42 protein-coding genes, 7 tRNA genes and 1 pseudogene are annotated in these 45,619 nt (G+C 38.3%); 38 read left to right on the top strand and 12 right to left on the bottom strand.

The features are described 5' to 3' along the window. Positions 1 to 192: 192 nt before the first annotated feature. Positions 193 to 2,814: a hypothetical protein gene (locus tag E7Z78_RS07945; protein ID WP_303724620.1), complete on the bottom strand. Its 2,622-nt coding sequence runs from the start codon at positions 2,812 to 2,814 to the stop codon at positions 193 to 195. Positions 2,815 to 3,232: 418 nt separating this feature from the next. Between E7Z78_RS07945 and E7Z78_RS07940 the strand changes: the two genes are divergently transcribed. From E7Z78_RS07940 to E7Z78_RS07925, 4 genes are all read left to right on the top strand, one after another. Beyond that, entirely contained in the window at positions 3,233 to 3,388 is a 156-nt protein-coding gene (locus E7Z78_RS07940) for a hypothetical protein (protein WP_303724619.1), read from the top strand. Positions 3,389 to 3,741: 353 nt separating this feature from the next. Next, positions 3,742 to 4,803: a phosphatidylglycerophosphatase gene (locus E7Z78_RS07935; protein ID WP_303724618.1), complete on the top strand. Its 1,062-nt coding sequence runs from the start codon at positions 3,742 to 3,744 to the stop codon at positions 4,801 to 4,803. A 38-nt stretch (positions 4,804 to 4,841) separates the two neighbouring features. Further along, a complete protein-coding gene (gene cobS / locus E7Z78_RS07930; RefSeq protein WP_303724617.1) occupies positions 4,842 to 5,624 on the top strand; it encodes an adenosylcobinamide-GDP ribazoletransferase in 783 nt (260 codons plus the stop codon). A gap of 224 nt (positions 5,625 to 5,848) precedes the next feature. Next, on the top strand, positions 5,849 to 6,388 hold the full coding sequence (locus E7Z78_RS07925) for a tRNA (cytidine(56)-2'-O)-methyltransferase (protein WP_303724616.1): 540 nt from the start codon (positions 5,849 to 5,851) through the stop codon (positions 6,386 to 6,388). On the opposite strand, the gene E7Z78_RS07920 is transcribed toward E7Z78_RS07925, so the two are convergent. After that, entirely contained in the window at positions 6,385 to 7,479 is a 1,095-nt protein-coding gene (locus tag E7Z78_RS07920; RefSeq protein ID WP_303724615.1) for a DUF763 domain-containing protein, read from the bottom strand. The genes E7Z78_RS07925 and E7Z78_RS07920 overlap by 4 nt on opposite strands. A 197-nt stretch (positions 7,480 to 7,676) precedes the next feature. Here E7Z78_RS07920 and E7Z78_RS07915 point away from each other — a divergent pair, with 197 nt between their 5' ends. After that, the gene (locus tag E7Z78_RS07915; protein WP_303724614.1) at positions 7,677 to 8,414 is read left to right on the top strand and encodes a peptidylprolyl isomerase; all 738 of its coding nucleotides are present in this window, start codon (positions 7,677 to 7,679) and stop codon (positions 8,412 to 8,414) included. A 79-nt stretch (positions 8,415 to 8,493) separates the two neighbouring features. Next, on the top strand, positions 8,494 to 9,066 hold the full coding sequence (locus E7Z78_RS07910; RefSeq protein WP_303724612.1) for a sugar O-acetyltransferase: 573 nt from the start codon (positions 8,494 to 8,496) through the stop codon (positions 9,064 to 9,066). Here E7Z78_RS07910 and E7Z78_RS07905 read toward each other — a convergent pair. Next, on the bottom strand, positions 9,063 to 9,554 hold the full coding sequence (locus E7Z78_RS07905; protein WP_303724611.1) for a fumarate hydratase C-terminal domain-containing protein: 492 nt from the start codon (positions 9,552 to 9,554) through the stop codon (positions 9,063 to 9,065). The two genes, E7Z78_RS07910 and E7Z78_RS07905, sit on opposite strands and share 4 nt — an antisense overlap. A 135-nt stretch (positions 9,555 to 9,689) precedes the next feature. Here E7Z78_RS07905 and E7Z78_RS07900 point away from each other — a divergent pair. The 5 genes and pseudogenes from E7Z78_RS07900 to sucC all read left to right on the top strand — a co-directional run. Then, positions 9,690 to 9,881, top strand: a pseudogene (locus tag E7Z78_RS07900) (ferredoxin family protein); the annotation flags it as partial. 84 nt (positions 9,882 to 9,965) lie between these two features. Next, positions 9,966 to 11,096, top strand: coding sequence for a 2-oxoacid:acceptor oxidoreductase subunit alpha (locus E7Z78_RS07895; RefSeq protein ID WP_303724609.1), 1,131 nt, complete (start codon positions 9,966 to 9,968; stop codon positions 11,094 to 11,096). A gap of 1 nt (position 11,097) precedes the next feature. Further along, positions 11,098 to 11,961, top strand: a complete 864-nt coding sequence (locus E7Z78_RS07890) for a 2-oxoacid:ferredoxin oxidoreductase subunit beta (protein WP_303724608.1) — start codon at positions 11,098 to 11,100, stop codon at positions 11,959 to 11,961. Between the two features lie 9 nt (positions 11,962 to 11,970). Further along, positions 11,971 to 12,519 (top strand): 2-oxoacid:ferredoxin oxidoreductase subunit gamma, encoded by a 549-nt coding sequence (locus tag E7Z78_RS07885; protein ID WP_303724607.1) that lies wholly within the window; start codon positions 11,971 to 11,973, stop codon positions 12,517 to 12,519. Between the two features lie 10 nt (positions 12,520 to 12,529). Then, positions 12,530 to 13,648, top strand: coding sequence for an ADP-forming succinate--CoA ligase subunit beta (sucC, locus tag E7Z78_RS07880; RefSeq protein WP_303724606.1), 1,119 nt, complete (start codon positions 12,530 to 12,532; stop codon positions 13,646 to 13,648). An 86-nt stretch (positions 13,649 to 13,734) separates the two neighbouring features. Here the strand turns inward: sucC and twy1 are convergent, their stop codons facing one another. Next, positions 13,735 to 14,652: a 4-demethylwyosine synthase TYW1 gene (twy1, locus tag E7Z78_RS07875; RefSeq protein ID WP_303724605.1), complete on the bottom strand. Its 918-nt coding sequence runs from the start codon at positions 14,650 to 14,652 to the stop codon at positions 13,735 to 13,737. 132 nt (positions 14,653 to 14,784) lie between these two features. Here twy1 and E7Z78_RS07870 point away from each other — a divergent pair, with 132 nt between their 5' ends. From E7Z78_RS07870 to E7Z78_RS07855, 4 genes are read left to right on the top strand one after another with little or no spacing between them, the layout of a single operon-like run. Continuing rightward, complete coding sequence (locus E7Z78_RS07870) at positions 14,785 to 15,651, top strand: hypothetical protein (protein ID WP_303724604.1); 867 nt, start codon at positions 14,785 to 14,787, stop codon at positions 15,649 to 15,651. A gap of 4 nt (positions 15,652 to 15,655) precedes the next feature. Further along, the gene (locus E7Z78_RS07865; protein WP_303724603.1) at positions 15,656 to 16,534 is read left to right on the top strand and encodes a site-specific DNA-methyltransferase; all 879 of its coding nucleotides are present in this window, start codon (positions 15,656 to 15,658) and stop codon (positions 16,532 to 16,534) included. Positions 16,535 to 16,581: 47 nt separating this feature from the next. After that, on the top strand, positions 16,582 to 17,250 hold the full coding sequence (gene tpiA, locus E7Z78_RS07860) for a triose-phosphate isomerase (protein ID WP_303724602.1): 669 nt from the start codon (positions 16,582 to 16,584) through the stop codon (positions 17,248 to 17,250). 9 nt (positions 17,251 to 17,259) lie between these two features. Continuing rightward, entirely contained in the window at positions 17,260 to 18,477 is a 1,218-nt protein-coding gene (locus E7Z78_RS07855; protein WP_303724601.1) for a phosphoglycerate kinase, read from the top strand. Here E7Z78_RS07855 and thiE read toward each other — a convergent pair. Then, positions 18,474 to 19,094: a thiamine phosphate synthase gene (gene thiE, locus E7Z78_RS07850; RefSeq protein ID WP_303724600.1), complete on the bottom strand. Its 621-nt coding sequence runs from the start codon at positions 19,092 to 19,094 to the stop codon at positions 18,474 to 18,476. The genes E7Z78_RS07855 and thiE overlap by 4 nt on opposite strands. Continuing rightward, positions 19,091 to 19,957 (bottom strand): hydroxyethylthiazole kinase, encoded by an 867-nt coding sequence (thiM, locus tag E7Z78_RS07845; RefSeq protein ID WP_303724599.1) that lies wholly within the window; start codon positions 19,955 to 19,957, stop codon positions 19,091 to 19,093. Before thiM ends, thiE begins: the two co-directional genes overlap by 4 nt. 117 nt (positions 19,958 to 20,074) lie before the next feature. On the opposite strand from thiM, the gene E7Z78_RS07840 reads away from it, so the two are divergent. The 19 genes from E7Z78_RS07840 to E7Z78_RS07750 all read left to right on the top strand — a co-directional run bounded on the left by E7Z78_RS07840 (position 20,075) and on the right by E7Z78_RS07750 (position 35,539). Next, a tRNA-Thr gene (locus E7Z78_RS07840) sits at positions 20,075 to 20,148 on the top strand. A gap of 114 nt (positions 20,149 to 20,262) precedes the next feature. Then, positions 20,263 to 20,337, top strand: a tRNA-Pro gene (locus E7Z78_RS07835). A gap of 4 nt (positions 20,338 to 20,341) precedes the next feature. After that, positions 20,342 to 20,415, top strand: a tRNA-Tyr gene (locus E7Z78_RS07830). A gap of 122 nt (positions 20,416 to 20,537) precedes the next feature. Continuing rightward, positions 20,538 to 20,609: transfer RNA gene (locus E7Z78_RS07825), tRNA-Asp, on the top strand. Positions 20,610 to 20,639: 30 nt separating this feature from the next. Then, positions 20,640 to 20,713 (top strand) — tRNA-Lys (locus E7Z78_RS07820). A gap of 43 nt (positions 20,714 to 20,756) precedes the next feature. Beyond that, positions 20,757 to 20,990 (top strand): DNA-directed RNA polymerase subunit H, encoded by a 234-nt coding sequence (locus E7Z78_RS07815; RefSeq protein ID WP_303724598.1) that lies wholly within the window; start codon positions 20,757 to 20,759, stop codon positions 20,988 to 20,990. A gap of 242 nt (positions 20,991 to 21,232) precedes the next feature. Then, positions 21,233 to 22,786: a DNA-directed RNA polymerase subunit B'' gene (locus E7Z78_RS07810; protein WP_303724597.1), complete on the top strand. Its 1,554-nt coding sequence runs from the start codon at positions 21,233 to 21,235 to the stop codon at positions 22,784 to 22,786. A 530-nt stretch (positions 22,787 to 23,316) separates the two neighbouring features. Then, the gene (gene rpoB / locus E7Z78_RS07805; RefSeq protein WP_303724621.1) at positions 23,317 to 25,152 is read left to right on the top strand and encodes a DNA-directed RNA polymerase subunit B; all 1,836 of its coding nucleotides are present in this window, start codon (positions 23,317 to 23,319) and stop codon (positions 25,150 to 25,152) included. 24 nt (positions 25,153 to 25,176) lie between these two features. Further along, positions 25,177 to 27,930: a DNA-directed RNA polymerase subunit A' gene (locus E7Z78_RS07800; RefSeq protein WP_303724596.1), complete on the top strand. Its 2,754-nt coding sequence runs from the start codon at positions 25,177 to 25,179 to the stop codon at positions 27,928 to 27,930. An 8-nt stretch (positions 27,931 to 27,938) separates the two neighbouring features. Continuing rightward, entirely contained in the window at positions 27,939 to 29,129 is a 1,191-nt protein-coding gene (gene rpoA2 / locus E7Z78_RS07795; RefSeq protein WP_303724595.1) for a DNA-directed RNA polymerase subunit A'', read from the top strand. An 8-nt stretch (positions 29,130 to 29,137) separates the two neighbouring features. After that, complete coding sequence (locus E7Z78_RS07790) at positions 29,138 to 29,437, top strand: 50S ribosomal protein L30e (protein ID WP_303724594.1); 300 nt, start codon at positions 29,138 to 29,140, stop codon at positions 29,435 to 29,437. A 6-nt stretch (positions 29,438 to 29,443) separates the two neighbouring features. Then, positions 29,444 to 29,875, top strand: a complete 432-nt coding sequence (locus E7Z78_RS07785; RefSeq protein ID WP_303724593.1) for a NusA-like transcription termination signal-binding factor — start codon at positions 29,444 to 29,446, stop codon at positions 29,873 to 29,875. Positions 29,876 to 30,211: 336 nt separating this feature from the next. Further along, positions 30,212 to 30,637, top strand: coding sequence for a 30S ribosomal protein S12 (locus E7Z78_RS07780; RefSeq protein ID WP_067044341.1), 426 nt, complete (start codon positions 30,212 to 30,214; stop codon positions 30,635 to 30,637). A gap of 12 nt (positions 30,638 to 30,649) precedes the next feature. Beyond that, positions 30,650 to 31,210: a 30S ribosomal protein S7 gene (locus E7Z78_RS07775; protein WP_296783186.1), complete on the top strand. Its 561-nt coding sequence runs from the start codon at positions 30,650 to 30,652 to the stop codon at positions 31,208 to 31,210. 28 nt (positions 31,211 to 31,238) lie between these two features. Further along, positions 31,239 to 33,437, top strand: coding sequence for an elongation factor EF-2 (locus E7Z78_RS07770; protein WP_303724592.1), 2,199 nt, complete (start codon positions 31,239 to 31,241; stop codon positions 33,435 to 33,437). 150 nt (positions 33,438 to 33,587) lie between these two features. Beyond that, on the top strand, positions 33,588 to 34,841 hold the full coding sequence (tuf, locus tag E7Z78_RS07765) for a translation elongation factor EF-1 subunit alpha (RefSeq protein ID WP_303724591.1): 1,254 nt from the start codon (positions 33,588 to 33,590) through the stop codon (positions 34,839 to 34,841). Between the two features lie 70 nt (positions 34,842 to 34,911). Then, positions 34,912 to 35,220 (top strand): 30S ribosomal protein S10, encoded by a 309-nt coding sequence (gene rpsJ, locus E7Z78_RS07760; RefSeq protein WP_042691424.1) that lies wholly within the window; start codon positions 34,912 to 34,914, stop codon positions 35,218 to 35,220. Between the two features lie 35 nt (positions 35,221 to 35,255). After that, positions 35,256 to 35,339: transfer RNA gene (locus E7Z78_RS07755), tRNA-Ser, on the top strand. Positions 35,340 to 35,455: 116 nt separating this feature from the next. Further along, positions 35,456 to 35,539: transfer RNA gene (locus tag E7Z78_RS07750), tRNA-Ser, on the top strand. A 17-nt stretch (positions 35,540 to 35,556) separates the two neighbouring features. Here E7Z78_RS07750 and cobK read toward each other — a convergent pair. The 3 genes from cobK to E7Z78_RS07735 are packed head-to-tail and all read right to left on the bottom strand — an operon-like array spanning position 35,557 to position 39,138. Continuing rightward, positions 35,557 to 36,342: a precorrin-6A reductase gene (gene cobK, locus E7Z78_RS07745; RefSeq protein ID WP_303724590.1), complete on the bottom strand. Its 786-nt coding sequence runs from the start codon at positions 36,340 to 36,342 to the stop codon at positions 35,557 to 35,559. Further along, the gene (locus E7Z78_RS07740; RefSeq protein WP_303724589.1) at positions 36,339 to 38,744 is read right to left on the bottom strand and encodes a calcium-translocating P-type ATPase, PMCA-type; all 2,406 of its coding nucleotides are present in this window, start codon (positions 38,742 to 38,744) and stop codon (positions 36,339 to 36,341) included. The genes cobK and E7Z78_RS07740 overlap by 4 nt, the downstream gene beginning before the upstream one ends. A gap of 4 nt (positions 38,745 to 38,748) precedes the next feature. After that, the gene (locus tag E7Z78_RS07735; RefSeq protein ID WP_303724588.1) at positions 38,749 to 39,138 is read right to left on the bottom strand and encodes a UPF0146 family protein; all 390 of its coding nucleotides are present in this window, start codon (positions 39,136 to 39,138) and stop codon (positions 38,749 to 38,751) included. Positions 39,139 to 39,247: 109 nt separating this feature from the next. On the opposite strand from E7Z78_RS07735, the gene rimI reads away from it, so the two are divergent. Beyond that, positions 39,248 to 39,700: a ribosomal protein S18-alanine N-acetyltransferase gene (gene rimI / locus E7Z78_RS07730; RefSeq protein WP_303724587.1), complete on the top strand. Its 453-nt coding sequence runs from the start codon at positions 39,248 to 39,250 to the stop codon at positions 39,698 to 39,700. On the opposite strand, the gene E7Z78_RS07725 is transcribed toward rimI, so the two are convergent. Further along, positions 39,674 to 40,192 (bottom strand): zinc ribbon domain-containing protein, encoded by a 519-nt coding sequence (locus E7Z78_RS07725; RefSeq protein ID WP_303724586.1) that lies wholly within the window; start codon positions 40,190 to 40,192, stop codon positions 39,674 to 39,676. The two genes, rimI and E7Z78_RS07725, sit on opposite strands and share 27 nt — an antisense overlap. 95 nt (positions 40,193 to 40,287) lie before the next feature. Between E7Z78_RS07725 and E7Z78_RS07720 the strand changes: the two genes are divergently transcribed. Next, complete coding sequence (locus tag E7Z78_RS07720; RefSeq protein ID WP_303724585.1) at positions 40,288 to 41,256, top strand: hypothetical protein; 969 nt, start codon at positions 40,288 to 40,290, stop codon at positions 41,254 to 41,256. On the opposite strand, the gene dusB is transcribed toward E7Z78_RS07720, so the two are convergent. Continuing rightward, on the bottom strand, positions 41,245 to 42,222 hold the full coding sequence (gene dusB / locus E7Z78_RS07715; RefSeq protein ID WP_303724584.1) for a tRNA dihydrouridine synthase DusB: 978 nt from the start codon (positions 42,220 to 42,222) through the stop codon (positions 41,245 to 41,247). The two genes, E7Z78_RS07720 and dusB, sit on opposite strands and share 12 nt — an antisense overlap. A 108-nt stretch (positions 42,223 to 42,330) precedes the next feature. Between dusB and prf1 the strand changes: the two genes are divergently transcribed. Next, positions 42,331 to 43,575: a peptide chain release factor aRF-1 gene (gene prf1, locus E7Z78_RS07710; protein ID WP_303724583.1), complete on the top strand. Its 1,245-nt coding sequence runs from the start codon at positions 42,331 to 42,333 to the stop codon at positions 43,573 to 43,575. On the opposite strand, the gene E7Z78_RS07705 is transcribed toward prf1, so the two are convergent. Continuing rightward, the gene (locus E7Z78_RS07705; RefSeq protein ID WP_303724582.1) at positions 43,572 to 43,808 is read right to left on the bottom strand and encodes a hypothetical protein; all 237 of its coding nucleotides are present in this window, start codon (positions 43,806 to 43,808) and stop codon (positions 43,572 to 43,574) included. The genes prf1 and E7Z78_RS07705 overlap by 4 nt on opposite strands. Positions 43,809 to 44,291: 483 nt before the next feature. Here E7Z78_RS07705 and gdhA point away from each other — a divergent pair. Beyond that, the coding region (gene gdhA, locus E7Z78_RS07700) for an NADP-specific glutamate dehydrogenase (RefSeq protein ID WP_303724581.1) at positions 44,292 to 45,619 on the top strand (1,328 nt) is incomplete at its 3' end.

Genomic DNA, 45,619 nt, shown 5'->3' with positions numbered 1-45,619 from the left:
ATGAATAAAAATCTATCAATAAATATATTTATACATAACTATACCAGAGACATGAAGGGCAGATAAACTGATATTTATATACCTATTGACTTTACATTACCCAATGGATAATGAAATCATAATTTATAATTCTATCGATGACTTTAAAAAAAGAAGAAATTGTCAAAAAGGAGTAACTACTCCTATTGACATTTATTTAACTTTAATTTTAAATGTAACGGTTTTAAAGGCAGATGCCTTATAGTTAGCATTACCTTTCGCTTTGATTTTAACTTTCACTTTATAAGTTCCTTTCTTAAGGCCTTTTTTAATAGTGACTTTACCAGTCTTTTTGTTGATGGAGATTTTCTTGTTACCTTTAACTTTCTTGTAGGTTAAGGTTCCCTGACCCTTTTTGGTGAACTTGACTACTTTGGTCACCTTAAGTTTCTGTGCTTTCTTTTTAAGTTTTGAAAACTTGACCTTAGCTGTTTTGGCTTTAACTTTCAAAGGATTGGCGGCCTTGTTGATTTTGAAGGTAACTTTTGCTGTTCCTGTGTATGCACCGATTCCAGTAACTGTAACGGTATATGTTCCTGCATTTTTAGGTGAAGCAGTAGACCATTGAAGAGTATAGTCAACACCCTCTTTTAAAACAGCACCATTTGTTAATGTGACTGTTGGTTTTTGGACTTTGGCATTATATGTGAAAGTGTTTTTGGACAATACCACTTTAACATTAGATATGTTTATTGTTTCACTTGCATATTCTGCAATTACAGTTACATTCACTATCCATTTTGTTCCATAGTCTCCTCCAACTTCAAGATAGGACCATTCACCTATGTCTATCCAAGTGTATATTCTATTATCATACCTACTATTAGCTTTAGCAGATACATTTTGAGTTTTAACTGTGATCTGTTTGTCTCCTGCCTGTGCTTGAGCGAGACTTAAAAGTTGATTCATGATTTCAGTTGCATTTGAACTGTAATTGCCGGGATTTGTCATTGATGATTTGATTAAATCACTTGTAATGTTTCTTTTAAATACCTCTCCGGTAGCAATATCAGTCAATATCAGTTCACCATAAATTCTTGTATCACTTGAATCGACTGAAACATCAATAATTTTACCTGATGATGATTGAGTTACCACAACAAGGAACTCTTTTGCATAGAATAAATCATTATACCCTTCGCCATCATATGATACTGAAATAACATGAGTGCCTTTTGTTAAATCTGAAAATGTATGTTCCACAGTACCGTTAACCAATGAATATACAGCCACATGTTCCATATCAACATAAAAGTCAAACCATCCCTCTTTAGGACCAGTTACTGTAACGGTTACTGGAGTGCCCTCAATAATCTTAGTGGAGGATATGCTTGATGTGAAGTTTTGTGAGTTTTCAATGGCTTCAACTCCAAAGAAACCGGCATCGCTTTTACCGTCAATGGTATAAATGTTATAGTCATAAATGGTATAGTTCATATAGAATAAATGAACCCCTGGTGTTAATGCAGGCAATGGAACCTCACTTGCTGAAGAGCTGATTGCATAAGATGATATTAATGAACCTATCTCGGCCCTATCATCCTCCTCATTGTAAACTGCATTATACAGAATGACATTGCCCGTAAAGTTACCCGGTGCATTAAATACAATGTATGACACTTCACCGGCAGGCACATTATAAGGTATGGTGAAATACGGTTCGAATACAAATGTGACTGTTGATTCCTTAGTGAAGTTATTGTATGTTACCTTGACTGTGTGGTTGCCCAGGAAATCCTTATCGAATACATCCAATCCATCCAAATCATAATGACGAATGAACAGATAATCCCGTGTTCCATCGAATTGTTTTTCATAATATTTTTTGCCGTCGATGGAAACTGTGACGGTACCATTCACTGAATTATCATCACTAATGTAAGCTAAAGGCGCAATCTGTTCCTTTATAATCATTGAATATATGCTTATGTAGGGTTCCTGACTGTTAGAAATATCGTAGTATGCATTAAAGTCTGCAAGAGTGAATTCTTCACCTTCAGTGGTGTTGAATATTACTGCAATATGATAAGGGGAATCTTCACCGTCGATTTCAAGATCTTCGCTTGTTATTCCAATATAATCATCATCAAAATCTGTGACATGAACAGTGAGATTATACACTTTCCTGTTGTCAACGAAAATGATTAAATTTCCATCAGCCGGGGAATCATATAAATCGAAAACGTCATATGACAAATCATCAATTGGGTCGTATGCATCACTTTCCAGGTAATCAAAGTCAAAGTCCTCTGTCATGATTGTCTGGCTTACGTTGATTGTTCCGTTCAACAGATTGATTTCATGGTATATCTCGCCATCGTCAGTATAGCTAAAATAGACATATATTGAATATGTTCCGGTTTTCTCAATCCACAAATCATCTAAAGTAATCGGTGAGTCATCCAGATTAAAGACATAACGTTCATCTGTTTTATTAACTCCAACCAATATCTCCCCATAAGCACCATCAGGTGCATCAAAAGTGATGGCGGCTGCATCCTCATACCTTAAATCCATGGATTCGTTTATCTCAACATTAAAGTCGCTTGCCTCATATGACAACACATCATCTGCATCGCCACCGGCAATACTTTCCCCTGAAGGATCTTCCGCCAAATCCTCCTGAGCATCTTCAACTGTTAATGCATCATCCAGACTTTGAGACAACTCCTCCCCATCATCAGACATTGCCATATCTTCAGAAGCACTAACAGCACTTACTGTTAAAATTGCCAGCAACAGAAATGTCACAAGCATTATCTTTTTGTATTTCATTTTAATACCCCTAATTGAAATTACCTCTTTTAATCAAAAGAGATATGTATATACATATAGAAGATATTGTATTTAAATTAAAGACTTTTAAACCACTTATAATTAAAAATAAGTGTAAAAAATAAGTTTCAAATGGCATAAATACTTTACAAAGGGAATATAATTTATACATTAAAAATAATTCAATTAATCGCAAAACAATCATGAAAAATAATTGGGATGCCAATTACTATGAACATAATAATCAATTAATTTTGAAATTATTAAACTTTAAACAAATAAACTGATATTTCTATAACTAATTATTTCAACCAATTATCTAATTTTTTCATTTGGAATAACTTTGGAATAACTTTGGAATAGATTTGGAATAAGTTTGGAAGATTGATTTAAATAGCTCAAAACTATAATATTAGCTATGGACGTTTTAGATATTGCAACTTTAAAAAAGATAATTGAAAAAGTGCCGGAAGATTATGAAATTGAATTTGATGGTCGAGATAGTACTCACAAAATTTCAGACAAAATTGAAATTGATGTGGGTGAGAAAAAATTAATTCTTAAAATCTACTGACTTGTGTATTTTGGTTCTTAATTTCAATTATATATAATATTATATTACATATTATTAATTGGCACAAAAAGGAAAAGGTTCGATCTGTGGAGGGTGCAATTACCTCCACATTTTTTATGATTTTTATTCTTTTTTATGGTTTGTTTGTATTCATGGTTTTTTGAACTGTTATTTTATTTGCATTGTTCTTTTTTGTGCCTTCTTGTTATTTTTTGTACACTAATTTTGTTCGTTTGATTGTATACGAACTAAAAAAAATTTATTAATCAGGATTCTCATATATTATCTTGTATTAGGTTGAAGAGAGTTAAAGTAACTATGTGTTTTATAGTATAATTAATATATATTATCACATGAAATTGAACATCATAGAAAAGGATTATGGGATTTGCATTAACAATCCCCACCATTTTTTGGCATTCAGCGATTTTACAGTAAGCGATGGCATTGACATTGTTGAAAATGTCAATATAGTGATTGCAAAGGATGAATTCAAGCCAACTGCAAAAAAGGCAGAAACATTCAATAAATCAGAAGGATCATACATTGCCCAAGGAACCGATTCGCTGGATTATTTCACAAACACATATGATGATTTGAGCATATTCACATTCATGGCCAATGACATTGTCATTGAAGATTTCACAGACAAACTGCAGGTTGCAAACTCTCTGAAAGGCTTTGGCGATGCAAGAGTCAACATAAGTCATGTAATCTACATTGACAGGACAATCTCACCAAAAGACTTGCTTAAGGTATTTAAACTGGTTTCCAGTGCAAAAGCCAGAACACTGGCCAATATGCAACTGCCAGTTCATATTCAATACATTCTAAACACTAATGACTTTCTAGCAGTCCTGTGCAATATTCCCCAAACCGATGGGGAGTCTCTAGACATCAACAATGCCTCATATGATGGCATTGACTTTGAGGAATTGAAAATCAGAATCAACGATGCCGTTGAGATAAGCATAGAGGATGCCTTCAGCCACATTAAACTGACATCAGGTATTCTTGATTATCTCGTGTCTGAGGGAATACTTATTGGTGATTTGGTTGAAGCCGGTTTGGACCTTTTTGAAGAGGAAACAGCTGAAACCTTAAAGGATAAAATGGAAGCGCAAATCCTTGAGGCACTGGCAGATCCTAATGTCATAGCCTTGATGGACTCTGCAATGAGGGCCGAACAGGACATCTCATCCAACAGGATTCGTGAAGTTGAATTGGGAAATGATTTTAATGCAGGTAATGTTTTAGGATTAGCCATAGCCAACCAGATTGCCGGAACCGAAGGAATCTTTAACTTTAACAGATACATTGAAGCAAAACCAGGAATCATTTGGGGATTGCCCCCAATTCTTGACAGTGCATTTGCAGGTCTGATTGCAGGTTGCATTTCCAAAATAAAAATATAATAATCATAATTTATAGAAAAAATATGTGAGGAATAAACATGGAAGATGATAGCTACTTTGAAGATGAGGAATTCTCACCCGTAAGGTCCCTTTTAGGGCTTCTGACATTTTCAACAATACTGCCGATTAACGTTTTCACATCAATTGAATACATGACCAAACTGACATGGTGCTGGCCATTCCTGCATCTATTCATTGGTATTCTGGCAGCAATCTGTGGCTATGTGTCCTTGGAATTCCTGCACTTGAACTCATTTTTTACAGCAGCAATTGTATATGCATTTTTAATGATAATAACCGGTTACAATCACTTGGATGGTGTAATGGACATGGCCGATGGAGTCATGGTTCATGGAGAGCCTGAACGCAAGATTCGTGTCATGAAGGATTCCAGTGTAGGTGCCGGTGGAGTCGCAACACTGTTTTTGGTTGCAAGCCTTACAATTGCCGGAATTTACAATATATTGGATTATCGTTTCATATTAGGCATTATCATTTGTGAAATGACTGCAAAAACATCATTGATTACAACAGCATTACTATCAAAACCCCTGACACCGGGAATAGGAAGTTATTTCATCAATGAAACCAATCCGGCCAATTATTTCGCATCCACTTTCATTGTGGCATGCATTGCCTATCTGCTTTGCGGTCTTGTCGGACTTTGCGGAGTCATAGGTGCAATGATATCAGGTTTGATTATAGCAACAATTGCAAAACGCAATTTTGTCCTTGCCAATGGTGATGTTTTAGGAATGAGCAATGAGGTTGGACGTCTGTTTTCATTGCTGTTCATGGCAGTGGCGCTTTATTTCATATAATTATCTCAAAATCAATATTGCATTTTGCCGGTACATTCATTTATAAAGTCCAAATCTAAATCTAGTGGTGATGAGAATTGCCACTGCTAAAAATTTTTTTAAGTAACTATTCATATTAACACATATATTTGATGGTCTATGTATGCAATCACCTCCTTAGCTTTTTTTAAGTGGTTTTTCTCATCAGATTTATATATTCTGAGAGTTAATAATTAACTGATAATATGAAAGTTAATGTTTTAAGATTGGACCATAGATTAAAAAGAGATACCAGAATTACCACTCACGTTTGCCTTACTGCCCGTGCATTCGGTGCAAGCAAAATATATCTTGCAGGGGAACGCGACAATGGCCTGATGGAAAATGTAAGAGACACTGCCTCAAGATTTGGAGGCAATTTTGAAATAGAATACACTGACAGTGCCATGGGCGTTATCAACAAATGGAAAGCTGACGGAGGTAAGGTGGTTCACCTGACAATGTATGGATCTCAGGCTCATGAAATTGCTCCTGAAGTCAGGGAGGATGGTTCAGACATTTTAATCGTTGTTGGTGGAGCTAAAGTTCCAGGAAAAATCTACAAGGCTGCCGACTGGAACGTATCAGTAACAACACAGCCTCACTCAGAGGTATCATCACTAGCAGTATTCCAACACCTTCTCATGGATGGAAAGGAATTCGAATTGGAATTTGAAAATCCTGTGCTTGAAGTAATACCTACAGCACACGGAAAAACAGTTAACATTCATGACGAAAACCGTTAAGAGATAAAATCATCGAGTCTTTTAATGGCTTTCAACTTATCATCTTTTTTTATGCGCGCCTGGTCAAGTGCGTCACGTATAGTCTGTATTGAATTGTCATACACTTCCCTGTCAACGGGATATGGAAAACCGTCTTTTCCACCGTGTGTGAAACTGTACTTGACAGGATCCTTCCAGCTTGCAGGCTCACCGTAAACCAAATCCGATATCAATGCCAATGCACGTATTTTTTTAGGACCTATCCCCTGAAGCAGAATCAGCTCCTCATAGTTTTCAGGCTGTATCTCCCAGGCACGGGTCAGCACCTCAAATTCCTTGTCTGAAATGTCCATGTCAAGAACAGGGTGATGCGCAGGCATTGTGAAATCATCCAATAGTAGTTGATTGTCTTTTCTTTTGAAATATTGTCTTAAATGGGTAGGATTGTCATTAATCAAGTCAACGCTTATCTTTTGTGCTTCCTTGCTTTCCTCAGAAGGCATGTTTAAAGTATTCGGAGTCATGGTGTCGCATGAGATTCCGCTGTGGGGGTCATTCAAAAGGTCATCGACCTCACTGCCAAGCCAATGGTAACGTCTGGCATACTTGGTCTCGGTGTTCAGGCCCTGCTGGATGACTGCCCAGTCTCCCTTTTCGGTAACGAAGAAGTTATGCTGGTATAATGTGTATCCGTCCTGTATGCAGGAATTGTCGATTTTAGCAGACAATCTACTTGTCTCAACCAGCTTTTCGGTTGTTTTTGTTTTGAGATTGAACACTTCACCTGCATGTTCAATCCCTTGAGGAGTCTTTCGGGACTTTGCACCCTTTCCGCCTGTCAGATAGATTCCATGCTCTTCAGGAGAAAGTGATGCCTTTAGGGCTCCTAATGTGGTGGTGGTTGTTCCGGAGGAGTGCCAGTCAAAACCTAAAACACAAGAGAATGCCTGAAACCAGTATGGATTTGATATACGGTTTAAAAACTCTTCCAAACTGTATTCCTCTATAATAACGCTGGTCAGTGCTCCTGAGAGTTTTACCATTCTTGAGAATAGCCAGCTTGGCGGATGGCCTCCATGTAACGGTAAATTGACTGCTCCTCTTCTTTGCATGACTAATCTTATATGATTTATAAATATTAGTTATTTGCCAAGAGCATTTGGAAAGTATTATTTTATTTGCATTATCAATTATTTTTTACATCATATTTAACATATACAAAACTTTAATAAGTAATGGTTACTAAAATTATTAATGTTATATTTATTAACAAATTATTTAATCAAAATTATTAAGGAGCGTAATTTTTATGGCTATAGATAACGGAGATTTTGTAAGAGTAAATTTTACTGGTAAAATTAAAGAAACTGATGAAGTATTTGACACCACTTATGATGAAGTTGCACAAGAAGCAGGAATTTTCGAAGAAAACAAAACCTACAAAGCAATCCCAATCGTTGTAGGAGGAAACCACTTATTACCTGCTATTGAAGAAGCAATCATTGGTTTAGAAGAAGGAGAAACCAAACACATTGAAGTTGATTCCGATAACGCATTCGGACCAAGAGATCCTAAAATGATTCAATTAGTCCCTATGAAAGAATTCAAAAAACAAGGAATGACTCCTTACCCAGGTATGAAAATCCAATCTGAAGGCGCAACCGGTAAAATCTTAACCGTAAACGGTGGAAGAGTAAAAGTTGACTTCAACCACGAATTAGCAGGAAAAGACTTAATCTACGATGTTGAAATCACTGAAATCATTGCAGATGAAGAAGAAAAAATCAAAAGTATGATTGAGTTACACTACTCCAATCCTAACGTGGATGTCGACAAAACCGAAATCGACATCGTTGACGGTGTTGCAAACATCAAATTAGATGAAATGTCCAAATTCGACCAACAAACTTACATGGACATTACCTTTGCAAGATTCAGAATCGCTAAAGACATTTGGGACAACATTGACGAAATCACCAAAGTCAACTTCGTAGATTCATTTGAAAAAAATGAAGAAAGCGAAGACGAAGAAGAATCAGAAGAATAGAGTTATCCAATAACTCTTTTTAACTCTTTTTTTTAACGTAACATAATTTTAATATACTATTTTTTACTAACATCTATTCATGTTAGAATTAGATGAACTTTTAAAGATTTTCAATCAGGGCATTGAATTGGAAATGGATGAAGAAGCTGCAATGGCCTGCAATTACTATTCACAGGAAGCGCAAAAAATCACCTGTGAAATAAATTATAAATATCATGATTTTGATGAGATTCACCAACTCTTTTCAGACTTGATTGGCGAAGAGGTCAGCGAGGACTTCAGGGTCTTTCCACCATTTACAACAGACTTTGGAAAAAACATTCACTTGGGAAAAAACGTTTTCATAAACTCAGGCTGCAGGTTCCAGGACCAGGGTGGAATATACATTGGCGATAATGTCCTTATCGGCCATAATGTTGTTCTAGCCACTTTAAATCATAATGAAAATCCTGAAAAGAGAGGCAATCTGATACCTTCACCAATAAAAATAGGTAATGACGTTTGGATCGGCTCCAACGTTACAGTAACACCTGGCGTCACCATAGGTGACAACGCAATTGTAGGTGCCGGTGCGGTTGTCACAAGGGATGTCAAGGAAAACACTATTGTAGCTGGAGTTCCTGCAAAATACGTCAGGGATATCAAACTCTAGATTCTTTTCCCATCCTTTATTGCAATGATTCCTGGAATTTCGTCAACTTCAAGCTCGAACATCGCTTCCATTCCTTCATTTTCAAACAGGACACATTTCTTTTTAAGCACCTTGCTTGTAAGGAGTGCAGCTACCGGGGGAGTAATTACAAATATGGAATTGTTGTTATTCAAGGCGTTTAAAGTGTCATCGCCAAGCATGCCCTTTCCGATATGAACCTTTACTCCGGATTCGCTTAAAGGAGCGATGGTTGATTCGATTTCCACCTTGCTGCTGGTTGTGGGTGCAATCCCTGCATCGCTGAATGCAGTATGCATTATTGCAGTGCCGTTCAAATCAAAGGGAACCTCGTCCCTTTCGATTAACTCAACCAGTTGTGGCAGTGCGGCATCGCGTCCGGTGTAGATGGTTCCGCTTATTGTGATTTTATCCCCAACGCTCAACCCTGCCAAATCATCATCGCTAATTGGTGTTTGCAAATTTCTCATGTTCATTATTTTGTCCTTAATTTTTAATAAATTTTTTAATTTGTCACGATTTCGCATAAGATATTTAAATGTTTATTAACATAAATAATATACATTCTAGATTTATTTATCATAGAATTATGAGGAGATTTTAAATTGATTATTATTGATGAAGAACTATGTAAAGGATGTCATCTTTGCCTATTCATGTGTTACAAGAATGTATATGCAATATCTCCTGATGTCAACAAGAAAGGAGTTCAATTACCGTACGTCAAGTTTGAAGAACGCTGTACTAAATGCGGTACTTGTGAAGTTGCATGTCCTGACCAGGCAATAACTGTTGATTTGCCTGAAAACTGGTGGATGGAAGATGGCAACGAGATGAATTTTAATCCTTATTTCACAAAGGGGAAAAAGTAGGTGTATAAAATGGCTGAAGAATTTTTTATTCAAGGAAATGAAGCATGCGCTAAAGGAGCATTAACTGCAGGTTGTAGATTCTTTGCAGGATACCCTATTACTCCATCAACTGAAGTTGCAGAAACTTTAGCTCGTGATTTACCTAAAGTTGGAGGTTCATTTGTTCAGATGGAAGATGAAATCGCATCTGCCGGAGCCATCATTGGAGCTTCCTGGGGAGGAGCAAAATCAATGACAGCAACATCCGGTCCTGGAATCTCATTGATGCAGGAAAACATCGGTTATGCGTTCATGAGCGAAACTCCAATCGTCATAGTAAATGTTCAAAGAGGTTCACCGTCAACCGCTCAACCTACAATGGCCGCACAAGGTGATATGATGCAGGCACGTTGGGGATCACACGGAGACTACGAACCGATAGCCTTATCCCCATCAAGCGTTCAGGAATTTTTCGATTTCACAATCAAGGCATTCAACCTGGCTGAAGAGTACAGATGTCCAGTCTTCGTTATGGCCGATGAGGTCATAGGACACATGAGGGAAAAGATTGTTGTTGAAGACGACATTGAAATCGTTCCAAGAAAAAGACCTGAAAAAACTGATGATTACCTTCCGTTTGAAAACATTGAAAACGGAACAACTCCAATGCCGGCATTCGGTGACGGATTCAACATACACGTAACCGGACTTACCCACGATGAAAGAGGATATCCGGATACAAACAATCCTGAAACCCATGATAAGCTCGTTCAAAGAATTTGCGATAAGGTACTTAACAACAGGGATAAGATCTGCTCAATTAGAAGTGAAGAATGTGAAGATGCAGATGTCATAATCGTATCTTATGGAGCTCCTGTAAGGTCAGCCATTGAAGCTGTCAGGAAAGCAAGAGCAAACAATCAAAAAGTGGGCTATGTTAAAATCGACACTCCATGGCCTTTCCCAGACGAGCAATTGAAAGAGGCAACAAAAAACGCAAAGGACGTCATTGTTGTTGAAATGAATTTAGGTCAAATGTACTATGAAGTTGACCGTGTGCTCAAAAGAGACACTAACGTTCACTTGATGGGAGTCATCGGCGGATTGCTGCCAACTCCTGATGAGATACTAGAAGAAATTGAAAGAATTGGAGGTAACTAAAATGTCACAACAAAAGCAAAACAGATTTCTCCCATACTTAAGGGAAGATAGATTACCTCATATTTTCTGTCCTGGATGTGGAAACGGAGCAATCATCAACGCATTCCTTGTTGCAATGGAAAAGGCTGAAATGGATTTCGACAACATTGCAATGGTTTCCGGAATCGGATGCTCATCAAGAATTCCAGGTTATCTCAAATGCGATTCCCTTCACACAACTCACGGAAGAGCATTAAGCTTTGCAACAGGTTTGAAAACCGCAAATAAAGATTTGGATGTTGTTGTTTTCACTGGTGATGGTGACGCTGCATCAATTGGTGGTAACCACTTGATACATGCAGCAAGAAGAAACATCAACTTAACCGTAATCTGTATCAATAATAATATTTATGGTATGACTGGTGGTCAAATCAGTCCAACTTCTCCTAAAGGCAGTTTCGGAACAACTGCACCATACGGTAATCAGGACACTCCATTCAAACTCGCTGAACTTGTTGCAGCAGCAGGTGCAACATACTCCGCAAGATGGACAACCGTACAGATGGAAAACCTCGTGTTAGCCATTAAGGACGGATTGAAAAACCCTGGTTTTTCATTCATCGAAGTTGCAACCCAATGCCCAACATATTATGGCCGTAAAAACAAGCTCAAAACCCCTACAGCAATGGCTGCAGTGATGAAAGCAAACACTGTATTCAAATCCGCTGCAGACAGGATGAGTGCAAAAGACTTGGAAGGCAAGATCGTTGTCGGTGAGTTTGCAAACTACACAAAAGACGAATTTACTGAAAATATTGATAAGATCAGTGTGGAAAAATCAGGCAAGAAGACTGTCATCAATTCCGCATATGAATCAGAGTTTTAGAGGGATAATATGAGAACTGAAATTAGAATTTGTGGATTCGGTGGTCAAGGAATCATTCTTGCAGGTATCATCTTAGGTAAGTCTGCAAGTCTCTTTGATAACAAGGAGGCTGTCCAAACCCAATCCTACGGTCCGGAAGCTCGTGGAGGAGCATCCAAATGTGAAGTTGTAATCAGTGATGGTGAAGTCGATTATCCTAAAGTCCAAAATCCAGATATATTGGTTGCAATGTCAAATGAGGCATTGATTAAGTATATTGTGGACTTGAAGGACAATGGAACTCTAATCGTAGATCCAGGTACAACCGATGTTGAAGATGTTCGTGAATTTATTGAAGAGCACAATATTAAAGTTTATGAGGCTCCAGCAACCCAGACTGCTACCGATGAAATCGGACTCAAGATTGTAGCAAACATTGTAATGGTTGGAGCAATTACAAAAATTACTAAAGTGATATCCAAGGAATCAGCAATGAAAGCTATTGAAGCAAGTGTGCCTGCTGGTACTGAAGAAAAGAATATCAAGGCATTTGAGGCAGGATACGCTTTAGTTGAATAAGGGTGTTATTATGAGATTTTTTGAAAATGTAGCAAAACAAATTTTTAATGATGAAGGAATTCCAATTTTAGAAGGTCACGTTGCATACTCTCCTGAAGAGGCAATGTCAGTGTGTTCTGAAATGGACATTCCAGTAGTTATCAAGGCTCAAGTTTTAACTGGTGGTAGAGGTAAAGCAGGTGGTGTAAAATTCGCAAACAACCCTGGTGAAGCCTTAAAAGTATCAGAAGAAATTTTAGGAATGGAAATTAAGGGTGAAAAGGTAAAACACTTGTTGGTTGAAGAGAAAGCTGAAATTTTAAACGAGTATTTCGTAACAGTTTCAGTAGACAGAGGTGCCAGAAGACCTGTAATCCTTGCAAGTAAGGAAGGTGGAGTGGAAATCGAAAACCTCGCTAAAACCAATCCTGAAAAAATCATCAGATATTATCCAAATCCTTTGCTTGAGTTCCTCCCATACGAGGCACGTGAAATCGCACGTAAAATGGAAGTGCCTTCAGAATTGATTTCCCCAATGGGAGACATCATCTGGAAGCTATACAATGTATTTACAAAATATGACGCAGACACTGCAGAAATCAACCCATTGGTATTGACTCCTGACGGTTTGATAGCTGCGGACGCTAAGATGGTTGTCGAAAACGATTCCCTATACAGGCATCAGGAACTTGTCGAAAGAATGCACTATAAGAAAAAAGCAGTTGACTTTGTCCAATTGGACGGTGACATTGCCGTAATCGGTAACGGTGCAGGTTTGACCCTTACCGCTATGGACATGATCAAGCTCAACGGTGGAGAACCGGCAACATTCCTTGATATCGGTGGTGGAGCATCAGAGCATATCATTAACCAGGCATTAAACATAGTTCTCAACTATGATCCTGTTAAAGTTGTTTTCCTTAACGTTTTAGGTGGTATCACTAAAGCTGATGATGTTGCTCGTGGTGTAATCAAGGCATTGGAACAGGCTGAACGCAAGGTCCACATTGTTATCAGATTGACCGGTACCAATGAGGAAGAAGGTCAAAGACTTCTTGAAGAAGCAGGAATTCCATTTGAAACATCAATGGAAAAGGCTGCTAAAAAAGCTGTTGAACTTTGCGAAGAGTTAAAAGCAGAAGGCAAATAATTTCTTTGCACATTATTTAAAAAAATCTCTTAAAGGAAATTAAGTCCATTCTCGCAATGGATTTAAATAACATTCCTTTAATGTGTTTACTCAAGTAGGACAACACGGCTTACTTGAGATTCGTTTACTATTTCTTTACCGCAATTCTCACCGATTTTTCTGGCGAATTCTTTAACCTCATCAAATGATGGCATATTGTCTAGGGTTAGTCTTTTTCTTGATGATCCGACGAACATGTATGCCTTGATTTCAACGAAATCAGGGTCTGCCTTTCTGATTAGTTTTGCATACTCTTCAGGGTTTTCCATATTTTTTCCACGAACGCAGGTGTTTCGTATGCATGTGCGTGAGTTAAAGCTGGCAAGTGTTTCAAGTGATTCGTTTAAATTCTCCCAAGCATCACTTATTCTTGGTCTGCAAACGTCTTCGAATATTTTCCTTGATGGTGCATCCAAGGAAAGGTATAGTTGGTAAGGGTCGTTTTCAAGGTTGCGCAATCTGTCCACGCACTGGCCGTTGCTGACAACGAAAGTGGTGAAGTCACGCCTGTTGAACTCACCAATCAGCTCATCGATTTTAGGATAGAGTGTCGGTTCGCCTGCAAGTGAGATTGCCGCATTGTTTGGATTTGTCATTTCCTCCAATTTTTTCTTGTTGGCATTGCTGTTTCCATAAAAACCGCATAATAGGTTGTTTTGAGCTTTAATGGCTTCGTCCACTATGGTTTTAGGGTCATCATACTCCTCATCCTCCCAGCTGGTCTGGGTGTATGTCAGGTCTCTCCAGCAGAATTCACATTCCTGTTGGCAGTTCGGAACTGCAGGAGACATTTGAAGACATCTGTGGGATTGGATGCCGTAGAACTTTTCCTTATAGCAGACTCCCTTGTCGGAAATGCTTTGACGAGTCCAATGACATGTCTTGACTGCCGCATGGCCGTGTGTTCCGACAAACCTATATCCACTTTTCTCTAATTTTTCTATTTGGTTTTTATTGAATGACATGAAATCACACTTATTTTTAGCAGTGATAGTATTTAATTTTTACACACTGAAATCAATATTGCTTTTGATTGAACAAATTTATATTATTTCCAATATAATATATTTATATGTTTAAGTTTAATATTAAAACCTATGAGATTATGGAGCAAAACACAGGAAAAGATATTCTTTGAAAAATCAAAAAATTTTGCATCATACAGCCAGCTGTTCTACCGGACGGATGACGAGAGGTATGTGGCATACTGGCCTAAGGGATATGCGGGTGCAAAGTCAACGCTTCAGGCAAGAAACTCGCTGATTGGAAACTACACGGAAAAATGGGTGAGCGACCTTCTCAACCACATGCTTGATGATAAAGATTTATACGTGATCCAGCAGGCACAGGTTCCATCAATTGGAATAACCAGAAAGTCTCCAGCCGATATTGTCATCGCCCGAAAGAACAAGAAGGTGCTGATGCCTGATGAGGTCGAGCTGATATTTGAGGTGAAGATGTCTCTTGTTTGGAACTGGGAATATGATACTGAAACATTAAGAATTCGTGAAATCGGAGATTACAGGACTCATCAGGGAAGGCCAAGCTTCACCCGTTCCGATTCGATTTTAAAAGCAATAGGCAAATGCATAGACATAAGGGTTTCAAGCTTCAACTCATCCAAAATCCCATTGATAGTCCTTGGCAATGCCCCATTGTCAAACGGTTTTTGCAAAAAGGCGGATTATCTCAAGAATGCTGGCATCATCCAGGGCTTCTGGTCGCTAAATCCATTTCCTCTCAATCATGGAAACACCCGAAAAAGAAGCCATAAAAACGGGTTTTTCAGAATGGACAATATCGATGAATTAAATATGAGTTTGAACCAATTATTTAATCAGGACTTGAATTTTTTCTCAGGGATGGAAAGTCCCCAAAGGTTGGGTGAACTTATAGAGATTGCCAACCGGGAAAAAACATATCAAGAAAAAGGATTGAAATTCATTAATCTCATAAAGAGGTAATAATTTGCAAAGAAAAACACAGACAACATCATTCGGTTCGGTTGTAAGGGAATCCCACAGTTCAAAGAAGTTTTACAGTTCAAAGCTATTTGAAGATTTCAAACTCCCCAAGAAAATCGACTACCTGGAAGAGAAAATCGATGAAAATGACTTGGACAGGCTCTACTGCAAGTCAAGCGAGGCAATGGATGAGGTGCCCGACAACAGTATCCACCTAATGGTCACATCACCCCCATACAATGTGGGTAAGGAATACGATGATGACCTGTCCCTTGACGAATACCTGGAGCTCCTGACAAGTGTGTTTTCCCAAACCCATAAAAAACTTGTGACTGGTGGAAGGGCATGCATAAACATTGCAAACATCGGAAGAAAGCCATACATCCCACTTCATGCAATGGTGACAGAGATAATGCTTGATTTGGGATTTCTCATGAGAGGAGAAATCATATGGGACAAATCCGCAAGTGCAGGAGGCTCATGCGCATGGGGAAGCTGGATGTCAGCCTCAAACCCTGTGCTTAGGGACTATCATGAATACATTCTCATATTCTCAAAGGATTCATATTCCAAAAATAAGGCTCAGGAGAAAAGGGACACAATCGGACATGACGAGTTCATCCAATGGACACAAAGTGTCTGGAGATTTCCTGCAGTCAACGCCAAAAGAATAGGTCACCCTGCACCGTTTCCGGTTGAACTGCCACACAGACTGATAAATCTTTATACATATGAGGGAGATGTTGTCCTCGACCCCTTCTGCGGCAGCGGAACAACATGCATAGCTGCAATGAACAACAATCGCCACTACATCGGATATGACATTAAAAAGGAATATATCGAACTGTCTGAAAAAAGAATAAGTAATCAAAAATTTATTTAAAGATGTTCTATAAATATTATTACTAAAAGGATATTAGTGGGATTATTATGGACACTCCAATCGTAATATTAAACTATAAAACTTATTTGGAATCAAGTGGTGCAAACGCTTTAAAGCTTGCACATGACCTGGAAAGTGCTGCCAGCGAGTCTGGAATCAAGATGGTTGCAGCTCCACAAGCAGCAGACATATATAGAATTAGTGAAGAAGCCTCCATACCTATTTTTGCTCAACATATAGATCCGATATCTCCTGGAGGACACACAGGCTCAAGCCTAATCAACACATTGATTGAGGCCGGAGTCAGCGGATCTTTAATAAACCATTCAGAAAACAGGATGAAACTGGCTGACATTGATGAAGTCGTAAAGCTATGCAGGGAAAATGAAATAGAATCCTGCGTATGCACAAACAACATTGACACTTCAAAAGCAGTAGCCACACTCGCACCGGATGCAGTTGCGGTGGAACCACCAGAACTCATCGGTACAGGAATACCAGTATCACAAGCACAGCCTGAAGTTGTTGAGGACACCGTAAAGGAAGTTAAGGCAATCAACAAGAACATTAAGGTATTATGTGGTGCAGGAATCACCACAGGCGATGATATGAAGGCAGCTATGGACCTTGGTGCTGATGGGGTATTGCTTGCATCAGGAATAATCAAGGCGGAAAGTCCAAAGGAAGCCTTGCTTGATTTGGTAAGTAAATTGTAGAGTGAGAAAATGGCTAAGGATTTTAATACAATTGATGATTTTGATGTTGAAAACAAGACAGTGCTTGTAAGAATAGATGTCAACTCCCCAGTTGATCCAGGGTCTGGAATAATCTTGGATGATACAAGACTGAAACTCCATGCACAAACAATCAAGGAGCTGTCAAACAAGGGAGCTAAAGTTGTTCTTTTAGCACATCAAAGCCGTCCCGGCAAAAAGGATTTTTCAACATTGTCACAACATGCGGAAGCATTATCTGAAATTTTAAATTTAAGAGTCAAATACATGGACTCAATATTCTCTAATGCAGCAAAAGAGGCAATAAAAGATTTGAAGCCTCATGAAATACTTTTGCTTGAAAACGTAAGGTTCTTTTCTGAGGAAACCCTTTCAAGAAGTCCACTTGAACAGTCAAAAACACATTTGGTAAGTCAATTGACTCCATTGATTGATTATTATGTCAATGATGCGTTTGCAGCAGCACACAGATCTCAAGCATCCCTTGTCGGTTTTACAGTCAACACTCCTTCCGCTGCCGGAAGAGTAATGGAAAAGGAATTGACAGTTATTCAAGATGCCCTTGACAACGTTGAACATCCATGTGTGTTCCTTCTTGGTGGAATGAAACCTGACGACTCAATTGACGTGATGGAAAATGTGTTAAGCAACGGAACCGCAGATTCAATACTGACCACAGGTATCGTTGGAAACATTGTCCTATGGGCATCAGGTGCAGACATAGGAGAAGTAAACAGAAACTTCATTGCAAGCCGTGGCTATGAGGACATGGTTGAAAAAGCAAAAGAACTCATTGACAGATTCGGAGATAAGGTTAAATATCCTATTGATGTTGCATGTGAAATCGATGGAGAACGTGTAGATATCGATTACACTGAAATTCCAAATGAAGCAATCTTCGACATCGGAGTAAAAACAATCTCATATTATGCAAAGGAAATCAGAGAAGCCAAGGCAATATTTGCAAACGGTCCTGCAGGGGTATTTGAAGACCCTAAATTTGCAATGGGAACAGAAGACCTAATCAATGCAATCGCAAAATCAGAAGGATTCTCACTCATTGGTGGAGGACACATTGCTGCAGCTACTGCAGGCTTAGGTCTTGAAGATCAAATGAGTCACTTGAGCAGTGGTGGTGGAGCTTGCATCAGCATGCTTGCTGGTAAAAAATTGGCCGCTGTTGAAGCTTTAAAAAATAGTAAAGATTAGCTATTAAAAATATTTAATAGCTCTTCTGAAGCTTTTTTAGGATTCTCTGCACTCATTATTGCACTGACAACTGATAATCCTGCAATTCCAGTGTCCTTTAATTCATGTGCATTATCGAGTGTAATTCCTCCAATTGCAACAACTGGAATGTCAATGGAATCCACAACTTCTTTTAAATCTTTTTTTGTAATTTTAGGAGCATCATCTTTTGTAGCTGTTGGGAAAACAGCACCTGTTCCAATATAATCAGCACCATCCATTTCAGCTTTTTGAGCTTCCTCGATAGTTGCTGCGGAAACACCTAAAATCTTGTCATTACCAATCAATTTTCGGGTAACGTCACATGGCATGTCTGATTGGCCAACATGAACTCCATCAGCGTCAATTGCAAGTGCAACATCCACCCTATCATTGATTATCAATGGAACATTATATTTTGTTGTTATTTCTTTAACTTTTAATGCTAAATTATAAAAGTCAAGAGTGTCTGCTGTCTTTTCTCTGATTTGGACAACGCTCACTCCGCCTTTTATGCCCTCTTCAATTGTTTCAAGGAATTTTTCCACATTGTCACTATTGTCTGTGACAAGATATAGGGATAAGTCTAGGCTGTTCATAATATCCTGATGTTTGCTTCGTTAACTAATGTTTCACTGTCTGTTTTGTAGAGATAATCAATTAAGTATGCTCTGAATGAGCCAGTGCCCTCATCTCTTTCATCCACTTTTGCCCTTGCCTTTTCACCAGCAAGATTCATTGCTAAAATTGCAACAAGGCTTCCGTCAAATGGGTTTGATCCTCCGATGCAGCTTCCAACGATTGAGCTTAACATGCATCCGCTTCCTGTGATGAGTGGCATCATGTCGTCACCGTTGTCAATTGCTATTGTGGTTTTTCCGTCACTTAATATGTCTATTGGTCCGCTGGCAAGTATGGTGGTGTCCAATTTTTCTGCAAGTTCACAGATTAAGTCTCCATTTGCCTTTAAGTTATCTTCTGTGATAATGTCATCAATGTTAACGTCAACGCCTTTTGCGGTGTTGCTTTCATCCAACACTCCTGCAAGTTGTGCAATTGCTTTGATTTCTGTGATGTTTCCCCTGATTGCTGCGATATCATAGTTGTTTATTAAATCCATTGTTGTCTTGTTTCTTAGTTCTGTTACTCCAACTCCGACAGGGTCTAAGATGATTGGTGTGTTGGTTTTGTTTGCTGTTTTTGAACTTATGTGCATTGATTCGATTTGGTTTTTGCTTAACTTTCCAATGTTGATAACAAGCACATCAGCTATTGTAACAACTTCTTCAAGTTCTTCTGCATCTTCTGCCATGAATGGTGATCCACCAATTGCAAGAACAGCGTTTGCACAATCATTGATTGTCACTGAATTTGTAATACAGTGGGTTAAAGCGTTTTTCTCTTTTATGTCCTTTAGTGTCTTTTCAATCTTTCCTAACAATGCGGTTTCACTATTTGTCATGATTGTTAATATAAATTTGTTATTATTTATATTTATTTAAAAATTCATTGATTTTATCGTAAAGTATTTAAATGACTTTAGATATAATTTATATTGTTCTATAATATTAACATACTTGCCTCGGTGGCTCAGTCTGGTAGAGCGCGAGACTTGTAATCTCGTGGTCGCGGGTTCAATTCCCGTCCGGGGCTTATAAATTTATATTTAATATAAATTTTTTAGTGATATGGTAAAATTATAGTAACCTTTATATACTTGTAAGTTTATAGTATTATTAGTATGTTATCTACATGCATATTGTATGTGGGTCCGTAGGGTAGCTTGGTCGATCCTTTGGGCTTTGGGAGCCTGAGACTCCGGTTCAAATCCGGGCGGACCCATTTTCCCGCCTTAGCTCAATTTGGCAGAGCGTTGGACTGTAGATCCAAATGTTGCTGGTTCAAGTCCGGCAGGCGGGATTTCAATTTAATTATTTGAAATCATATGTAAATTTTTGTAAAATATCATGATTTGACAAAACCTTTATATATGATAAAATTTATAATTAATTTGTAGTGTATAATTACTATTTAGGTCGTATGCCCTGGTGGTGTAGGGGCTATCATGTGGGCCTGTCGAGCCCGCGACTCGGGTTCAAATCCCGGCCAGGGCGCTCACTACTTAGATAGTATGTATATCGTATAGGCCTGTAGCTCAGTCTGGCAGAGCGCCTGGCTTTTAACCAGGCGGCCGCGGGTTCAATTCCCGTCAGGCCTGTTTCTAATTTTATATTTTAACTTTTCTATCTGGAGGAAAAAATTTGAAAATTGATATTCAAGACCATATGCTCGTACCAAAGCATGAAATCATGACTGAAGAAGAGATTTCTGATGAATTTAGTGATGTGGATTATGATATTAAGGACCTTCCTAAAATAAAATCTAAAGATCCAGTTGCAAAAGCTATAGGTGCAGAACCTGGAAATATCTTAAGAATTACTCGTGAAAGTCAAACTGCAGGAGTATTTGTAACTTACAGGATTGTAGAAGATTAATAGTTTAATATAATTTTAGATTTGTGAAGTTTAATATAGTATAATTTCTGTATTTTTTTGTTTTTTAAGAAATTCATTATAATAAATTGAACTTAGTTTGAGAGGAATTATCTTTAAGAGGATAGTTAGGAGTAAATTAAGAATAATGATTAAATGAATTAGTTAAGTTTAGGGTTAAACCTATTATTTATTTTTATTTAGTTAATTATTTTTATTGCGTTACGTAATGCTGGAGGATATCCATGACAGAGAATAATTGGAAATTAGTTGATGCATTTTTTGACAAATATGATTTAGTGGATCACCATATCAAGTCATACAATGATTTTGTGAATAATAGGATTCAGAATATCATTGATATTACCGAGCCTATTACTTTAGATGATGGTAAATACACTTTAAAAACCGGTAAAGTACGTATTGAAAAACCTTCAAATAAAGAGGCTGACGGTTCCCGTAGTGAAATTGATCCTACTGAAGCAAGACTTAGAAATTTGAATTATTCCGCAGACATGTATCTAGAAATGGCCTTAAATGAAGACGGAGAAGAAAATGAATTGGAAGAAGTATACATTGGTGAATTACCAGTTATGCTCAAATCCGACATTTGCCATCTCAACGGTCTTTCTGCAGAAGAATTAATTGAAAAACATGAAGACCCTCAAGATTTAGGAGGATATTTCATCGTCAACGGTTCTGAAAGAGCTGTTGTTACAATGGAAGAAATTGCTCCAAACAAAATTATTCTTGAACGTATTGATGAACCTGAGGACAGACATGCAAAAGCTGTTGTAACCTCTATCAAAAGTGGTTTCAGAGCTAGAATTACTTTAGAATACAAAAAACCTCGTAAAAATGGTGTGTTCTTAAGAATTTCATTCCCATACCTCCCAGGGGAAATTCCATTAGTTATCTTATTGAGAGCTCTTGGATTATGTACTGATCAAGAAATCATTACTGCAATTTCAGATGACAATAACTTCCAAATGATGGTCGCAGACGATTTACAAGTCTCTTCCGAATCCTTGAAGTTAGACCAAACTGAAATGGATGGAATGACTTTAGATGAAAGAAGAGAATATTTACAGTTAGCTGCTATTAAGTACATCGGTAACAGAGTAGCTAAAAACATGCCTAAAGATTATCGTTTAAGACGTGCTAAAGACGTCATTAACCGTTATTTATTACCTCATATGGGTACTGAAGAAGACAGATGCTATGATAAGGCAATCTACTTGGCTGAAATGACTGAAATGTTGTTAGAAGTAATTGAACAGAAAAGAGAACCTCACGATAAGGACCACTACACCAACAAAAGACTCAGAGTATCTGGAGATTTAATGGAAGACCTTTTCAGAGTTGCTTTCACAAACTTAACCAGAGACATGAGCTACCAACTTGAAAGAAGCCTTTCACGTGGTAAGGAACTTTCCATCAAACAGGCTGTACGTAGTGATGTATTGACTGAAAACATCAAGCACGCAATCGCTACAGGAAACTGGGTAGGTGGAAGAGCTGGTGTAAGCCAATTGTTAGACAGAACCAGTTACATGGGTACACTTTCTCACTTGAGACGTGTTGTTTCTCCATTGACAAGAAGCCAACCTCACTTTGAAGCAAGAGATTTGCACCCAACTCAATTTGGTAAGATCTGTCCAAACGAAACCCCAGAAGGTCCAAACTGTGGTTTGGTAAAGAACTTAGCTTTATTATGTAATATTTCAGAAGGTTCAGATGAACAGGAAATCATTGATGTTATTGAAAACATGGATGTAGACTTAATTCAAAGGAGGTGAGATGTTTGGCTAAAAGGATTAATGCAAAGTTAAAAAGAGCTTATCATTATTTTGGTATTAATGAAGTAGTTCCTTTTGAGGAAATTGAAGAAAGAATTAATCATTTGAAAGGAATCCCTGCTGATGAAGCTGTTGTCATTAAAGTTTCAGAATATGCAGATGAAATCGCTGAATATTTCGAAAATGAGAAAAGAGTGGCAGACACTGAATTCCCTGTGGCTTTCTCCAAGGATGAGCCAAGGAAAAGTTGGGAGAAATATACTGATGATTTCCCAGAAGACATCTTTGACACTGAATTAGAACCAGTTGTTGATGTTGAAGAGGAATCCATTGAAGATGCAGACGAAATTGAATCTGTTGAAGAAGAAGCAATTGAACCTGTTGAAGATGATGTTGAAGAAGAATCCATTGAGGATGCTGGTGAGATTGAAGTGGCTGAAGAGGAAGATGCCATTGAAGCTGTTGAAGATGATGAAGGTGAAATCGAGCCGGACGTCGACGATGAGCCTGCTGAAATTGAAGTTGCTCCAATTTCATTCGAACCTAAATCCAACAAAACCAAGATTTACATCAACGGTGAACTTTTAGGTTATTGTGAAGACCCTGTTAACTTCACTCAGGAAATGAGGCAAAAAAGAAGAAATGGGGAAATCTCTCACGAAATGAACATTACCTACTATGAGGATAATAATGAGATTTACATCTTCAATGACCCTGGAAGAGCAAGAAGACCATTGATTATTGTTGAAAATGGTGAACCTCTCTTAAAACAGGAACACATGAACAAAGTGGCAAACGGAAAACTCAAATGGGATGACTTAATCAACAACGGACTCATCGAGTATTTGGATGCTGAGGAAGAGGAAAACTCCTACATTGCAATGACCTTGGCTGACTTAAGTCCTGAAAACGATGAGCACACTCACTTGGAAATCGACCCTGCTACTATGCTCGGTATCTGTGCAGGTATTATTCCATTCTCAGACCACAATTCCTCTCCAAGGAACACCATGGAAGCAGGTATGACAAAACAGGCTTTAGGATTATATGTATCAAACTATGCATTACGTACCGATACAAGAGCACACTTATTGCATCACCCTCAAACTCCTATTGTTAAAACACGTATTATCGACTCAACCAATTATGACTTAAGGCCATCCGGTCAGAACTTTGTTGTTGCATTGATGTCCTATGAAGGATATAACATGGAAGACGCAATGGTAATCAACAAGGGTTCCCTTGAAAGAGGTTTGGCAAGGTCTTCATTCTTCAGAGCATATGACACCTCCGAGAAAAGGTACGCAGGTGGTCAGGTAGATAAATTTGAAGTGCCTGACAAAAACATCAAGGGATACAGATCTGAAGAAGCTTACAGAAACTTGGATGAGGACGGAGTAGTTAACCCTGAATCCTATGTTGAATCAGGTGACGTATTAATCGGTAAGACTTCACCTCCAAGATTCCTTGAAGAAAACTTCGAATCCAGCGTTTCAGACAGAAGAAGAGAAACTTCCGTAACTGTAAGACACGGTGAAAAAGGTATTGTTGATGCAGTATTGTTATCTGAAACCGTTGAAGGTTCAAGATTAGCTAAAATCAGAGTAAGGGATACAAGGCAACCTGAATTTGGTGACAAGTTCGCATCAAGACACGGTCAGAAAGGGGTTGTCGGTTTAATTTTATCCCCTGAAGACGTACCGTTCACAGAATTTGGTGTTGTGCCTGATTTAATTGTTAACCCTCACGCGATTCCATCCAGGATGTCCATCGGACAGGTATTGGAAATGGTTGCTGGTAAGGCAGGTTGTCTTGAAGGAGAACGTGTTGACGCAACTCCATTCAACCAGACACTTGAGGATGAAATCAAACAGCAACTCATTGACAACGGATTTGAATCCGCAGGATGTGAATCATTATACAGTGGTGTAACCGGTGAAAGAATCGATGCAGAAATCTTCGTCGGTGTAGCATACTACCAAAAATTACATCACATGACAACCGATAAGGTTTACGCACGTTCAAGAGGTCCAGTGCAAGTTCTTACACGTCAACCTACAGAAGGTAGGGCACGTGAAGGTGGTTTAAGGTTTGGAGAAATGGAAAGAGACTGTCTCATTGCACACGGTGCAGCATTAACCTTAAAAGAAAGACTTCTTGACGAATCAGATAAGTATGAAGCTATTGTTTGTGAAAACTGTGGAATGTTAGCAGTATTCGACAAGAACAGGAACAAGAAATACTGTCCAATCTGTGGAGATGTGGAAACATACCCAGTTGAAATTTCATACGCATTCAAATTATTGTTAGACGAACTTAAGAGTTTATGTATTTTCCCTAAATTAAAATTAGGAGACAAAGCATAATTACAGTTATAAAGGAGCCAATACATGACAGGATTTATAAAAAAGATAGAAAAAATCAACTTTGGACTAATGTCTCCTGAAAATATCCGTGACATGTCTGTTGTTACTGTTGAAACTCCAGATACCTATGAGGATGACGGGTTCCCTATTGAAAAAGGTTTGATGGATCCTCGTTTAGGTGTTATCGACCCAAGTTTAGTTTGCAGAACTTGCGGTTTCAGAGGAGGGGATTGTCAAGGACACTTCGGTAGTATTGAACTTGCAAGACCAGTTATCCACATCGGTTTTGGTGATGTAATCCACAAAATATTACGTTCCACCTGTAATGAATGTGGTCGTGTTCTTTTAAGCAATGACCAAATCGAGGAATTCTCCCAGAAAATCCATGAAGCAATGGACAACAGGGAAAGCTTAAACAACATCCTCAAAGAGGTTTACAGGATTGCTAAAATCGAAACCAAAAACTTGCCTGAAGATGATGAGGAAGTTGACCCTAAACATTGCTGCCCTCACTGTGGTGCACCTCAAGAAGCAATCATCTTGGACAAACCGGTTACAATCCGCCAAGGCGATTACAAGTTAACCGCTTCTGAAGTGCGTGAAAGACTTGAAAGAATCAGTGATGAGGATGCATTCATCTTAGGTGTTAACCCTGAAGTAGCAAGACCTGAATGGTTAGTATTGACCGTTTTACCAGTGCCTCCGGTAACTGTAAGACCTTCAATCACATTGGATACAGGGGAAAGATCAGAAGATGACTTAACTCACAAGCTAGTTGATATCCTACGTATCAACCAACGTTTACTTGAAAACATGGAAGCAGGAGCTCCACAATTAATCGTTGAGGACTTATGGGAATTATTACAATATCACGTTACAACTTACTTTGATAATGAAGCAAGCGGTGTTCCACCTGCAAGACACAGGTCAGGAAGACCACTTAAAACCTTAACCCAAAGGTTAAAAGGTAAAGAAGGACGTTTCCGTTCCAACTTATCCGGTAAACGTGTAAACTTCTCTGCACGTACAGTAATCTCACCTGACCCAAACATTTCAATCAACGAGGTCGGTGTACCTGAAATGATTGCAAAAGAAGTTACCGTACCAGTATACGTTAATGAATGGAATATGGACGAAATGATTAAATACATCAAGAACGGTCCTGACGTACACCCTGGTGCAAACTATGTAATCAGAAACGACGGAAGAAAAATCAGGGTACGTAATGAAGAAACCAAGGAATTGATCTTAGAACAATTAGAACCTGGTTTCATCATTGAAAGACACTTGAAAGACGGAGACATGGTTTTATTCAACCGTCAGCCTTCCCTTCACAGAATGAGTATGATGGCACACGAGGTAAGGGTATTGCCTTACAAGACCTTCAGGTTAAACCTCTGTGTATGTCCTCCATACAACGCGGACTTTGACGGAGACGAAATGAACATGCACGTGTTCCAGACCGATGAATCCCGTGCAGAAGCAAAATCATTGATGCGTGTACAGGAACACATCTTATCTCCAAGGTTCGGAGGACCTATTATCGGTGCTATTCACGACCACATTAGTGGAGCATACCTCTTAACCCGTGACGGTGTTGAATTCACAGAAGAACAAGCTTTACAGATTATCAGAAAATCCCACTTGAAACTCCCAACCTTGAAAAGCGGACAATGGGTATTGAAAGATGACCCTGAATTCGGCGAAGAATCATACATATTCAAGGAACAAGGAGAAATGTGGACTGGTAAAGAACTGTTCTCTTTATTATTACCTAATGACTTGAACTTATCCTACAGTGCTGAGATTTCCAAATGTCCTGCGGTATTCCCTATTGAGGACGCTACTGTCGTCATTAAAGACGGTATTCTTGTGCAAGGTGTAATCGATGAATCCGCTTACGGATCATTTTCAGGAAAAATCTTGGATAAAATTGTTAAGGAATATGGTCCTGGAAGAGCAAAAGAATTCTTAGACCGTTCCACTGACCTTGCAATCTGTGGAATCATGAAAACAGGAATTACAACTTCCTTAAATGATGAGGAAATTCCTGAAGAAGCTCAAGACCGTATTAATGAGCACTTGGATAAAAAGATGGATGAAGTAGATAAACTTGTAGAAGCTTACGAGGAAGGATATCTCCAAGCTTTACCAGGTAGAAGTCTTGAAGAGACTTTAGAGATGAAAATCATGCAAGTGCTTGGGGAAGCTAGGGACATGTCCGGTAGTATTGCTGAAAACTACCTCACAATGGGTAAACAGTCAGATGATGACCCATACGACCATGTGATGGCGGTTGAAAACCACTCTGTAGTAATGGCACGTACTGGTGCTAGGGCATCCATGTTGAACCTTACTCAGATTACTGCTTGTGTAGGACAACAAGCGGTTAGGGGTGGACGTATCGAAAGGGGATACTTGAACCGTACCTTGCCTCACTTCAAGAAAGGTGAGTTAGGGGCAAAGGCTAAAGGATTTGTACACTCAAGTTACAAGTCAGGTCTTGACCCAATTGAGTTCTTCTTCCACGCTATGGGAGGAAGAGAAGGTCTTGTAGATACAGCGATTCGTACCGCACAATCCGGTTACATGCAAAGAAGACTCGTAAACGCATTGCAAGATTTACAAGTTAAACCATCCGGACTTGTTACTGATAACCAAGGTAATGTTATCCAAACTATGTTTGGAGAAGATGGGGTAGACCCTGCAAAATCTGACTTCGGTAAACCGGCAGACTTAAACAAACTTATTGATGAGATAAGAATGGAAGGTAAGTAGGTGTAACTATGGAAGATATTGAAATTAAAGTAAAAGAAACTATTGCTCAACTCAATGATGATGAAAATCTCGGTATCGATTTTCCAGATAGTTATATCGATGATTTATCAAAGGCTTATGTCAAAAATGATTTGACCGATGATGAATTGCAAAAGCTTATCAGGAAACTCAAACAGGCCTATGACCGAGCTCACGTTGAAGCTGGCGAGGCTGTTGGAACAGTAGCTGCACAATCTGTAGGTGAACCAGGTACACAGATGACCATGCGTACTTTTCACTATGCAGGGGTAACTGAGTTAAACGTAACATTAGGTCTTCCAAGACTTATTGAGATCGTTGACGCAAGAAAAGACATTGCTACTCCAACCATGGATATTTATTTTGATGAAGAAAGACGTAACGATGAAGAATTTGTTAGAACATTGGCTAACCAAATCGGTAAGAGTACCGTAAACGATATCCTTAAGGAATTCAACTTAAACTACGGTACAATGGAAGTCACTGCCACATTGGATGCTAAAAAAATTGATGAAAAGAGACTTGACAGGGATGAAATCAATGCCGCTATCGAAAAGGCTTTCAAGAAAGCTGACATCAATGGCGATGAGATTACAATCTCCTCTCAAAAATCAGACAAGGATGGATCCAAATTTGAAATTCGTGAACTCCGTCTCTTAGCAGACAAGGTTCGTGACTTGCAAATAAGTGGGATCAAAAACATCGGTAAGGTTATTATCCGTAAGGATGACAAGGAATGGGTTATCCACACTGAAGGATCAAACCTCAAGGAAATCCTTGACATGGATGGTATCGACCATGTAAGAACCACAACTAACAACATTCATGAAATCGGAGAAGTTTTAGGTATTGAAGCAGCTCGTCAGTCAATCATTGACGAGGCTCAAAAGACCCTTTCTGAACAAGGTCTTAGTGTAGACGTAAGACATATCATGTTAGTTGCAGACATCATGACTTCCGAAGGTCATGTTAAATCAATCGGAAGACATGGTATCAGTGGTGAAAAATCAAGTGTATTAGCTCGTGCAGCTTTTGAAGAAACCGGTAAACATTTACTCAACGCAAGTATTCGCGGAGAAGTGGATGATTTAACAGGTATCATCGAAAATATTATTATTGGACAACCAATACCTCTTGGTACCGGATCAGTCGGTGTCAAAATGGATTATAAAAAAGAATAGGAGGCTAGATGATGGACGTAGATAGAGGAATCAGGGTTGCTGTTGACACTGGTGATGTGACATTAGGCTCTGAAAAATCAATTCAATCTTTAAAATTAGGAAAAGGACAACTTGCAGTTGTTGCTGAAAACGCTCCTAAAGAAATTCTTGAAGATGTTGAATATTATGCAAATCTCTCTGAAATTCCATTCATTGTATATGATGGAAGTAGTGTAGATTTGGGTTCTGTTTGTGGTAAACCTTTCACTGTTGCTACATTAATCGTAAACGATCCAGGAGATTCTACAATATTAGACGATTTGAGGTAGATTTAAGTGTCTATTAAATTTAGTGCAAATGAAATAAGATTCATAGCTCTTTTCGAAAACATGACTGGAGCAATGGTAAAGGATTGCATTATCGATGATGAACATGGAAAAGTCACCTTTGTTGTCAAGAACGGTGACATGGGACTCGCTATCGGTAAAGGTGGAAGTTCCGTATCTAAAGTTCAAAGGGCAGTTGATAAAGGTATTGAAATTGTGGAATTGGATGATGATCCTATCCAATTCATCAAGAATTGCTTATCTCCTGCAAAGCTACAATCTGTTAAGATTTCTCAAAAGCAATCAGGCGAGAAAATAGCTATTGTTACAGCAGACAATACCAACAAACGTATTGCTATCGGTAAAAACGGAATCAATATTGAAAGGGCTAAATTATTAGTAGATAGACAGCATAATATTGATAATATTATTTTAAAATAGCTTTCGAGCTATTTTAATTATTATTATTTTTTCATTTGTTTTTTTTAAAAAACTTTTTTTATTTTATTTTCATGCCAAAAATGAATACCTTTATAAAGGGGTAACTATATAAATTACCATAAGATATCTGTACTTTTTTATAACGTGACTATGTGTGCTTTTTGTCACTGTTTTTAATTTCATTTCAAGATATCTTCTTTTAGATAACTCAGTTTATCTAATTATTATTTATACTGATTTATATCTTAGAATTTAGATTGTACTATTAGTTTATAGTATAAATCGCAGCGGTGGATTCTTAGATATGCTTTTAACAAAAAATTCGAGGAATAAAATATGCCAGGACTTTTTGCTGCAAAAAAACTTAAAAAAAATAGACAAAATTTTAAGTGGAAAGATGTAGATTACAAAAGAAGAGCTTTAAGATTAGACGTTAAAGCTGACCCTCTCGAAGGGGCTCCTCAAGCAAGAGGAATTGTAATCGAAAAAGTAGGGATAGAAGCAAAACAACCTAACTCTGCTATTCGTAAATGTGTACGTGTTCAATTGATTAAAAACGGTAAACAATTAACTGCTTTCGCACCAGGTGACGGAGCTATTGGATTTATCGATGAACACGATGAAGTGATGATTGAAGGAATCGGTGGACCATCCGGAAGATCCATGGGGGACATTCCTGGGGTTCGTTGGAAAGTTTCCAAAGTTAATAACGTAGCTTTATCAGAAATGGTAAGTGGAAAAATAGAAAAACCTGTAAGATAAGGAGTTATATTTATGAGTAAATTATTCGGTAAATGGGATCTCGATGAAGTAAAAGTTGAGGACTTAGGTTTAGTCAAATATATCTGCTTAGACGAAACTTTAGTTCCACATACTTCTGGTAGACATGTAAAAAGACAATTCGCAAAATCTAAAGTATCAATTGTTGAAAGATTAATGAACAAAATCATGAGAACCCATCTCAACTCAGGTAAGAAGAACAAAGCTTACAACATCGTGAAAGATGCTTTAGAAATCATTAACAAAAGAACTAAAAAGAATCCAGTTCAAGTTTTAGTTACTGCAGTTGAAAACACTGCACCTCGTGAAGAAACCACCCGTATCAAATACGGTGGTATCGGGTACCAAGTTGCAGTCGACATCTCTCCACAAAGAAGAGTTGACTTATCCTTAGGTTTCTTGACCAGAGGTACTTTACAATCTTCATTCAAAAACAGAAAATCTGTTGCTGAATGTTTAGCTGACGAATTAATCCTTGCTTCTGAAGAAGATTCAAGAAGCTTTGCTTTACAGAAAGCTGAAGAGAAAGAAAGAGTTGCTAAAGCAGCACACTAATCATATAATATTTATTTAGGTGGTTATTTTGAGTAGAAGAGACAAAATGATTGCAAAAATCAAAGAATTGATGTATGAACCTGAACAAATCAGAAACATTGGTATCTGTGCTCACATCGATCACGGTAAAACCACTTTATCTGATAACCTCTTAGCAGGTGCAGGAATGATTTCCGAAGAACTTGCAGGAGACCAAAGATTCTTAGATTTCGACGAACAGGAACAAGCTCGTGGTATTACCATCGATGCAGCTAACGTATCCATGGTTCACGATTACAAAGAAAAAGAATACTTAATCAACTTAATCGATACCCCTGGTCACGTTGACTTCGGTGGGGACGTAACTCGTGCTATGAGAGCTGTAGACGGTGCAGTAGTTGTTGTTTGTGCTGTAGAAGGTATCATGCCTCAAACTGAAACTGTATTCAGACAAGCATTAAAAGAAAACGTAAAACCAGTTTTATTCATTAACAAAGTTGACAGATTAATCAATGAGTTAAAATTAGAACCTGAAGAGTTACAAAACAGATTCTTAAAAATCTTCATGGAAGCTAATAAGTTAATCAGAAACATGGCTCCTGAAGACAAAAAAGAAGAATGGAAATTAGACTTCACTGATGGTAGTGTAGCATTCGGTTCAGCATACCACAACTGGGCTATCAACGTTCCAACCATGCAAGAAACTGGAATCAACTTTAAAGATATTATTGATTACTGTAATGCTGACAATGAAAAAGAATTAGCTCAAAAAGTACCTTTATCCGACGTATTATTAGGTATGGTAGTAGAACACTTACCTTCCCCTAAAGTAGCTCAAGAATACAGGGTACCTAACATCTGGGACGGAGACATCGACTCTCCTGCTGGTGAATGTATGATCAACACCTCCCCTGACGGACCTTTAGCTGTAATGGTTACCAACGTATCTGTAGATAAACACGCTGGTGAAATCGCTACCGGTAGGGTATACGGTGGAGCAATCGAAAAAGGTACAGAAGTATACCTTGTAGGATCCCACGGTAAATCCAGAGTACAACAAGTAGGTGTATACTTCGGTCCTGAAAGAGTTAACACTGACAAAGTTCCTGCTGGAAACATCGTATATGTAGCTGGTGCAAAAGGAGCTATCGCTGGTGAAACCTTATGTTCTCCTGACCATAAAATCAAAGAGTTCGAAGGATTAGAACACATTTCAGAACCTGTAGTTACTGTTGCTGTGGAAGCTAAAAACACCAAAGACTTACCAAAATTAATTGAAGTCTTAAGACAAACCGGTAAAGAAGACCCTACCGTTAAAATCGATATTAACGAAGAAACCGGTGAACACTTAGTATCCGGTATGGGAGAACTTCACTTAGAAGTTATCGGTTACAGAATCAGTGAAAAAGGTGTAGAAATCACTACTTCCGAACCTATTGTTGTATACAGGGAAACTGTAAGACAATTATCTCCACAAGTTGAAGGTAAATCCCCAAACAAACACAACAGATTCTATATCACTGTTGAACCTATTGAACCTCAACTCTACGAAGCAATCCAAGATGGTAAAATCAAAGAAGGTAGAGTTAAAGGTAAAGAATCAGCTAACGACTTCATGGAAGCTGGACTTGATAAAGAAGAAGCTAGAAGAGTTTGGGCTGTTCACAACAGAAGCGTTTTCCTCAACATGACTCGTGGTATTCAATACTTAGATGAAGTTAAAGAATTATTAATCGAAGGATTTGAAAACACCTTGAAAAACGGTCCTTTAGGCGAAGAAATCGCTATGGGATTAAAATTCAAACTCCACGATGCAAAACTTCACGAAGATGCAGTTCACAGAGGACCTGCACAAGTATTACCTGCTATCAGGAACGCTATCTTAGGTTCCATGATGCTTGCAGAACCTGCATTACTTGAACCAATGCAAAAAGTAGTTATTGACACTCCAAACGATTACATGGGTTCCTGTACTCGTGAGATCCAAAACAGAAGAGGTCAAATCGTAAACATGGGTCAAGAAGGAGACATGGCAAGAATCGAATCCAAAGTGCCTGTAGCTGAAATGTTCGGTTTCGCTGGAGATATCAGATCTGCTGCTGAAGGTAGATGTTTATGGTCTACTGAGATTGCAGGATTTGAACCACTCCCACGTGAGATGCAAAATCAAATCGTAAGAGAAATCAGACAAAGAAAAGGCTTATCTGCAGAACCATTCCCTGCAAGCCACTACTTAGGAGACTTATAAAATTAAAATTTAATTTTTTTAATTTTTTATATTTTTTTAAAAAATCATGAAAAAAACATTATCTATTTATATGTTGAGAAATATATAATAAATTTAAGCTATCATTTAAGCTTATAGATTTTGTATTTAATATTACAAAGAGGTTATATAATGGCAAAAGAAAAAGAACATATTAACTTAGCATTTATTGGACACGTTGACCACGGAAAATCCACTTTAGTTGGACACTTATTATTAAAAGCTGGTGCAATCGCTGAACAACAATTAGACGACGGTGAAAACAAATTCAGATTTGTTATGGACAAATTAGGAGAAGAAAGGGAAAGAGGAGTAACTATCGACTTAGCTCACCAAAAATTCTCCACCAACAAATACGACTACACTGTTGTAGACTGCCCAGGACACAGAGACTTCGTTAAAAACATGATCACTGGTGCATCCCAAGCTGACGCAGCAGTATTAGTAGTAGATGCAAAAGATGGTGTAATGCCTCAAACCAAAGAACACATGTTCTTATCCATGACTTTAGGTATTAAACAAATCATCATTGCAATCAACAAAATGGACATGGTTGATTACGCTGAAGACAGATTCAACGAAGTTAAAGAAGAAGTTGGCGTATTACTCAAATCTATTGGTAGAAACCCTGCTGACGTACCATTCATCCCTCTCTCTGCATTCGTTGGAGACAACATTAAAGAAAAAAGTCCTGAAATGGGCTGGTACAAAGGCGGATCTCTCATGGAAGAGTTAGACAAATTAACTCCACCTGAAAAACCTGTAGACTTACCATTAAGAATTCCTATTCAAGACGTTTACTCCATTACTGGTGTAGGAACCGTACCTGTAGGAAGAGTTGAAACCGGTATCATGAAAAAAGGTGACAACGTTATTTTCTTACCATCTTCAAATGTTAACGGAGCTACTGGTGAAGTAAAATCTATCGAAATGCACCACGAACAATTTGATGTTGCTGAACCTGGTGACAACATCGGATTCAACGTAAGAGGTGTTGGTAAAAACGATATCAGAAGAGGAGACGTAGCTGGACACACTACCGATGCTCCTACTGTAGCTAAAGAATTTACTGCACAAGTTGTTGTATTACAACACCCTGGTGTAATTACCATTGGATACACTCCTGTATTCCACTGTCACACTTCCCAAACTGCATGTACTTTCTTAGAATTAACTTCCAAACTTGACCCTGCTACTGGTCAACCTCAAGAAGGAACTCCTGACTTCCTCAAGACTGGTGATGCAGCTATCGTCCAAATCAAACCTACTAAACCAATGGTTATGGAAGAAGCTCAAAAAATACCTCCTATGGGAAGATTCGCTATCAGAGATATGGGTCAAACTGTTGCTGCAGGTTTATGTCTTAAAGTTACCTCAGCAGAATAAGTTTCTAAACAATTAATTGGAAAGTAATTTATTACTTTCTTTTATTTTTGTTTTTTTTGGAGGATAATAAATGAATCAAGCAAGAATTAAACTTACTGGAACCGACCCAGAAAAATTAGCATACGTTTGCGATCAACTTAAAAAAATTGCTGAAAGAACTGGTGTTGACTTATCTGGTCCTATTCCATTACCTACTAAAAAATTAGTAGTACCAACAAGAAAATCTCCAGATGGAGAAGGTAAAGCTTCTTGGGAAAAATGGGAACTCAGGATTCATAAACGTTTAATCGGTATTGGAGCTGATGAACGTGCTATGAGACAAGTAATGAAAGTCAACGTTCCTGATAACGTAAGTATTGAAATTGAACTTAAAGGATAAATATTTAGAATCCTTCTAAATATTCCTTTTCATATGCCGAGATAGTCTAGTCTGGTAAGGCGCAGGACTTGAAATCCTGTGAGGTCATCCTCGCCTGGGTTCAAATCCCAGTCTCGGCGTTAAATCTATTTTTAAAAATCTTTTTAATTCGATATCTAATTCATAATATTAGATACTCATCATTTTCATATAATTTATATTTAGATCTTTGAATCGGTACTGTTTATTTTCATATGCCGAGATAGTCTAGTCTGGTAAGGCGCAGGACTTGAAATCCTGTGAGGTCATCCTCGCCTGGGTTCAAATCCCAGTCTCGGCGTTTTATTTTAATATTTATTAAAAAAAGTTGTTTAATTTGATATCCAATTCATCAAGATTGGACACTATATCGTTTTTATCCAATTCATTTATTTTTGGCCTTTGAATCATTACCACAGCAACATCCTTTTCGTTTGCTGCCTGTATCTTTTCTATGACTCCGCCTATCTCACCGCTTTCCTTGGTTATCATAACGCTTGCATCATACTTTTCAATAAGCTCAAGGTTTTCCTCAAGGCTTGCAGCCCCTTTCATTGGGATGATGTGGTCTGGATCAACTCCAAGTGAATTGCACTTTTCAATTGAGCTTTCCACTTTCAGAATCCTTGGGTAGAACCTGTCAACTGAAACATATTTCAGGATTTCACCCATTGTGTTTGCTCCTGCAAAGTGAAGGACATTTCCTTCATGAAAAGTTCTTTCAATTAACTTTCCCGCTTCTTCAAATGAATCTACATAACGTATGTGAGAAGTGTCAATGTTGCTCAGGTCAGTGGTTGGTCTTTCAAAGCGGATATATGGCAATTCCAATTCATTGGCAATGCTTGCACTGGTTTGTGTAATGTGTTCTGCAAATGGATGGGTTGCATCAATAAGCACATCGAAATTTTCATTAACTATTATTTCTTTTATTTCATCCTTTAAAAGCGGGCGTGCTATTGTATCGTCACTTCCGCTTTCATCAGCCAATCTTGCACCGTATTCGGTGGTGGTGGTTGTCAAGATATATGAATCGTAATTCTCTTTAATGTGAGTTATTATATTTGTGGAATCCTTGGTTCCGCCAAGAAGAAATATCTTCATTTTATCACTTTAGTCATTAGTTTATCTGCAACGATTATTGTCAATGCGACAATTATAATCATCGCCCATTCAATCATATTGATTGAGGTTGTTCTGAATATGAGTTGCAACTGTGGAATATATATGATTAACAGCTGAAGCACGAATGAAAGGACAATTGCAAGGTAAAGGTACTTGCTTGATGATTCTGAATCTGCTTTCCTGTTGTATGCATTGAACAGCTGATACATTACAAACAATGTGAACGCAACAGTCATTGCCTTTTGCTCTGAAGCATTATTTGCCAGTTCATATGCAAACACTGCTATTGTTCCGATTGCCATTACAATTCCTGAAATTAAAATCTCAGTCAATGTTTTTCTTGTTAGTATGTCTCCTGTTTCCGGTGGGCGTTCCATCAAATCCCTTTCAGCTCCCTCAACACCCAGGGTCTGTGCAGGCGGACCGTCCATAACTATGTTCAGCCATAATAGTTGAACTGGATTGAACGGAAGAGGCAGGGACAATAGGGAGGTTCCAACTATTGTCAGTATTGCTCCGACATTTGTTGATACCTGGAACTTGACGAACCTTTTGATATTGTCATAGATCTTACGGCCTTCTTTGATTGCCTTGACGATGGTTGCAAAATCATTGTTCTGCAATACCATGTCTGCTGATTCCTTTGCCACATCGGTACCGTCACCCATGGCCACTCCAATTGAAGCCTTTTTAAGGGCTGGCGTATCATTGACACCATCTCCTGTCATTGCAACGATGTTTCCGGAATTCTTAAGGGCTTCAACGATTCTCATTTTCTGTGTAGGCTTAACCCTTGCATAAACCTGGATGTCATCTGCAATTTCATAATACTCCTCAAGGGTCATGCTTTCCAGTTCGTCACCTGTTATGACCTTTCCGGTTGTAAGGATTCCAAGTTCCCTTGCAATTGCACAGGCGGTTTTTTTATAGTCTCCAGTTATCATTTTGACTTTGATTCTCGCTTTCTTACAATCGCTGACAGCCTGCTTGGCATCCTTTTTAGGGGGATCTATCAATCCGAGCAGTCCTGTGAATGTCAGGTTCTCTTCAGGTGATGTGCCGTCATCAATTTTGTATGCGAATCCGATTACCCTCAAAGCTTTGTCACTCATTTCGTCAATTTTTTTTGTTATGTTTTCCTTGAAGGAATCGTCAATAATTTCGATACTTCCATTGTTATCTATATATTTGCATTTGGTTAGAATTATTTCAGGAGCACCTTTTGTAAAGATGATATTTTCTTCATCGTTTAGGCTATGTATAGTAGTCATCATTTTACGATTGCTGTCAAGTGGAATTTCATCAATTCTTTCAAGCTCGATTTTCACATTTCCACAGTATTTTAGGATTGCACCGTCTGTTTGATTTCCAATAACCTCGTCATTGCGTATGATTGCATTATTGCATAATTTTCCAATCTTTAAAGTTTCCTCTTCATTTGTGAAGAAACTGTCCACAACTGTCATCCTGTTTTCGGTCAGTGTACCTGTCTTGTCACTGCAGATGATTGTGCATGATCCGAGTGTTTCAACGGACAGCAGCTTGCGCACAATCGCATCGGACTTTGCCATCTGTGACATTCCAAGTGCCAGTGTCAGTGTCAAAACGGCAGGCAACCCTTCTGGGATTGCTGCAACGGCAAGTGAAACTGCTGTCATGAATGTTTCAACAAGGGGAATTCCCTTGAACAGTTCCAAAATGAAGATGGCGATACACACGACTATGGCAATGGCGGACAATGTTTTTCCAAGATTTCCCACTTTTGTCTTAAGGGGAGTGTCCTCATCGTCTTCCTGAACGATTTGGGCAATCTTTCCGATATGCGTGTTCATTCCTATTTTATCGACAATTCCAATTCCATTTCCTGAAAGGATATTGGATTCCATAAAGACATCATCATCAACATTCTTATGAATCGCCTCTGATTCTCCTGTCAGGGAGGATTCGTCAAGGCTCAAGTCATTCACTTCAATCAGCTTCAGGTCTGCAGGCACTTTTCCTCCTTCCTCAAGAATGACCACGTCTCCAACGGTCAAATCCTCTGAATTGATTTCCTGAATCTCACCGTCCCTTTTGACAATGGCGGTTTTAACAATCAAATCCTTAAGGCTTTCCATCGCCTTCTGGGAGCGGTATTCCTGGATGAATCCCATTATCACGTTCAGCAAAACCGCAAGAACAATAACTCCTGCATCGATGATGTCTCCAATTGCATAGGCTGCGATTGCGGCTACGAGCAGAAGTCCGATTAGTATGTCAATGAATTGTGATAGGAACAGTACGATTAGGGGTGTTGGCTTTTTCTCATCAAGCTTATTCAAACCGTATTCAGCTTGCCTTTTTTTGGCTTCCTGTGTTGTCAAACCGTGTAATTCTTGCATTGCATCACCTTAAAGTGTAAAAACTAGCTTTCTTGTAATTTTTCAGTTTCATATTGACTCTGCCGGTATTCAAATCCTCATTTGTCAGTGGCTTAATGATCAGCTGTGAGCCTGTCTCCATTGCCAGATTAACCAGATATGGTTGGAGTTCACTTGGAGGCCTGATTGAGTATATTATGTCAACATCCTCATAGAGTTCCATATTGGGATTTGTTATGTCGTCCTTGATTACTGTGGCGTCTTTTGGTATGATATCGGTTTTGATGAGTGTTATGTTGTCCTTGGATGAAAGGATTTCGGCAATCTTGTCATATTTTCCGATAGCGACTTCCGCTATCCTGACATTGTCGTCGCCAACTTCTTTTAAAATATATTCTGCAAAGTCATCCCACATTTTTATCCCTTAATTAATATTCGTAATCCAAAGTATTAAAATATTGTATTCTATTTTTTTACATAATTAGTTAGTATTAAATACTTTGTTCTTTAAATTTTAGTTTAGCATGATTGTCAGAAAATTCACACCAAATGACCTTAGAAGAGTTTTTGAAATAGAGAACATGTCTTTCAACCAATCCTACGGAATCGACATGTTTCAGCAGTTATATGAGATGGGTGTAGGTTTTCTGGTGGCTGAAGAGAATGGCTATGTGATAGGTTATGTCATCTTCTGGATTAAGTATGAAAATCAGGGCCACATAATCTCCATCGCCGTTGATAGGAACTATCGCCGTTTGGGTGCCGGAACACAGCTTTTGGTCAAGGCAATCTCCATACTGTCACTTCTTGACATCAGTGCAATATACCTGGAGGTCAATGAGAACAACGCCGGTGCCATTGAGTTTTACAAGACCTTCAACTTTAAAATAGATAGGGTGGTTCCGGGATACTATGAGGATGGGGATGGTGCAGTGGTAATGTACATTCCTCTAAATAGAGGTAAAGTTTCCCGCTAGCATCTGCTGATACTGTGAAATCGCATCCGCAGGCATGTTTCCGGTTGCAAACATTATTGCTATCAGCACTATGTAGAATGCGAATATTGCCAATTGGATGTGTCCGTGTTTTCTTGCATTAGGGTCCTTACGGGTTGACAGATAGATTGCAATGATCAAACCAAGGATACCTCCAAGGATTGAGAATACGTAACCGAATATAATCAGCCATTTGCTGGTTTTGTTTGCCTTGTACTGTTGGGCATCTCTAATAACTTCCTTTTTAATCACGATTGGATTCATTGCACTGTTTGGGTCTCCTTCAAACTGTTTTTTAAATATTAAAGGAGTTCCACATTTAACACAGTAATCTGCTTCGTCAGGGTTTGGATATTGACATAATGGGCAGATATTTCCTTCAGCTTCAATTTTTGGAAACTCATGTCCGCATTTTATGCAAAATCCGTACATATCATCTGTTGTTGTACCGCATTGAGGACATCTTCTAATCATAGTATCACTTTGTTAATTAATTTAGAATATAATCATTATAAATGTTTGTCTTGCATTCGATAATTATATTATCCAATCTGACAAATGTTAATATAATGATTGAAAAGATAGAGATTACTCAGAGGTTCAATTTCAAAAGGCTCAATCGTCACTACGAATGCTTCACAATAGATTTGGTTAACAAAAACGCTTATTATAAGATTTCCGAGCGTGGAAGTGGTGACAAGTTCGTCAAGGAAAGTCCCCTTTGTGACGATACCTGGGTTGACATACTGGTTGACTTGAGACGCAAGATGACCAGTGAGATTCACCGGATGAGTGATTCTCAAATTGACAGGTTCCTTCATGATTTCACCGAACTGGAATTGTTTAAGGACTTTGAATCTGAGGAATTCTCCTATTTTGAAAAAATCGAGCTTGTATACTCCTGTAATGTGATAATCTACTCAACCGACAACTATGAGGAGTACAGTTTCAAGAACAATTACCCTCCAAACTGGATTCGGTTCGGTGAGCTTTTAAGTGAAATATTCAAGTTCGACGTATTGCACTTGAATTATCAAAAGCATTTGGCTACACCACTATATTATGATGTCCGTGAGGATGGTGTTTATGCAGGAAATAGTTTAAATGTAAAGTCCATTGAATTCGGCCATTACCGGACATACCCATATGAACTGCCAAACCCTCGTTTGATAATAAATTTTGATGAAAACGAGATTAACGGTTATATTGAAAAAGAATTAATCGATTCGGACAGGCAACTGATTTTGAATCTGCTTAAAAAATACCATGTATACATGTGGATTTTCGATGACTATCACAAAAAGTCAAATGCCCGTGATCCTGATGACTTAGAAGGGTATGACTGGTATCTGGAAATGGTTTTTGAAGGTGATGTAATCTGGCACATTTTCGGATATAATGACTATCCCGACACTTATGTTCACCTGGCCCGTGAAGTGATTGAAATTACCGGTATGGATTTGCTTGAGATAAATACAATTGCTGATGGGGATTTGGAGCTATTTGAAAAATTCGGTGCTGAAAAATTACTTGATTAGCTCAACATATTCGTCAAGCAGGTCAAACAATTCCTTTTTTGTGTTCATCTTGAATAGGCGTGGCTTGATTTCTGCGCTTCTGTAACGTCCTTTCAGGTAATACGCTGCATGGGTTCTCATCTTATGCATTGCCACTTTTTCTGGTTTGATTTCGCTTAGAAGCTCTGCATGTTTTTTAATCATTTCAAGACGTTCCTCCATGGTCACTCTTTCAGGCTCGATTCCACAATCCAAATATTCAACGCAATGCTTTATGATCCATGGATTTCCTATAACTCCACGACCAATCATTATCGCATCACAACCTGTTTCATCAAGCATCCTTTTTGCATCATAGCATGTGAAAATGTCACCATTGCCTATGACAGGTATTGAAACCGCATCCTTAACCTCTTTGATAATGGACCATTTCGCCTTAACACCATAACGCTCTTCCCGTGTGCGGGGATGAACTGCAATCGCTGAGGCTCCGCAATCCTCAACAATCTTAGCTATTTCAACTGCATTAACGCATTTATTGCTCCAACCGCTTCTAATTTTAACGGTAACTGGAACGTCAACAGTATCAACAACAGCGCTGGTGATGTCTCGGACCTTATCCGGATGCTTTAGAAGTGCGCTTCCAGCCTTTGCCTTTACTGCAACCTTTGTGACTGGACATCCCATGTTAATGTCAATGATGTCGGGCTTCATGTTCTCTTCAATGTACTTTGCAGCTATCCTGAATGAATCGGCACCGGATCCGAATATCTGCTGGGAAATTGGCCTTTCGGCTTCGGTCATGTAAAGCATTTCCTGGGTCTTCCAGTTATTATACATCAATGCCTTGTCGGACACCATCTCGGTGGACAGGAGTCCGCATCCCATGTCCTTGACGATTCTTCTAAATGCCGAATCGGTGATTCCTGCCATTGGTGCTAAAACCACCTGATTGTCAATCTTGACATTACCAATTTTCCATTTCATAAAACTCACATTAAATTATGCCGATTTTTCCTATTTTTTCATTACTTATTTATATTTGTAATTATATAATTATATCTATTATATTAATTTAATTATTATTGGGATAACATGGCTAGCGTATCATCAAAAGAATTATATGAATTTAAAAAAACTTTAAAAGAATTATCAAATAAAAGAGGCAGAGGTACCGAGCTTGTTTCCGTTTACATTCCACCAACCAAGCAATTGAGTGATGTTGGTAAGCACATGAGAGATGAAATGGGTCAGAGTGCTAACATTAAGAGTAAACAAACAAGGAAAAACGTACAGTCTGCAATCGCAGTTATATTGGAAAGCATAAAACTATACAGGCAACCACCTGAAAACGGTCTTGTATTGTTTGTGGGAATGATTCCTAAAGGCGGTCCAGGTACAGAGAAAATGGAAAAATACATCTTGGAACCACCTGAACCTGTTCAAACCTACTGGTATAAATGTAACAATGAGTTCTTCGTCGAACCTCTCGAGTACATGATTGAAGAGCACGACGTTTACGGCGTAGCGGTCATCGACAGAAACGAGGCTACCTACGGTACATTGAAAGGTAAGAAGGAAACCATTCTAGGACACTTGACCAGTGGAGTTCCAGGAAAGCATAAAGCAGGGGGTCAGTCCCAGAGAAGGTTTGACCGTGTTATTGAAGATCTCGCTCACCAGTTCCTTAAACGTATCGGTGAACACATGAATGAGGCATACCTTCCATTGAAGGATGACTTGAAAGGAATCATCATTGGTGGACCGGGTTTCACCAAGAAGGATTTCTATGATGGGGATTACCTTCAATACGAACTTAAAAACAAGGTCATATCCATTGTCGACACTTCATACACCGGTGAGGAAGGTATTCGTGAAGTAATCACAAGGGCTGCTGATGACTTGGAAAACCTTGATGTGATGCATGAGAAAAAGCTTGTTCAGAAATTCATCCAGGAATTGAGAAAGGATAAGGGTTTATGCTCATATGGTGAAAACCAGGTTAGAAATAATTTGATTATGGGTGCGGTTGATACCTTGCTTTTATCTGAGGATTTAACCAGCATGCGTAAGAAAATGGTTTGTCCAAGCTGCGGTCAGGAAAAAGACATTACCGTAAAGACACAGGCTGAAGCGGACAATCTTCATGAAAAATGCCCTAATTGTGGTGAAACCTTAAAAGAGGAATCTTCCATCGACTTAGCTGATGAATTTGTCGAAAGGGCAGAGGAAATGAATACTGATGTTGAATTTATATCCACAGAAACTGAAGAGGGAATGCAGATTTTCAGGGCATTCGGTGGAATTGCTGCTATCCTCAGGTACTATGTGGAATACTAGTTATAGCACTTCGGAGACTTGTCCAGGTGTGTTATAACATTACTTTTTCTTTTTTCTTTTTTAGTGTAAAACTCGTTCAATCCTTCTTCTTTGCGGATTTGATTGATTAACTTGAAGAATATCTGTTTTGGAATCTCACATTCTCTGTTTATCTCAACATATAATGAGTGCATTGTTCTGTTTTTTGTCAGATAGTTTTCCTTCAGGTTTTCATATTGGCTTTTGCTAATCATAATTTTACCATTTTGTTTATTAAAATTTAATTTATACTCTATTTTTATTATTAATATGTAAATTATGGTATATAAAAAGATATGCTTTTTAAAATAGTATATTAATTTGTTTAATATTTTTTTGGAAATCTATGTTTTGTTCGGTTTAAGTTACTTTTTTTACCTCAATATTGGAACATTTGAACTTTCTCACCTTCGGAAAGTTTTCGGTGGAAGTCATTTTCCGACATTGTTTATGAATTGATAATTTTTATTGTTAATTGTAGAAAAAATATTAAAAAAGGTTTAAAAAATAAATAATATTTTTTAATTATTTTATACTTTGTATAATATTTATCTTAATTTTTATGAATAATATTAATGAATTTTTATTAAAAATTGAATAATATTTAAATATGAGAAGATGCAAATAATTAATTATATTGTTAAGAGTTTAATGATATACTTGAAAATTAATTCAAATTTCGATTTGGAGGAATAATTTTGTCATACGTAGATGAAGTAATTGAAACTATAATAGAACAAAACCCTTCAGAACCTGAATTTCACCAAGCTGTACGTGAAGTTTTAGAATCCTTAAGGGTAGTAATTGAAGAAAACGAAGAAGAATACAGGAAAAACGCTCTTCTTGAAAGATTAGTAAACCCAGAAAGACAATTAAAATTCCGTGTTCCATGGGTAGATGACAACGGTCAAGTACAAGTGAACACCGGTTACAGAGTACAGTTCAACTCAGCAATCGGACCTTACAAAGGCGGATTACGTTTCCACCCTTCAGTAAACGTTGGAATTATCAAATTCTTAGGTTTCGAACAAATCTTCAAAAACTCCTTAACCGGCCTTCCAATCGGTGGAGGTAAAGGTGGATCAGACTTCGACCCTAAAGGAAAATCAGACAGAGAAATCATGGCATTCTGTCAAAGCTTCATGACCGAATTATGCAAATACATTGGTGCAGACACAGATGTTCCAGCAGGAGACATAGGTGTAGGTGGCCGAGAAATCGGTTTCTTATTCGGACAATACAAAAGAATCAGAGGATTATACGAAGGAGTATTAACCGGTAAAGGATTAAGCTTCGGAGGATCTCTTGCAAGAACTGAAGCAACAGGATATGGTTTATTATACTTCACCAACGCAATGTTAAAAGCTAATGATATTGATATTGCAGGAAAAACTATCGCAGTATCCGGTGCAGGTAACGTAGCTATTTACGCTATCGAAAAAGCACAACAATTAGGCGGTAACCCTGTAACCTGTTCCGATTCCACTGGATGGATCTACGACCCAGAAGGAATTGATGTAGCATTACTCAAAGAAGTAAAAGAAGTAAAACGTGAAAGATTAACCGCTTATGCTGAAGCAAGACCATCCGCTGAATACCATGAAGGTAAAGGCGTATGGACCGTAAAATGTGACATCGCATTACCATGTGCAACCCAAAACGAATTGTTATTAGACGATGCTAAAGCATTAGTTGCAAATGGAGTAACCGCTGTTGCAGAAGGAGCAAACATGCCAACTTCCATTGAAGCAACCGAATACTTACAAGAAAACGGAGTATTATTCGCACCAGGTAAAGCATCCAACGCTGGTGGAGTAGCAACTTCCGCACTTGAAATGTCACAAAACTCCGAAAGATTATCCTGGTCTTTCGAAGAAGTTGACGGTAAACTCCAAAACATTATGGAAACCATCTTCGCTAACGTTTCCGCAGCTGCTGCTGAATATGACATGGACAAAAACTATGTTGCAGGAGCTAACATCGCAGGATTCAAGAAAGTAGTTGACGCAATGAACGCACAAGGAAT

The sequence above is a fragment of the Methanobrevibacter thaueri genome (assembly GCF_015062915.1).
Lineage (GTDB): Archaea > Methanobacteriota > Methanobacteria > Methanobacteriales > Methanobacteriaceae > Methanocatella > Methanocatella thaueri_B.
This window is presented reverse-complemented; position numbering and strand designations above follow the sequence as displayed.

Coding starts and splice junctions, on each gene's coding strand:
- E7Z78_RS07945 (WP_303724620.1), bottom strand. CDS start 2,814: ATGAAATACAAAAAGATAATGCTTGTGACATTTCTGTTGCTGGCAATT.
- E7Z78_RS07940 (WP_303724619.1), top strand. CDS start 3,233: ATGGACGTTTTAGATATTGCAACTTTAAAAAAGATAATTGAAAAAGTG.
- E7Z78_RS07935 (WP_303724618.1), top strand. CDS start 3,742: ATGAAATTGAACATCATAGAAAAGGATTATGGGATTTGCATTAACAAT.
- cobS (WP_303724617.1), top strand. CDS start 4,842: ATGGAAGATGATAGCTACTTTGAAGATGAGGAATTCTCACCCGTAAGG.
- E7Z78_RS07925 (WP_303724616.1), top strand. CDS start 5,849: ATGAAAGTTAATGTTTTAAGATTGGACCATAGATTAAAAAGAGATACC.
- E7Z78_RS07920 (WP_303724615.1), bottom strand. CDS start 7,479: ATGCAAAGAAGAGGAGCAGTCAATTTACCGTTACATGGAGGCCATCCG.
- E7Z78_RS07915 (WP_303724614.1), top strand. CDS start 7,677: ATGGCTATAGATAACGGAGATTTTGTAAGAGTAAATTTTACTGGTAAA.
- E7Z78_RS07910 (WP_303724612.1), top strand. CDS start 8,494: ATGTTAGAATTAGATGAACTTTTAAAGATTTTCAATCAGGGCATTGAA.
- E7Z78_RS07905 (WP_303724611.1), bottom strand. CDS start 9,554: ATGAGAAATTTGCAAACACCAATTAGCGATGATGATTTGGCAGGGTTG.
- E7Z78_RS07895 (WP_303724609.1), top strand. CDS start 9,966: ATGGCTGAAGAATTTTTTATTCAAGGAAATGAAGCATGCGCTAAAGGA.
- E7Z78_RS07890 (WP_303724608.1), top strand. CDS start 11,098: ATGTCACAACAAAAGCAAAACAGATTTCTCCCATACTTAAGGGAAGAT.
- E7Z78_RS07885 (WP_303724607.1), top strand. CDS start 11,971: ATGAGAACTGAAATTAGAATTTGTGGATTCGGTGGTCAAGGAATCATT.
- sucC (WP_303724606.1), top strand. CDS start 12,530: ATGAGATTTTTTGAAAATGTAGCAAAACAAATTTTTAATGATGAAGGA.
- twy1 (WP_303724605.1), bottom strand. CDS start 14,652: ATGTCATTCAATAAAAACCAAATAGAAAAATTAGAGAAAAGTGGATAT.
- E7Z78_RS07870 (WP_303724604.1), top strand. CDS start 14,785: ATGAGATTATGGAGCAAAACACAGGAAAAGATATTCTTTGAAAAATCA.
- tpiA (WP_303724602.1), top strand. CDS start 16,582: ATGGACACTCCAATCGTAATATTAAACTATAAAACTTATTTGGAATCA.
- E7Z78_RS07855 (WP_303724601.1), top strand. CDS start 17,260: ATGGCTAAGGATTTTAATACAATTGATGATTTTGATGTTGAAAACAAG.
- thiE (WP_303724600.1), bottom strand. CDS start 19,094: ATGAACAGCCTAGACTTATCCCTATATCTTGTCACAGACAATAGTGAC.
- thiM (WP_303724599.1), bottom strand. CDS start 19,957: ATGACAAATAGTGAAACCGCATTGTTAGGAAAGATTGAAAAGACACTA.
- E7Z78_RS07810 (WP_303724597.1), top strand. CDS start 21,233: ATGACAGAGAATAATTGGAAATTAGTTGATGCATTTTTTGACAAATAT.
- E7Z78_RS07800 (WP_303724596.1), top strand. CDS start 25,177: ATGACAGGATTTATAAAAAAGATAGAAAAAATCAACTTTGGACTAATG.
- rpoA2 (WP_303724595.1), top strand. CDS start 27,939: ATGGAAGATATTGAAATTAAAGTAAAAGAAACTATTGCTCAACTCAAT.
- E7Z78_RS07790 (WP_303724594.1), top strand. CDS start 29,138: ATGATGGACGTAGATAGAGGAATCAGGGTTGCTGTTGACACTGGTGAT.
- E7Z78_RS07780 (WP_067044341.1), top strand. CDS start 30,212: ATGCCAGGACTTTTTGCTGCAAAAAAACTTAAAAAAAATAGACAAAAT.
- E7Z78_RS07775 (WP_296783186.1), top strand. CDS start 30,650: ATGAGTAAATTATTCGGTAAATGGGATCTCGATGAAGTAAAAGTTGAG.
- tuf (WP_303724591.1), top strand. CDS start 33,588: ATGGCAAAAGAAAAAGAACATATTAACTTAGCATTTATTGGACACGTT.
- rpsJ (WP_042691424.1), top strand. CDS start 34,912: ATGAATCAAGCAAGAATTAAACTTACTGGAACCGACCCAGAAAAATTA.
- cobK (WP_303724590.1), bottom strand. CDS start 36,342: ATGAAGATATTTCTTCTTGGCGGAACCAAGGATTCCACAAATATAATA.
- E7Z78_RS07740 (WP_303724589.1), bottom strand. CDS start 38,744: ATGCAAGAATTACACGGTTTGACAACACAGGAAGCCAAAAAAAGGCAA.
- E7Z78_RS07735 (WP_303724588.1), bottom strand. CDS start 39,138: ATGTGGGATGACTTTGCAGAATATATTTTAAAAGAAGTTGGCGACGAC.
- rimI (WP_303724587.1), top strand. CDS start 39,248: ATGATTGTCAGAAAATTCACACCAAATGACCTTAGAAGAGTTTTTGAA.
- E7Z78_RS07725 (WP_303724586.1), bottom strand. CDS start 40,192: ATGATTAGAAGATGTCCTCAATGCGGTACAACAACAGATGATATGTAC.
- E7Z78_RS07720 (WP_303724585.1), top strand. CDS start 40,288: ATGATTGAAAAGATAGAGATTACTCAGAGGTTCAATTTCAAAAGGCTC.
- dusB (WP_303724584.1), bottom strand. CDS start 42,222: ATGAAATGGAAAATTGGTAATGTCAAGATTGACAATCAGGTGGTTTTA.
- prf1 (WP_303724583.1), top strand. CDS start 42,331: ATGGCTAGCGTATCATCAAAAGAATTATATGAATTTAAAAAAACTTTA.
- E7Z78_RS07705 (WP_303724582.1), bottom strand. CDS start 43,808: ATGATTAGCAAAAGCCAATATGAAAACCTGAAGGAAAACTATCTGACA.